The organism is Streptosporangium sp. DT93 (assembly GCF_049844535.1).
Taxonomy (GTDB): Bacteria; Actinomycetota; Actinomycetes; order Streptosporangiales; family Streptosporangiaceae; genus Streptosporangium.
Map to the genome: position 1 here is coordinate 219,835 of NZ_JBNCLF010000010.1, position 57,671 is coordinate 277,505.

Consider the following 57,671-nt stretch of genomic DNA (forward strand, 5'->3'; position numbering starts at 1 on the left):
CACCGGCCGCGCCCCCCGCCACCCCCCGCGCGGGCCAGCGCGCCGCCCCCGCCCCCCCCCCCCCCCCCCCCCGCCCTTCCCGTCCTCCCCGGATCTCCCGCGTTCCCCAGGCCCCTGGGTCCCCGTGACTCCCCGGTTCTCCGGCGGTCAGTTGAACATCGCCTCCATGGTCTCGTGCGACTGCTCCTTCTTGGCGTCGGTCTCGCTGCCCCAGCAGGTGTTGAGGATGATCCGCGTACGGTCCTCCGAGAGCGGGACCGTGCGGTGCAGCGTCGTGTCGGAGCGCAGGAAGTAGATGTCGCCGGTCTGGTGGGCGTACGTGCTGATCTGCTGCTTGATGAGGTGGTCGTGGACCCGGGGGTCCTCCTTCACCCAGTTGGTGTGGGGGACGCACTGGAGCATGCCGCCGTACTCGCTGCCCGGTGCCTCCAGGATCCAGATGAGCGTGAAGCTGAAGTCGCCCCAGTGCCAGCCGTGGGTGTCGCCCTGCTTCTCCTGGCGGATGACGACGTACTTCTCCTCGTCCCAGGGGCAGTTGACGACCGGCTCGCCCGCCAGCCGGCCCAGGAAGCCCTTGAGGGCGGTGGACTCGTAGAGCTCGGGGATCAGGGAGCTGTCCTGGGAGATGGACTGCTGGCTGACCGTGCTCATCTTCCGCGGGGAGTTGCTGGTCTCCTTGAGGTTGATGTCGATCCGGCGCGCGTGCAGGTCGAGCAGCCGGTCCACCTCGTCCGAGACGAGCTCCTTCACCCCGTCCGAGACCACGTTCCGCAGCTTGACATAGCCGTTCCTGCGGAAATCATGGGAGAGCGTGCGAATTTCCCAGGGGTCCTGAAAGGTCTTTTCGAGATGCTCCGCGATCCGGTCGTCGAGCGAGAGCGTCCCGAGGCCGGTCTCGTAGTTGGGAGTCGGCATGCGATTTCTCCTCCGTGGTTATCGAGTCCGCGGTTTTCGAGGTTTCCAGGAGCGTAACACGCGGCCGGTGCCCGGAAATTGTGCGCGTTGTTCGCCGCGGCCCTCTGTGAAAGCATGAGCCAATTCGATCCGAGCGGCTTCAGTGATTACTCAGACTACGCAAGGACGAGCGTCATGAACACCAAAGTCACATTCGTCGAGCTGTCCGCATTCGAGGCCATCCTCCCTCTCGCCTCCGGTTACATGCAGGCCTACGCGCAACAGGACCCGGAGGTGGGGCCGAGATGTGATTTCGAGATCTACTCCGCCCCGGTCTCCGCCGAACAGCAGGGGGTGATCGAAGAACTTCTCACCAGGCGCAGCGACGTGTACGCGATCAGCTGTTACATCTGGAACATCGGCTTCGCGCGCTCGGTGCTGGCCGCGCTGCACGAGAGCCTCCCGGAGTCCCAGTTCATCCTCGGCGGCCCGCAGGTCATGCAGCACGCCCACGAGTACGTCGCCCCCGAGCAGGAGAACGTCGTCGTGTGCAACGGCGAGGGCGAGAAGACGATGGTGCAGTACCTGCGCCAGGTGCTCGGCGACGCCCCCCGGTTCGAGGAGGTCGACGGCATCAGCTTCTGGCGGGAGGGCGAGCTCGTCACCACCGAGGCCGCCACGCGCGTCCGCGACCTCATGGAGGTCCCCTCGCCCTTCACCTCCGGCGTCTTCGAGGAGGGCAAGTACACCACCGCCATCCTGGAGACCAACCGGGGATGCCCGTTCAGCTGCGGTTTCTGCTTCTGGGGCGCGGCGACCAACGACAAGGTGCACAAGTTCGAGGACCAGCGCGTCCGCGACGACATCACCTGGATCAGCGAGAACAACTTCGTGTCGATCTTCATCGCGGACGCCAACTGGGGCATGGCCCCGCGCGACGTGGAACTGACCCGCCACCTGGTGGAGTGCAGCGAGCGGACCGGCTACCCGGTGATGGTCTCGATGGCCGCGGCCAAGAACAAGCCCGACCGCATGGCCGAGATCACCGAGATCCTCGTGCAGGGCGGCCTGCTGACCAGCCAGCCCATCTCCCTGCAGTCGATGAGCTCGAAGACCCTCGACCTCGTCGACCGCTCCAACATCAAGCCGGCCACCTACACCGAGCTGCAGAAGACGCTCAGGCAGAAGCGCATCAGCTCCTACATCGAGCTGATCTGGCCGCTTCCCGGTGAGACCCTCGGCTCCTACAAGGAGGGAATCGCGGAATTGTGCCGGCTGCGCGCCGACACGCTGATCGTCTATCCGCAGCTTCTTCTCCACAACACCTCGATATACGCCAAGCAGGAGCTTCTCGGGGTGAAGGTGGAACGCGTTCCCAGTGATGTCACCGAGGCCGATGTCGTGGTCGGCACGAATTGGGTCGACCGCGAGCAGTACGAGCGCGGCACGTGGTTCTACTACGCGGTCCACTCGCTGTACAACCTGCGCGGCCTGTATTACCTCGCCAATTACCTGGAGAGGACGGGCGCGAGGAAGCTGGAAGATTTCTTCACCGACGCCGCGACCTATTTCGAGAGCCGCACCGACACCGAGATCGCGACCTTCTTCCGCGACTCGGTGAAGAAACTGTGGAACTACGACTTCCACAACTTCGGGATGGTCGCGCACCTCGTCCTGCACTCGCACCGCGAGGAGTTCGACGGGATGCTCGTCGACTTCGCCCGCGGCCAGTCGTGGTGGCGGGACGCCGGGGCGCGCGCCGCCTTCGAGCTCGACCTGCTGGCCAGGCCCTACATCTACCTGGCCAAGCCCACACCGCCACGGTACGACTTCACCGAGCTGGGCGTCGAGTCGCGCGCCGGGGCGCGCGGGAGGACGACCTCGGTCGTGGACATGCCCGCCGACCTGGCCGCCCTGCTCATCGACCTCGACGTGACCGGCCTGGAGGCCGGCCAGGAGAGCCTCACCCGCCTGGAGCTCGACCACCCGCGCGGGCGCAAGCTGCCGTTCATGCCCGAGCGCAGCCTGGAGCACAACGCCTCCTACTGCCAGGGCATGGTGCTGCGGCTGCGGGAGTACCTCCCCACCTGGCGCCCCGTGTCCGAGGTCGCCGCGCTGCCCGGCTCCCGCTGAGCCGTCGCCGAGCCACCGCCGAGCCCGCGCATGACGAGGGCCCGTGAGGATCATCCTCACGGGCCCTCGTCATGCGCGGCCGTTCCGGCCGTCACGGCCCGGGTGTCGCGGGGGTGCGTTCCCCGGTCCCGTCCCGGTGGCGGGTGTCCCGCCGGGCCGCGCCGGGCATCCCGCCGGGCGGGATGCCCGCCACCCCCCGACCTGCGGGGGCGGCCCGCTCAGACCGCCGCACCGGCCTTGGCGCGGGCCGCGTCCACCGCCTCGGCGAAGTCGGCCAGCACCGGGTTCTCGAACAGCACCCGGATCAGCACGTTCACCTCGAACGTCTCCCGCACGCGGGTGATCACCTGCGCGGCCACCAGCGAGTGGCCGCCGATCTCCAGGAAGTCGTCCTCGCGGGCGACCCGCTTGAGCTTGAGCACCTCGGCCCAGATCCCGGCGATCGTCTGCTCGGTCTCGGTCTGCGGCGCGTCGAAGTCGTCGTCGTCGCCGCCCGCGCCGCCGTCCAGGCCGGGCTCGGGCAGCGCCTGGTGGTCGACCTTGCCCGAGGAGGTCAGCGGCATCGCGTCCAGCGTCACGTACGAGGAGGGCAGCATGTACGTCGGCAGCGAGCCCTGCAGGAACCGGTGCAGCTCACCGGTCAGCCCGCTCCGGTCGGCGAGGATCCTGGAGGCGTCGTCGAGCACGACGTAGGCGACGAGCCGGTCGTCGCGCACGACGACCGCGGCCTCGCGGACCCCCGGGTAGCGGGTGATCGCCGCCTCGATCTCGGCGGGCTCCACCCGGAAACCGCGGATCTTCACCTGCTGGTCGACCCTGCCCACGTACTGCAGCCTGCCGTCGGGCAGGTAGCGGGCCAGGTCGCCGGTGCGGTAGAGCCGCGCGCCGGGAGGGCCGTAGGGGTCGGGCACGAACGCCTGGGCGGTCAGGCCCGGCTTGCCCCGGTAGCCCTGCGCCAGCCCGGTGCCGCCGACGTACAGCTCGCCGGGCACGCCCGCCGGGAGCGGGTTGAGCCAGCGGTCCACCACGTAGGTCCGGAAGTTGGCCAGCGGGCGGCCGATCGGCGGGGCGTGGGCCTCGGAGGGGTCGCACGCGCCCATCGTGGCGCACACGGTCGTCTCGGTGGGCCCGTAGGCGTTGACGAACCTCCGGCCGGGACCCCAGGTCCGCACCAGCCCGTTCGGGCACTGCTCGCCCGCGACGACCATGAGCCTGACCGTGCCCAGCTCGTCACCCCTCAGCGTGCTGAGGAACGTCGGCGGGAACGTGGCCGCGGTCACCCGCTGCTCGCTGATGACCTGCGCCGTCTCCTGCGGCGTCATGGCCGAGGGGTCCAGCACGCACAGCGCCGACCCGTTCAGCAGCGCCATCGTGATCTCCCAGATCGACGCGTCGAAGCCGAGCGAGGCGAACAGCGCCACCCGGTCGTCGGGCGTCAGCGAGAACTCCCTGGACAGGGTCGCGGCGAGGTTGCTCACCCCCCGGTGCGGGACCTCCACCCCCTTGGGCCGGCCGGTCGAGCCGGAGGTGTAGATGAGGTAGGCCGGCGCGTCGGGCGCGGGGGTCACGCCGGGGCTCGTGCCCGGCTCCTCCGCCTCGATCGCCGGCCACCCGGCGTCCAGCTCGATCGCGCGCACCCGGTCGTCGCGCACCCGCCCGGAGTGCTCGGCCACGGTGAGGACGAGCCCGGCGCCGCTGTCGTCGAGGATGTGGCCGAGCCGGTCGGGCGGCAGCGCCGGATCCAGCGGCAGGTAGACGCCGCCGGACTTGACGATGCCGAGGAAGGCCACCAGCGCCTCGGCCGAGCGGCCGGTCATCGAGCCGACGACGTGGCCGGGCCGCACCCCGTCGCGGATCAGCCGGTGGGCCACCCGGTTGGCGCGCTCGTCCAGCTCGCCGTAGGTCAGCCGCCGCTCGCCGGCGAGGACCGCCAGCGCGTCCGGGGCGGCCGCGGCCCGCGCCTCGAAGAGGGCGCCGACGCAGGCGTCCTCGTCGAAGGGCCTCTCGGTGCGGTTCCAGTCCTCGACCACGAGCCGCCGCTGCTCCGCGTCCAGCAGGGACAGCCGCGAGACGGGCGAGGCGGGGTCGCGTACGGCGTGGGACAGCAGCGTGACGTACTGCTCGGCCCTGGTCCGCGCGCCGGACGCGTCGAACAGGTCGAGCCCGTAGCGCACCTCGCCCTCCGGCGAGTCCGGCGTCAGGACCAGCGCCAGGTCGGAGGCGAGGGGGAAGCGGCCGGGCACGAGTTCCGAGGTCCGCACGCCCGGCAGCCGCAGCGCGCTCCAGGGGGGAGCGGCCAGGTCGAACGCGGCCTGGTGGAGCGGGTGCACGCCGCCGGGGGCGTCCGGTGCCAGCTTTTCGGCGAGCAGGTGCGCCGGGTAGGAGCCGTGCGCGGCCGCCTCTCCGAGCGCGTCGCGCACCCGCGTGACGACGTCGGCGAACGACGCGTCGCCGTCGCAGCCGACGCGGATCGGGAGCACCGGGGCGCGGTCCCCGACCGGCACGGGAACGCCGATCACGACCTCGTCCTGTCCCGACCAGCGGCACAGCGCGATCGCCCACGCCGCCAGCGCGACGGCCCTCGTACCGGTGCCTGTGTCGCCCGCCAGGGTCTCGGCCCGCGCGGCCGTCTCCGGCGGCACGGTGAAGGTCACGCGGGCGCCCGTGAAGCCGGGTACGGCCGGGCGGCTCCGGTCGGCGGGCAGGTCGAGGACGGGGGGCGTGCCGTCGAGCCGCTCGCGCCAGTAGGCGAGGTCACCGTCGGCGTCACCGTCGGCGTCACCGTCGGCGTCACCGGCGTGGCCGTCGGCGGAGCCGTTCGCGGTGGGTCCTGGGGAACCGTTCGCCGCGGGTGCGGGGGAGCCGTTGGCGGAGCCGTTCGCCGCGGGGCCCGGGGAGCCGTCGGCGTGGCCGTTCGCGGAGCCGCCGGTCGCGGGTCCGGGGGAGCCGCCGGCGTCACCGGTGCCGGCCGTCTCCTCGTACGCCCGGGAGATCTCCCCGGCGAGTCCGGTCAGCACGCGCTCGTCGGCCACGAGCCGGTGCGCGGTCACGACGAGCGCGTGGTCGTCGTCGGCCAGCCGTGCCAGGGCGATCCGGACCGGCGGGCCATCGTCGAGATCGAGGGCCCTGTTGGCCTGCTCGGTGACCAGCCGCGTGAGCGTCTCCTCGCGGCGGCCGGGGTCGTGCCTGCCGAGATCTGCGGGCGCGGGGATCGTGACGGGCCGGGGCGGGGCGGTCCCGGGCTCGCCGGGGCCGCCCGGCGGTGCCGCGCGCAGGTCCTCGCGTGCCTCCAGCACGCGTTCCAGCGCGGCGGTCAGGGCCTTCTCGTCCAGCGGCCCGCGCAGCCGCGCGGCGAGCGTGACCTGTTCGGTGGGGTGGCCGGGCCTCGGGACCCCGTGGGTCCCTTGCCGGCTCTCCTGTATCGGCGACGGTGCGGTCTTACTGTTCGGCATGCGGTGCTCCAATCAGTGCCCGGCGTGGTCGAGCTCGAGGTGGACGGGAACGCGGTCGACACCCCACATGAGGTTCGAGCGCAGCCGCTTGACCGGCCCGGTGAGTTCCATGCGGGCCACGCGGCCGGTCAGCTCCTCCAGCAGCACGCGCAGCTCGAACCTGGCCAGCGCCGCGCCGATGCACAGGTGCTTGCCCAGGCCGAACGTGAGGTGCCTGTTGGGGGTGCGCCCGACGTCGAAACGGCGCCCGCCGGGGAAGGCGTCCTCGTCGCGGTTGACGACCGGGTGCCACACGCTGACCCGCTCGCCGGCCCGGATGGCCTGGTCGCCGATCCTGGTGTCCCGGACGGCGGTGCGCATGACGTTGAGGCTGGGGGCGGTCCAGCGCAGGACCTCCTCCACGGCGGTCGGGATGAGCGAGGGGTCCCGGCGCAGCCGCGTCCACTCGTCGGGGTTCTCCACCAGGGCGATGACGGCCCCCGCCGAGGCGTGCCGGGTCGTCTCGTTGCCCCCGGTGATGAGGCCGTTGATGTTGAGCAGGATCTCCTCGTCGGTGAGGGGGGTCCCGTCGATCTCGCCGCGGATCAGCACGCTGATCACGTCGTCGCCGAGGTCGCGGCGCCGCTCGGCGAGCAGCTCGGCGTAGTAGGCGAAGATGTTGGCGTTGGCCTCGGCCTTCTCGGCGTCGGAGATGATGTCGTCGGAGGTGGCCGAGCCGAACGCGGTGCGCGTCCACTGGATCATCAGGTCCCAGTCGGCGCGGGGCACGCCCAGCAGCTCGCAGATGACCGACAGCGGAAGCCTGCCCGCCACCGTGTCGACGAAGTCGAAGGAGTCCTTCGACGCGTTCTCCTCCAGCATCCCGCCGACGGTCTCGCGCATCGCGCCCTCCAGGCGGCGCACCACCCGGGGCGTGAGCGCGGGGTTCATCACGTCGCGCAACTGGCTGTGGCGGCCGTCGGTGACGATGAGCATCTTGCCCGCGGCGGCGCGGGCGGCGGACTCGGTCTGCCCCACCTGCATGCCCCGCTCGGAGGTGAAATTCGTCTTGTCGAGATAGACGGCGACCCCGTCGGCGTATTTGGTGAACGCCCAGAAACTCGGCGCGCCGGATCTCTTGTTCCAGAAGACCGGCTGATGTTCCTGCAGGTGGTGCAGAACGCCGAGACCGGAGTCGGGGGCCGTGTAGATGTCGGGGTCGGCCAGGTCGAGTTCGTTCAGATCAATGGTTGTGTCCACTGTCATGTGGCATTCCTCCGTGCGTACACGTCGAAGATGTCCGTGTCCTTCAGCAGGGGGTCCTGGCCGATGTCGACCTGGAATCCACGGCCGGTGAGGTCGTCGCGCACGGTCGCGAGCCTGCCGCCGATGTCGTGGACCTGCATGACGATCTGGTCTATCGCCTTCCAGTCGCCGGGTGCGATTCCGTCCAGGACATCACATTCGGCTTTCTCGACGTTGATTTTCAACAGTCCTATGCGGTCGACGCCCTCCGTGGCCATGACCTCGGAGATCGTGCGGACCTGGCACTCCTGTTCCTCGGTGACGTGCCGGCCCTGCGCCATGTCGATCACGTCCTCGGGGGCGAAACCGCTGTTGGCCAGGAACGTCCTGGTCACCTCGGCGTCGTGGTCGGCGTCGGTGTACATTCCCGACATCGCGGTCGTCTCCGGGTAGACGGTGATGACCGCCGTCCCCGGGGCGCGGGAGAGCGCGCAGTCGAACGCCGTGGCGTTCAGGCCGTGCGCGGCCAGATTCGCGCACAACGCGTCGTAAAGCGGCCTGGCGGGCTCGAAGGCGAGAATCCGGGTGCCCGGACATTCCCAATGAAACGCCAGGGCCGCGATTCCGATGTTGGCGCCCACGTCGAAGACCGTCATTCCGGGCTCAAGGCGCACGTCGTGCCTGAAGTAGCTTCTGTCGCCCACGATACTGCGATACTGCAGGCTTGTCTCGGCGGGGTTGACCTGAAATACCACATGACCGTCGGGAAGGGTCATCTGGCGGACCCCGTTTTTGTTTTCCAGTGTGCCTCTCGAGTGATTTCGCATATCATCACCCTTAACAAAATCTTTATCTCAGTCAACCAGAGGTGAAAACCGACAAGGACGGAACGATCTTATGGACACTCAGAGAACGGACGTCAGGGCGCCGGAGGAAAAGCCGCCCTCTCTCTGGCGGAACCCCGACTTCAACCGGCTCTGGGCCGGTCAGTCGATCTCGGTCCTCGGCTCCGAGCTGACCACCCTCGCACTCCCGCTGACCGCGATCCTCATGCTGCAGGCCAGCTCCTTCGAGGTCGGCCTCCTCAACACCATGCGCACGATCGCCGCGCTCCTGCTGACGCTGATCGCCGGCGTGCTCATCGACCGCTACCGCCGCAGGCCCCTGATGGTCGGCGCCGACATCGGCCGGGCCGTGGTCGTGGCCCTGATCCCGATCGCGGCCTTCGCCGGGTTCATGGACATGTGGGTTCTCTACGTCGTCGCCGTCGTGGTCGGCGGGCTCTCGGTGGTCTTCGAGATCGCCTACGCCGCCTACATGCCGACCCTGCTGAGCGAGGAGCAGCTCGTCGCCGGCAACAGCCGCATGGCGGCGACCGAGTCGGTGGGCGCCATCGCCGGCTCCAGCGCCGGCGGCGTGCTCATCGACCTGTTCCGGCCGGCGTACGTGATGATGGGAGACGCGATCTCCTTCCTCGTCTCCGCCTTCGCGCTCTCGCGCATCCGCCACGTCGAGCCGCCCGTCGAGCGCCAGGACAACGGCGGGCGCGGCGCCGTCGCCGCGATGCTGCACGACGTCAAGCACGGCCTGAGGGTCACCTACCGCAACGACTACGCGCGGCCGCTGATCATCAACTCCGCCGGCGCGAACTTCGGGTCGATGATGATCCTGACCCTGTTCATCCTGTACGCCTCCAGGGAGCTCGGCATGTCGGGCACCTGGATCGGCTTCATCTACGCCGTCGGCAGCATCGGCGGCGTCGTCGGCGCCGTCTTCGCGAGCAAGCTGTTCGAGAAGGTCGGCTACGGGCGCGGCATCATGACCGCCCTGATCGCCTTCCGGGTGCTGTGCTTCACGCCGTTCGTGGCCGGCCCGCAGTGGCTGCAGATCATCCTGTTCTCGGTGATCTGGTTCGTCACGGTGTTCGGCGTGGTGGCCGGCAACATCGGCCAGCTCACGCTCTTCCAGTACGTCATCCCCAACCACCTGCGCGGGCGGGTCATCGGCGCGAGCCGCGCCGTCTACCTCGGCATCCTGCCGCTGGCCGCGATGCTGGCCGGCGTGCTGGGCGAGCTGATCGGCGTCAAGCCCGCGATCTACGTCGGGTCCGCGTTCCTGCTGCCCTGGATCATCCTGCTGTTCCTGTCGCCGGTGCCGAACCTGCGCAGGCTGGAGGACGCCGAGATGCTCCAGGACGACGTCGCGGAGCCCGCGGGGACGACGCCCGCCGAAAAGCCCGCCGGGACGAGGCCCGGCGGGCACGGAGACGACGTGAAGGACTGAGGTCACCCGGGGATCCGCGCGGACATGCTCCGCGCGATCTCCTCCAGCAGGGGGGCGGGCGCCTGGAGATAGCTCCAGTGCCCGCCGTCCAGCACGGTGTAGCGGGCCTCGCCGTAGGACTCCCAGCCGCCCATCTGCTCCGGCGGGATCTGCGTGTCGCCCGACCAGCCGATCGCGGTGATCGGGCAGGGCAGCTCCACCGGGTCGGTCTTGTCGAAGCGGCCGTAGGCGGCCACGTCGGCGCGCATGACGCCCGCGGCCATCTCCACCAGTTCCGGCAGCGGCTCGGCGCCGCGCGCCCGCATGAGGTCCGACACCAGCGCGCCCACCTGCTCCTCGTCGAGCCGCAGGATGCTCGGCCACGACGCCCGGTGCGGCGGGACCATCGAGGAGGCGAACAGGTGGCCGGGCAGCGGGCCGCCGCGCTCCATGAGCAGCAGCGTCGCCTCGTAGCCGATGAAGACCGTGCCGCAGTGGCTGATGAAGCCGAACGGCCGGTCCAGGTAGGGCTCCAGGCCCTCCAGCATCTGGGCCGCGACCGAGGCGTAACTGTCGAACAACGGCTCGCGCAGCCGGTTCTCCCGGCCGGGGAGCTGCACGGGGCACAACTCGATCCCGTCCACCTCGGCCGGCCACCCGTGGTACATCGAGGCCCCCGCCCCCGGGTAGGGAAGGCACCACAGCCGGGCCCGCGCCTCGGGGTCGGGGGTGCGCAGCAGCCACGTGGGGCGGCTCTTCCTGCGCTTCCTGTCGGTCATGTCGTGCTTCCTTCCGCCCTGATGTTCCGGATGAGGGTCTCTGGTGTCGGCGCCCTCAGGAAGTCGCGCAGCCGGATGCGCACGCCGTAGCGGCTCCCGATGCGCTCGACGAGACGGGTGGCCGCCAGGGAGTCGCCGCCGGAACGGATGAAGTGGTCACCCAGCGCGCCGGGCGCGCCGAGCTCCTGCTCCCACAGCTCCAGCACCTGCGAGGTCACCGGATCCGCGCTTTCGCCGGCCGCGATGCCGGGGCCTTCCTCGGTCGTCGTCGAGGCCGTGCCTGTCCTCGTGTCCGCCTCCGTGCCCGCTTGCATGTCCGCTTGCGTGTCCGGCGCCGTGCTGCGCCGGTGCCCGCCGTCCCAGGCGGGAGCGGGCAGCGCGAGGCGGTCCACCTTGTTGCTGGAGTTCAGCGGCAGCCGCTCCATCGGCACCCAGACGGTCGGCACCATCGGGCCGGGCAGCCTGGCGGCGGCGAACGCGCGCATCTCCTCCCGGGCACCCGCGGCGAACGCGCGCGGCTCCTCGCACGGGCCCGCGGCGAACGCGCGCGGCTCCCGCCGGGCACCCGGGGCGTCGTGCACGACGTAGGCGCACAGCCTCAGGTCGCCGCCCGGTCCCGGCACGCCCGTCACCACGCACTCGCGTACCGCCGGATGCTCCAGCAGCACCGCCTCGACCTCGGCCGGTTCCACCCGGTGACCGCGGATCTTGACCTGCTGGTCGACGCGGCCGTGGTGCTCCAGCCGGCCGTCCGGCCGCTCGCGCACCAGGTCCCCGGTCCGGTAGACGCGGCCGCCCCCGCCCGAGGGGTCGGGCAGGAAACGCTCGGCGGTGCGGGCGGGCTCGCCCAGGTAGCCCCGGGCCAGCTCGGGCCCGGAGACGAACAGCTCGCCGACCTCGCCGCCGGGAACCGGTTCCAGCTCCGCGGTCAGGACGGCGGCGCCGACGCCGGGCCAGGGGCGGCCGACGGGAGGACGGGAGCGCCTGTCGGCGTCGCCCGCGGTGACCGAGGTGCAGCGGTCCTCCAGCGGGACCAGGCAGCTCGTCACGCCGTTGGCCTCGGCGGAGCCGTACTCCACCGCGACCTCGAACGGCAGGTCGGGCGAGGGCCACACGCGCACCGCGTCGCTGCCGACCGTCATGAGCCGCAGCGCCGTCCCGCCGGGCCACGGCAGGCCGTACAGCAGCTCCGCCAGCGGCATGTTCACGTACGCGCGGGTGATGCCCGAGGCCACCATCCAGTCGCGCAGTTCGGGCGGCGAGCCCGCGGTCGCCGCGTCGGCGGCGTGCACGCTCGCGCCGGAGCACAGGTAGGGCCACAGCTCCACCACCGACACCGACGAGGCCGGGGGAGCCAGCCAGCTGGAACGGTCGGCGGGGGTGATGCGGTACGCCTCGGTGTGGGTGGCGACCCGGTGGACGATCGCCCGGTGGGTCACCCCGACGAGCTTGGGCCGTCCGGTCGAGCCGGAGGTGTGCACCGCGTACGCGAGCCGGTCCTCGTGGACCGGGAGGCCGGGGCCCCGCGCGGAGGGCCCGGCGTCGGAGGGGCCGTCGATCACCACGGGGCAGCCGTCACAGGCGGCGGCGAGGCGATCTTCCGGCCAGGCGGGGTCGAGGAGCACCGCCGCGCCGCCGGCCTTGCACACGGCCAGCAGCGCGACGAGCAGGTCGGCAGAGCGGTCCAGGCGCAGGGGGACCAGGGTCTCGGGGCCGACGCCGCGCCGCAGGAGCGACAGGGCGAGGCCGTTGGCGCGGGCGTCGAGCTCCCGGTAGGTCAGCCGGACGTCCCCGGAGACCAGGGCCGTCCCGTCCGGGGCTCGCGCCGCCCATCTCTCGAACAGCGTGTGGACGGCGGTCACCGGTCCTCCGTTCACCCGGCCTTGGTGCCGGGGAGCCCTCGGGCGGGGATCTGGCCGGTGGCGACCTGGTTGAGGATGAGCCTGGCCCACTCCTCCACGCTGCGGTTCATCCGGCGGGCCGCGTCACGCCAGCACTGCTCCTGGTCGACCGGGACGTCGATGTGGATGACGGCCTTCTCCTCGGCGGTCTGCGCCGCCCGGCCCGACGCCGCGAGGGCGGCGGTGCGGTGCGCCTTGATCTGGCCGCGCAAACGGTTCCTCGACCAGTTGAAACGCTCGGCGCGATCCAGCCAGAGTGCCTGCTCGTGCTCGGGGAGGGCGGCCACCTCGGCGTGGTGCTGGAGGCTGAGTTTATCCCGCCGGCGGGATACCGGGAATCGCCGGGCGACCCACGCGTAATTACGCAGGGTCTGAATGTCCAGGGAACTCTCCTCGACGGCCCGCTTGTAGCGATCGGTGTACTCGTTCTCGCCGTAGACCAGCCAGTCACCGAGCCACCAGGAGGAGGAGTCGGCGATGAGGGAGATCTGGTGGCCGATGCGTCTCCACGTGTCGAAGGGGAGGCTCGACGGGAGCTGCAGGCCCGTCCGCCTCGGCTTCGCGGACGCGTCCAGGGCCAGCTTGGAGCCGGAAGGGGAGGGGGAGCGGGGGGGCGGGGCGGGCTGTTCGTCGGTACTGGAAGGCGGAGCGTTGCGGTTCGCCTCTCGACGGGGGGAGAGCACCTGCATGCGACTGTTCCTCCGGATTTCTGTGCACTTGGAGTAAGTCAGGCCGGTACCTTACCCGCGGTTTTCGACAGCGCACTCTTGATCATGAGTAATTTTCGGATCGCCGTTCCACGGTACAACGGAATGGCGAAAGAAAGCCTTTGAGCTGCTGAGTCGCCGATCAGCATTGGCAAATTTTTCATCCTGTGATATGCGCCGACCTTGCAATTCTGGTCCTGTGGAATGGAATCGGTCATGCCTAAACTGCGTTTTCGGTCGATGGGAGCGCGCCCACTGCGGCGCACCCTGACCGCCTACGGGCTCGCGGTCGTGCTGCCCGCCGCGCTGGCGATCCTGCTGCTCGGCCTCGACCCGGGCACGCCCACCGGGCCGGTCCCCGTCCCCTCGGTGGAGCCGGGACGGGCGGAACGGGTCCCGGCCACGCCCCTGCTGCTGCTGTCGATCATCGTGGTCGTCGCGGTGGCGCACCTGGGCGGGGCGGTGTTCCGCAGGCTCGGTCAGCCCCGGGTGATCGGGGAGATGGCCGCGGGCATCGCGCTCGGGCCGTCACTGCTCGGCGCCGTGTGGCCCGCGGCCCACGCCACGCTCTTCCCCAGCGCCGTCATGCCGTACCTGAACCTCCTGGCCCAGTTCGGGCTGGCCTTCTTCATGTTCCTGGTCGGGATGGAGCTGCGCGGGGACCTGCTGCACGGCCGGGGCCGGATCGCGGTGCTGTGCGGGCAGGCGAGCGTGGCCATCCCGTTCGCGCTCGGGGTCGCGCTGGCACTGCTCGTCTACGTGCCGCTCGCGACCGTGACCGTCGGCTTCCCGGTCTTCGCGCTGTTCATCGGGGCCGCGCTGAGCGTCACGGCGTTCCCCGTGCTCGCCAGGATCCTGCTGGAGCGCGGCCTCTTCCACACCCCGACCGGGGCGCTGACCGTCACCTGCGCCGCCATCGCCGACGTCACCGCGTGGCTGCTGCTGGCGGTGGCGGTCACCATGGCCAAGGGCTCCTCGCCCGCCGAGGCGCTGCGCACGTTCGGCCTCACCGTCGTCTTCGCCGCCGTCATGGCCGGGGTGGTACGGCCGCTGCTGGCCCGGCTGCTGCGCCGGGGGCTCTCCCAGGAGGCGACGCTGCCCATCGTCATCGTGGGCCTGCTCGTCTCCGGGCTGCTGACCGAGCTGATCGGCATCCACCTGATCTTCGGCGCGTTCCTGTTCGGCGCGCTGTTCCCCCGTGACGGGGACGTGAGGCTGCGGCGGGTCCGCGAGCGCACCCAGGACTTCACCACGTCCTTCCTGCTGCCGCCCTTCTTCGCCTTCGTCGGCCTCAACACCCAGATCGGGCTGCTGAGCCGGGACGCGGCGATGTGGAGCTGGTGCCTGCTGATCCTGGCGGTCGCCGTGGTGGGCAAGGTCGGCGGCGTGCTGGTCGTCGCCGGGCCGATGGGCGTGCCGGGGCGGGAGGCCCTGCGGCTCGGGGTGCTGATGAACTGCCGGGGGGTGACCGAGCTGGTGATCCTGAGCATCGGGCTGAGCCTCGGCATCATCACCCAGACGCTGTTCACGATGCTGGTGATCGTCGCGCTGATCTCCACGGCGGCGACCGCGCCGCTGCTGGGGCTGCTGGACCGGTGGGACGCGCGGCGCGACCGCGAGGCGGGCGAGGGACGGCCCACCGAGCCCGCGGAGCCCGCCGAGTCCGTGGGAGCCGGGGAGGTGGGGGTGGCGCGGCCCGCCTGAGCGAGAGGGCCCGGGGGAGCCGGGGAGGTGACGCGGCCCAGACTCGGGCGAGAGGGTCCCGGGGGTTCCGCGGGAGCCGGGGCGTGGCCCGCCCGGACGACGGGTCACGCCCCGCCACCCGGAGCGGTTCACGGGCACGGGGCGTCGGGGACATCGGAGGGCGGGGAGGGGACCGGGAACCGCCTCAGGAGGCGCGGGGAAGTGCCGGCTCCGCGCCCAGCCGGCGCAGCTTGGCGCGGACCGCCTCGGGACTCTCCCCGGCGACGGTGAGCCGGGAGGTGGCGAAGACCTCGGCGCCGGCGTCGGTGATCGGGGCGCCGCCGTAGGGCACCTCGCCGCTGAAGCGGACGGCGCGCAGGTGGCCGCGCAGCTCGGGCCGGGCGTGCAGGGAGAAGATCGGCAACCGGGTGGCCATCGCGGCCAGCCGCATGGTGCCCGAGATCCTGGGATTGATCTCCAGCAGCTGCACCTCGCCGTGCCGGGTCAGCAGGAACTCCACCTCCAGGTAGCCGTGCGCCTCGGCCAGGTCGGCCAGCCGCTTGCCGACGGCCCGCAGCTTGCGCTCCCATGTGCCGCCGAGCCTCGGGTCGGGGCACAGCCGCAGCCGCCGCCAGGGCGGCACCAGCTCCGGGGAGGTCGGCCCCTTCCACACCGGCGGGAACGTCGCCGTGCCGTGCTCGTCGCGGTAGACCAGCACCGAGTACTCGACGCCGTCGACGTACAGCTCGCCCAGCTCGTTGGGCGCCAGGTCGCACTCGCCCGCGCGGGCCAGCCGGGTGCCGACGCTCTGCGTGCCGTGCCGGTCCTTGACCACCACGCGGGCCTCGGAGGGGAGTTCCGGCAGGGTCTCACCGGCCCGCACCCAGGGCGGGGAGAGCAGGCGGTAGCGGTCGAAGAACTCCTTCATCAGGATCTTGTCGCTGCCCAGCGAGGCGCACAGCCGCGACTGGCACTCGGCGTGGTGGCCGAGCTCGCGGAGCCGGAACGCCAGCAACTGGTCCCGGCCGAGCGTCGTGTGGCTGGAATGGAAGATCACGGTCGCCCGCGGGGCCCCGCCGATCGCGTCGAGCAGTGGGGCCACGTCCACGCGGGCGTCCTCGCCGGTGAAGACGGTCCGGTCCTCGGGTCCGAGGTCGACGAAGTGACCGAACCAGCTCTCCAGGCTGACGGGGGCGACGGCGTGGACGACGGGAAATGTTTGTCGGCTCATGTGGATTACTCCGGAATCGACGCTGGAAACAGCAACGACGTTACGCGGTGCGTGCCATCGAGAATGCGTCGTCGAACGCGTCCACATAGGCGCCGACCAGTGGCGAGTTCTCCTCCCAGAGAAAGTTGACGGGTAATTTCATCCACCGCGCGAACAATTCCGCCGACCGCGGGAACGGGCGGTCGTTCACCGCGGCCGCCGCCCGGACCGCGGCGGCGACCTGCGGCGACCAGTCCGGCGCGGTGCCCTGGAAGAGCGGGAAGACGTGCAGCGGCCTGGTGGCCGGAGCGCGTACCTTCAGGCCGCGCTCCTGGCCCGCTGCCACCAGCTCGTCCCGGCTGAACGGGCACTCCGGCGTCACCTCGACGACGCCGTCGTACCAGGCGCCCATCGTGACGCCCTCGGCGACGGGGGAGGGGCGCACGCCCGGCAGCGCGCCGAGCCCCGCCGACAGGGCCGACATGTTGGCCACCCTGCGCCCCACCAGCTCGTCCAGGCGGTCGAGGTGGCTCTGGGCCAGCACGGCGCCGGGCGTGGAGATGCGGAAGTTGCCGCCGAGGCCGGTCAGCAGGAACGGCTCGTAGCGGGCCGCGTCGATGGTCAGGTCGGTGCGGTGGCGGAAGTTCGTCAGCAGGCAGGCGCGGGCGAAGACGTCCTCGGAGTCGGTCAGGAGCATGCCGCCCATGCCTCCGGAGACGAGCTTCCTGCCGCCCACGCTGAAGACCGCGATGTCGCCCATGGAGCCGACGGGCCGGGAGCGGAAGGTGGAGCCGTGGGCGTGCGAGCAGTCCTCGACCAGGGCCAGCCCGTGCCGGGACGCCACCGCGCGCAGCGCGTCCATGTCGCAGCTGTGGCCCCACAGGTGGGTGACGGCGATCGCGGCCGTACGCGGCGTGACCAGCGCCTCCACGTCCGCGGGGTCCACGTTGCCGCTGCCGTCGCCCGCGTCGCACAGCACCGGCACCGCGCCCAGCAGGAACAGCGGCGAGGCGGTGCTGAAGAACGTCAGGTTCGGGACGATCACCTCGTCGCCCGGCCCGACGCCCAGCGCGAAGTAGGCGGCCAGCAGGCCCGCGGTGCCCGAGGTGAGCGCCAGGGCGTGGGCGCGGCCGTGCCGCTCGGCGAACGACCGCTCCAGCTCGGCCAGCTCGGAGCCGTAGTCGTAGTCGAACGTGCGCCCCAGCGTGATCAGTTCGGTGACCCGGGCCGCCACGCCCTCGTCGTAGACCGGCCACTCCAGGGGATGCGCGGGCCCGGCCCGGCCCGGCCGCCCCCGGGACGGGCTCGCCGGGCGCGCGTTCGCGGGCGGCCTCACGCGCCTGCCCCCCTGCGGGCCACGAGCCTGGTCACCGAGTGGGTGTGCGGCTCCTCGTGGCCCTTGTGCGTGTGCGTGGAGTCGGTGTCGGTGGCCCCCAGAACGGTCCATCCCGCGTACCGGTCGAGGTACCAGTCGTGGCCCAGCAGGACCGGCATGCGCATCTCGCCGGCGGGAGGCCGGTAGGCGTGGCCGCGGTTGAACATCAGCAGCGCGTTGACCCCTCCCGGCCTGGTCGCGGCCTGGAGCCTGGCGACGACGTCGGCGACCTGTTCCTCGTCGCGGAGCCAGTGCAGGACGCTGCACGCCAGCACCCCGTCGAACGAGGCGGGCTCCAGCGGTGTGGTGCGCGCGTCGCCCTGGCGCCACTCGATCCCGCCGGCCTCGCCCCAGGCCTCCGCGCCGTTCTCCAGCGCGGCGGCCGACATGTCCATGGCCAGCACCCGCGCGCCCCGCTGGGCCAGCCGTACCGCGTTGCGTCCCTCGCCGCACCCCACGTCGAGCACGGCGGGCGCGTCCGCGCCGGGCGGTCCCGGGGGCGGCCCGACGTCGTCGGGTGCCCCGGGCAGGCCGAGCGCGTCCCCCAGCGCGTCGGAGATCCGGTCGGGCCTGCGTCCCCACAGGCAGGCGGTCCTGGTGTACCTGGCGTCGCAGCCGCCGTCGTCGTCGTAGCGGCCCGTTTCCGTCAGAGGTCTCATCTGGCGGACGCTAGGCGCGACCTTGATCATCGTCAACGGGGGTGGAGGGCCCCCGGGGGCGTCACGTGCCGCGGGGCCTGTGCGGGTACGAGCCTGAACTTGTCGCGCGTCCCGTCCACCCGGGTGGGGTACTCGCCGGTGAGGCACCCCTCGCACAGGCCCTCGCCCGCGGCGCTCCCGACGGTGTGCCGCATGCCCGCCACCGACAGGTGCGCCAGGCTCGTCGCGCCGATGATCCGGCACACCTCCCCGGTCTCGCGCCCGGCCGCGACCAGCTCGCCGGTGTCGACGATGTCCACCCCGTAGTGGCAGGGCGCGACCAGCGGCGGGGAGGCGATCCGCACGTGCACCTCGCTCGCCCCGGACTCGCGCAGCAGGGCGACGATGCGCCGCATGGTGGACCCGCGCACGATCGAGTCGTCGACCACGACGACCCTGGCGCCGTCCACCGGCGAGCCGATGGAGAACTTGCTCCGCAGCTTGCGCTCGCGCCGGCTCCGGTCGGGCTCGATGAACGTCCTGCCCACCTGCTCGTCGCGGACCAGCGTCCCGGCCAGGGGCAGCCCGGCCGCGCGGGCGTACCCCCGGGCGGCCGGCACGCCCGAGGCGGGGACGGCCACGACCAGGTCGGCGTCCACGGGCGACTCCATCGCCAGCCGCTCGCCGAACGCCACCCGCGTCGCACCGGCCCGCGTCCCGCCGATCCGGGAGTCCTGCCTGGTCAGGTAGAGGTGCTCGAACACGCAGGAGGCGCGCGGGGCCGGCTCGGCCACGCGGTAGGCCCCCTCCAGGCGGCCGTCCCGCAGGACCAGCAGCTCGCCCGGCTCGACCTCGCGCTGCTCGGGGCAGCCGAGCGCGTCGAGCGCGCAGGTCTCCGAGGCCGCTGCGGCCCTGCCCGGCGCGAACCCCGCCACCAGCGGGCGCAGGCCGTGCGGGTCGCGGAAGGCGAGCAGGCGGTCCCCGGCGGCGCACACCACCGCGTACCCGCCTCGCAGCACCCGCACGGCCCGCGTGACCGCGGCCACGATCGAGCCGATGCCCGCGCCCGCGCCTGTGCCGGGGCCCGTGTCCGTTTCCGTGTCCGGACCGGTGTCCGCGTTCGTGGTCGCGCCGGCGAGCAGGGCGAGGATGACCTCGGAGTCGCCGGTCGACCGGAACCCGTAGCCCCCGCGGACGAGCAGGGCGCGCAGCGCGGCGGCGTTGGTGAGGTCGCCGTTGTGCGCCAGCGCCATGCGCCGCGCCTCGTGGACGAGGGGCTGGGAGTTCTCCAGCAGCGTGGCGCCGGTGGTGGAGTACCGCGTGTGGGCGACGGCCACGCTCCCGCCGGGCCAGGCGGCGGGGGCGCCGCACTCCGAGCGGGAGGCGAACCCGAGCGCCCGCCGGACCCGCACGCCCTCCGGCCCGCCCACCGCGACCCCCCACGACTCCTGGCCGCGGTGCTGCAGGGTGACGAGCCCGTCGAACGCCGGCTGCCCGGCGGTTTCGTCGAGAACAGATACGCCGGTTATTCCGCACATAGCTCCCCTTCAAAACCCTAACATTTCGCGGAAAGTACGTTAAATGGCCTCTGCTCGACCATGGCATTGTTCGTAGGTGCGCTGTTGCGAATGACGAATGACGCGAAGGAGATTCCGATGGCCGAGTCAGCCGGACAAGCCGGGTCCGCCGGGTCCGCCGGGTCCGCCGGATACACGGTGGTGTGCAATCACGAGGAGCAGTACTCCATCTGGTGGACCGATCGTGACATTCCCGAGGGCTGGCGGAGTGTCGGCCACAGCGGCACCCGCGAGGAGTGCCTGGCCCACATCGAAGAGGTCTGGACGGACATGCGTCCCCTGAGCCTGCGCCGCCAGATGGACGGCGAGCGGTCCTGACCCGCCAGAGCACCGACGAACGGTCCCGGAGGAACGGGCCCCCTAAGGAGGAGCCGATGGACACGATCCAGGAGCACGACGCGCGCCTGGTCGTCGAGGAGTGGAACCGCACCGAGCTGGCCGACGAGCCGGCGACCGTCGTCGAACGGTTCGCCGCCCAGGTCGCCAGGTCGCCCGCCGCCACGGCGCTGACGGACGAGGAGGGCACGGCCCTCACCTACGACGAGGTCCGCCGCGCGGCCAACCGCCTGGCCGGGCACCTGCTCGGCCTGGGCCTGCGCCGCGAGGACCGCTGCGCCATCTACCAGCGCCGCTCGGCGAGCATGGTCGTGTCCATGTTCGGCACGCTCGCCGCCGGGGGCGCGTACGTCCCGGTCGACGAGGGAAACCCGCCCGAGCGGCTGGAGGCGATCCTGCGCGACGCCGGCACCGCGGTGGTGCTGGCCGACTCCACCACCGAGGCCGACGTGCCGCCCGGCCCGTGGTTCGTGGTCAACGTCGACCGCCATCCGGGAAGCGACGAGAGCGACCCCGGGGTGCCGCTGCACCCGGCCAACCTGGCCTACGTCATGTACACCTCCGGCAGCACCGGGATGCCCAAGGGCGTCCTCATCGAGCACCGCGCGGTCACCGCGTTCGTCCGCGGCGCCCAGCACCTGTACGGGCTCTCGCCGCGCGACCGCTTCGTGCAGTTCTCCTCGATCGCCTTCGACGTCTCCACCTTCGACGCCTTCGGGGCGCTGCTGTCGGGGGCGGCCCTGCACGTCGCCTCCACCGAGACCCGCACCTCGTCCGAGCGCTTCCGCGACCTGCTGCGCGAGCGGCGGATCTCCGTCTACATGGGCACCCCGGGCATGCTGCGGCTGCTGGAGCCGGGCGACTTCCCCGACCTGCGGGTCCTGGCCGTCGGCGGCGAGAGCTACTCGGGGGAGTTCACCACCCGCTGGGCGGCCGGACGCAGGTTCGTCAACAGCTACGGCCCCACCGAGACCACCGTCGGCGTCATCACCCAGGAGTGCGAGGGCGACTGGGACACCTCGCCGCCCATCGGCCGCGCGATGCCCAACCACCGGGCGTACGCGCTGGACGAGAGGATGCGCCCGGTCCCGATCGGCACGGTCGGCGAGCTCTACGTCGGCGGCCCCGGACTCGGGCGCGGCTATCTGGGCCGGCCCGGGACGAGCGCGCTCTCCTTCGTGCCCGACCCCTTCGCCGCCACGCCCGGCGAGCGGCTCTACCGCACCGGTGACCTGGTGCGCTGGACCCCCGAGGGCGAGCTGGTCTTCGCCGGGCGGGCCGACCGGCAGGTCAAGGTCCGCGGCGTCCGCGTCGAGCTGGAGGAGATCGAGGCGGCCCTGTGCCGTCATCCGGCGATCGCGCACGCGGTGGTCGAGGCGGAGGCGCTCGGCGACGGCGACGCCCGCCTGATCGCCTACGTCGTGTCCACCACCACCGAACCGCCCGCGGTGGCCGAGCTGCGCGAGACCGCGGGCCGGTGGCTGACGGCCCCGCTGGTGCCCAACGAGTTCGTCCACGTGCCCGAGATCCCGCTCACCCCGGCAGGGAAGGCCGACCGCGACGCCCTGGCCGAGGCCAGGACGGAACGCGCGGGAACCGGGACCCCGGACGCGACCGGCACGACCGGCACGAGCGGCACGGCCGGCACGAGCGGCGCGGCCGACGACGCCGAGTGGACGCCGACCAGGCGCAGGGTCGCCGAGGAGATCGTGCGCCCGCTGCTGGAGGTGGACTCCATCGGCCCGCACGACCACTTCTTCGAGATGGGCGGCACCAGCATCCAGGTCATCCAGCTCCTCGGCCGGGTGCGCACGACCTTCGGCATCGAGGTGCCGGTCGCCGAGTTCTTCGACCGGCCCACCGTCGCCGGGGTCGCGGACGCCGTCGACTCCGAGGTCCGCTCCGACATCAAGGACATCGTCCGCGAGGGCTGGGACGACATCGCAGGACGCTACGCCTCCTTCCAGTCGGAGTTCTCCGACGCCCCCCGCATGACGTGGACGAACACCCTGCTGGGGATGCTCCCCGAGCGGGGCGCCTCCGTGCTGGAGCTGGGCGTCGGCGGCGGGCACGAGTCGTCGCGCCTGGTGGCCGAGGCGCACGACCTCACCGCCGTCGACATCTCCGCCGAGCAGCTCAGGCTCGCCGGGGAGACCCTGCCCGGCGCGACGCTCGTGCAGGCCGACATGGCCGAGGCGGAGTTCCCCGAGGCCTCCTTCGACGCCGTCGTGTCCATCTACACCCTCACCCACCTGCCGCGCGAGGAGCTGCCCGCGCTGCTGGGCGGCATCGCCCGCTGGCTGAGGCCGGGCGGCCTGCTGCTGGCCACGCTGATGACCGAGGACATCCCCGGCGCCGTGGAGGAGTGGTTCGGCTCGACCATGTTCTTCTCCGGCTTCCCCACCGAGGAGAACCTGCGCCTGCTGCGCGAGGCGGGCCTGGCCCCCGAGCGCGACGAGGTCGTGGCGCAGCGCACGCCACTGGGGGAGTCGCGCTTCCTGTGGGTGATCGCCAGGAGGACGGAGGCGCCGTCGTGACCGGCCTGCCCGTGCGCACGGCCCCGCTGTCCTACCTCCAGGAGCAGCTCTGGTTCGTCGAGCAGGACGACCCGGGCAACGGCTCGTACAACGAGCTGAAGGTCCTGGTGCTGGACGGGACGCTCGAGGCCGCCCGGCTCGCGCGGGCACTGGAGCGGGTGGTGGCGCGGCACGACGTGCTGCGCACCACCTTCGTCTACCAGGGCAGCGACCCGGTCCAGGCCGTCCGGCAGGACGGCCCGGTGCTGCGGGAGGCGTCCGTCGGCGGCGAGCAGGCGCTCATGGAGTACGCCCGCGAGGTCGCCGAGGCCCCCTACGACCTGGCCGCGGGACCGCTGCTGCGCGTCTCGCTCGTCACGCTGGGCTCCGGGCGGCAGGCGCTCGTGCTCGGCGTGCACCACATCATCAGCGACGGGTTCTCGATGAACCTGCTGCTGGAGGAGCTGGACGCCGCCTACCGGGGCGAGCCGCCGGGCGAGCCTCCCGCCCAGTACGGCGACTTCGCCCGCTGGCAGCGCGACCAGTTCGCCGGCGGGCGCCTGGCCGCCGACGTCGACCACTGGCGCGAGGTGCTCGACGGCGCGCCCACCGTGCTGGAACTGCCCGCCGACCGGCCCAGGCCGAGGCGGCGGGGCAGCGCCGGCAGGCGCGAGAGCTTCCCGCTCGCGCCCGAGCTGACCGGCCCGCTCGGCGAGGTCGCCGAGCGGGTCGGCGGCACCCTGTTCACCGTGCTGCTGTCGGCCTTCACCGCGACCCTCTACCGCTACACCGGCCGCGGCGACATGGTGCTGGGCACCGGCGCGCCCGGCCGTCCCGGGCGCGAGTTCGACCGCACCCTCGGCTTCTTCGCCAACATCGTCCCCGTACGGCTCCGCCCGGCGGGCGACCTGCCCTTCACCGAGCTGGCCGACGCGGTCAGCGAGGCGGCCTTCGACGCCTTCGACCACCAGTACGTCCCGTTCGAGAAGCTGGTGGAGTTCCTGCAGCCCGAGCGCGACGCCGGGCACACCCCGCTCGTGCAGGTCGTCTTCACCATGTGGGACGCCGGCGCGGCCGAGCGCTCCGTCGGCGGCGTGCCCGCCACCGAGGCCGAGGCGACCCGCGGCCGGTCCCGCTTCGACGTCGCGGTGGAGGCCGTGCGGCGCGGCGACCGGGTCGACTTCTTCGTCGAGTACGACGACGCCCTGTTCGACGAGGCCACGATCGCCCGCGTGATGCGCCACTACGACCGGGTGCTGCGGGCGGTCGCCGAGGCCCCCTCCACAACCCTGTCGGAGATCCCGATGATCTCTCCGGAGGAGCTGGCCACCCTCACCCAGGGCGACGTGACCGTGGTCGACCACGACGGCAACGTGCTCCCCGCCGGGGCCGTCGGCCAGCTCGTCCGCCACGGGACCCCGGGCCCGACCGGCCGCCTGGCGACCCGCAGGCCCGACGGGCGGGTGGTCGAGCGCGGACGCGAGGACCGGCTCGTCGGCCTCGGCTCCTTCCAGGTACAGCTGGAGGACGTCGAGGAGGCCCTGCGCGCCCACCCGGCCGTGCGCGACGCCGCCGTCGTGGCGGTCGAGGGCGCCGCCGGGCGCGAGCTCGTCGCCTACGCCGTCGCCGGTGAGTCGCAGGCCGGGGAGCTGCGCGCGACCCTGGTCGAGCGGCTGCCGCAGTACATGGTGCCCGCCGTCGTCGTACCGGTGGACCGCATCCCGCGCGGCGAGGACGGGCGGGTCAGGACCGGCCTGCTGCCCGACGCGGGCGAGCGCGACGAGCGCGACGAGCTGCCCGCCCTGGAGGCGGCGCTCTGCGTCATCTGGGCGCGCGTCATGAACCTCGACGCCGTGGAGCCCGACGACGACTTCTTCGCCCTGGGCGGCCACTCGATGCTGGCGGCCCGGCTGGTGCGCGAGATCGCCTCCGTGCTCGCCGTGCGCGTCCCGCTGATGGCCCTGTTCGAGCACTGCACGCCCGCCGACCTGGCCGACTACATGGCCGCCAAGCACCCCGCGCTTGAGCGCACCCTCGCCGACGCCGGGCAGGCCGGCCGCGCCTCCGCCCCCGCCCCGGGAAAGACCGGGCGGTCCGGGGAGATCGGGGCGGCCGGGCACGGGGACGGCGGCACCGAGGGTGGGGACGCGGGGGAGTCCGCCACCAGCGCCCTGTCCACCGCGCAGCTCCAGATCTGGATCAACGAGCAGCTCGCGGGCGGCGACGCCCGCGACTTCATCGCCGCGGTCACCTACCGGGTGCGCGGCCCGCTCGACGTGGACGCGCTGCGCGGCGCGTTCGACACGCTGGTCGCCCGGCACGACAACCTCCGCGCCCGCGTGGCGCTCGTGGGCGACGTGCCGGTGCTGCGCTTCGACCCGGGCGTGCGCGTCGAGCTTCCCGTCGAGGACCTCGCCGACCTGCCCGAGGACGAACGCGAACCGGAGGCCGCCCGCCGCGCCGCGCGCGACGCCGACGCCGGCTTCGACCTGTCCGTCGCGCCGCTCGTGCGGGCCGTCCTCTACCGGCTCGGCGACGACGACCACGTCCTGGCCCTCGTCCAGCACCACCTGGTCACCGACGGGGTGTCGATCGGCCTGCTCGTGGGCGAGCTGGGCCGGCTGTACTCCGACCGGGACGCCGCGCCCGCCGCGCCGCACCTGCGCTTCGCCGACTACGTGGCCTGGGAGCAGGCATGGCTCGGCGGCCCGGAGGCCGCGGCGTCGGAACGGTTCTGGCGCGAGCGGCTGCGCGGCGCGCCCGAGCTGGTCCTGCCCAGGACGCGGGAGGGCCGCCGCGAGAGCCGCGACACCGAGATGATCGCCCACCGTCTGCCGCCCGCCGAGTCGCGGCGGCTGCTCGCGCTGGCACGCCAGAGCAGGGCCACCCCCTACATGCTGGTGACGGCGGCGTTCGCGGCGATGCTGGCGCAGTGGAGCGGCCAGGACGACGTGGTCATCGGCACCACCGTCGACAACCGGCCGCTGCCGGGCCTGGAGGGCGTGGTCGGCTGCTTCGTCAACATGGTGGCGCTGCGCCTCGACTGCGGCGGCGACCCCACCTTCGCCGAGCTGACCGGGCGGGTGCGCAGGACCGTGCTGGAGGCGTACGCGCACCAGAGCACCCCGTTCAACGAGGTGGTGCGGGCGATGGGGATCCACCCCGACCCGCGCAGGATGCCGCTGTTCCAGGTGACCTCCGACTGGGCGGGCGACGGGCCCGCTATCCCGGACCTGACCGGGTGCGAGGTGGGCTTCGACTACGTCCACACCAGGGCCAACCGCTACGAGCTGGAGATGTACGCCGGGATGGCCGGGGAGCGGGTCGTGCTCGACCTGGAGTACGCGATCGAGCTGTGGGACCGTGCGGAGGCCGAGGAGCGGCTCGCCCGGGTGGCCGCGCTGCTCACCCGTGCCGTGGCCGACCCGGACACCAGGCTCTCGGAACTGCTCACCTGACACGACGCGACGAGACGGCCTCCCCGGGCGGGGAGGCCGTCTCGTCGTGCCGTGTCCTTCGAAGTCCGGGGGATCGGCTGTGAAGTCTCCTGGGGGATCGGCGCGTCCGGGCCGGGGGAGGCCGGCCCGGACGCGGGCCGGTCACCCGCCGGTTCCGCCGGGCGTGGCCGTTCCGTTCCTCAGGAGCACGTTGCCCGCGATCCTGGGCTCGCACGACTCCTCCGCGCCCGGGGTCCCGGCCACGACGGTGAAGCCGGTCGGCGCCAGCCGCAGCTCCATGACCGCGGCGCGCTCGGCGACGGGCAGCGCGGCGTAGCGCGCCAGCAGGTCCTCGTCGTCGAACAGGTCGGCGTCCGACAGGAACACCGGGGAGGAGGGGTGGCGGCGGCCCAGGTCCAGGATCTTGCCGCCGCCGTCCCAGTTGACGCCGTTCAGCGCGAACCAGCCGATGCCGTCGAGGTCCTCGAACAGGCGGGCCGCGTCGCCGAAGCGGTGGGTGCGCATGACCGGGTGCAGGTAGGCGTCGGCGTCCAGCACGTCCTGGTCGCGCGGGTCGCCCGTCGCCGACGAGTGGGTGCCGTAGCGGCCCGCCGACCGGCCGAACCCCAGCCGGTGCACCACCGACAGGCCCTCCTCGCCGGTGTCGCCGCCCGACAGCAGCCGCACCAGCTCGCGGTCGATCAGCCGCTGGTGCTCGCCGAAGCTGTGGAACAGCCACAGGTACATCAGCCCGCCGGGCGCCAGCCGTTCGGCCAGCCAGGCCAGGCCGGCGCGGGGGTCGTCGAGGCAGTGCAGCACCCCGGTCATCACGATCAGGTCGTAGGGCCCCTCGAACCCGTCCCCGCCGATGGCGCCCCGCTCCAGCTCCACGTTGGTCAGCCTGTTGCGGTCGCGCAGCTCACGGGCCACGTCGAGCGACGACTGCGACAGGTCCATCCCGGTGAAGCTCGCCCCGGGGTACTGCGAGGCCAGGCCGAGCAGCTGGTGGCCGGTGCCGCACCCGGCGTCCAGCACCCGCCTGCCCTCCAGGGTCTTGTCCCTGACGGCCATGCCGATGCCGAGCGCCAGGTCGAGGATCAGGTCGTCGCCGACGGTCAGGGAGGGGCAGGGGTAGCGCTCGTACAGCTCCCTGACCTGCTCGACGGCGCTCACGGGGTGTCTATCTCTTCGTACGGGATCTCCTCGACCCGGCGCGCGAAGACCCAGTGGTGGCCCTCGATGTCCTCGGTGGTGTAGTTGCGGTCGCCGTAGAAGCGGGTGTCGGGCTTGTCGCGGATCACCGCTCCGGCGGCCCTGGCGCGCTCGTAGTGCTCGTCCACGTCGTCGACGAACACGTACAGGCTCTGGCGCAGCTCGCCCTCGCCCTGCGGCCGGTGCTGGTGGCCGTCGCCGGTCCCGGCCAGCTGCACGACGCCCTCGCCGAACGACAGCTCGGCGTGGACGACGGCCCCGTCGTCGTCGTTCAGCACCTTGCGCTTTTCGAATCCGTACGCCTCGATGAGCCATTCGATGGCCTTGCCGAGGTCGGCGTAGAAGAGGACCGGGGTGATTCTCGGCATTCCGTCGGGTGGGGTGAGCATTTCTTCATCTCCCTCGATCGGTGACCTTGGAAACGTACGGGACGCTACTCGCATCCCGCCGGCGAGATGTCGGGGCGTTCTTGGATCCGGTGTTCTGCTCGGACGTTCCGCGCTCAAACGTCCGGCGGTTCTTCCGCGCCTTCCGCGGAGACCTCGCTCACGGGTTGAACAGGCGATTCCCTCATATGTCCCCCTCATTTCCTCGGCAGGCGCAGGCCGCCGTCCAGCCGGACGACCGCTGCGTTGAGGTAGCCCAGCTCGCACACGGCGCGGACCGCGCGGGCGAACTCCGCGGGCTCCCCGAGCCGGGGCGGGAAGACGATCTGCCGCTCCATCGAGCGCCGGAACTCCGGGGGGATCGCCGCGAACAGCGGGGTGTCGAACAGGCCGGGCGACAGCGCGCAGACCCGCACGCCGATCGAGGCGAGGTCGCGGGCGGCCGGCAGGGTCAGCGCCGCGACCGCGCCCTTGGAGGCGGCGTAGGCGACCTGACCTGCCTGGCCGTCCTCCGCGGCGGCCGAGGAGGTGTTGACGACCACGCCGCGCTCGCCGCCGTCCAGCGGGTCGGTCACGGCCATCGCGGCGGCGGCCAGGCGCATCACGTTGAACGTGCCGACCACGTTGACGGCCAGCGCCCGCTCGAAGGTCTCCAGGTCGTGCGGGCGCCCGTCCAGGCCGACCGTGCCCGCGGCGGGCGCGATCCCCGCGCAGCTCACCGCCACGCGCAACGGCCCCGCGACCTCCGCGGCGACCCGCACGGCGTGCTCGACCGACTCCGCGCGGGTCACGTCGGTCTCGACGAACGTGCCGCCCGTCTCGGCGGCCACCTTCTCGCCCGTACGGGCGTCGAGGTCGGCCACGACCACGTGCGCCCCGGCCCCGGCCAGCTCGCGCGCGGTCGCCGCGCCCAGTCCTCCGCCGGCCCCGGAGACCAGCGCTGTCACCCCTCGCAGCTCCATACCTGTTTCGCCGCCTTCGCGCAATAGAGAACAAATGCCTTCACTTATTCAGACATATCCTGACGCAAAATTATGCATTCACGCTGCACCCCACAGACGTGAGGAAACGACGATGACGATTTCCAAGAGCGCGGACAATGTGCACGACCTGATCGCCCGACGGCGGCGCGAGCGGGACCGCATCCCGCGACACGACGTTCCCGCCTCGGGGACACCGGTCTCCTCCACCCAGGAACGCATCTGGTTCGGCGAGAAGTTCAACCCGGGATTCGGGTTCTACCACGTGCCCGCCACCCTGCGCCTGCGCGGACCCCTTGACGCCGCAGCCCTCGACCGGGCGTTGTGCGAGGTGATCAGGCGCCACGAGATCCTGCGCTCCACCGTCGAGGAGATCGACGGCATGCCCGTGCAGCGCGCCGGAGACGCGCCCGCCACCGTGCTGCGCTCCGTCGACCTGACCGGCGAGCCCGACCCCGAGGCCGAGGCCGCGCGGACGGCCGCCGACGACATCCTGGCGCCGTTCGACCTGCGGCACGGGCCGCTGTACCGGGCCCTGCTGCTCCGCCTGGGACCCGACGACCACGTCCTCGTGCTGACCTTCCACCACATCGTCTTCGACGACCCGTCCTTCGGCATCGTCGGACGCGAGGTCCAGGCCTTCTACACCGGGTCGGCGAGCCCGCCCGAACCGGGCCTGCAGTACACCGACTTCTCCCTGTGGCAGCGCGAGCGGCTGCGCACCGAGGAGGTGCGCTCCCGCCTGGTCGACTACTGGCGGCGCACCCTCGACGGCGTGCCCCGCCTGCTCGACCTGCCCTCCGACCGGCCCCGCCCGCCCCACCGGAGCCGCGCGGGCCGCTTCCACCGCTCCCGCCTGCCCGGCGACGTCGTCACGGCCGTGCGCGCCGTGGCGCGCGAGGAGGGCACCACCCCGTTCACGGTGCTGCTGGCCGTCTACGGCGTGCTGCTGTCGCGCCACGCCGACCAGGCCGACATCGTCACCGCCGTCCCCGCCGCGGGCCGCATCCGGCCCGAGCTGGAGGAACTCGTCGGCTGCTTCATCAACATCATCTGCCTGCGTCTCGACCTGCGCGGGGAGCCCACCTTCCGCGAGCTGCTGCGCCGCGTGCGCCACGCCTCCGTCGAGGGACGCGACCACGAGGAGATGCCCTTCGAGGAACTGGTGCGCGAGCTGCACCCGCAGCGGCCGCAGAGCCACACGCCGCTGTTCCAGGCCGGGCTCGGGGTGCGCGACAACGACGGCGTCTTCCTGGACCTGCCGGGCGTGCGCGCCTCGGAGTTCGTCCCCGACGTCGAGGTGTCGCACTTCGACCTCATGGTCGACTTCAGCGTCGACGGCGACGGCATGGCGGGCCTGTGGGGCTACAACGACGACCTGTTCGACCCCGCCTCGATCGAGGTGATCGCCGAGCAGTTCACGCTCCTGGTCACCGAGGCCTGCGCCCACCCCGACCGGCCCGTCATCGACCTGCCCCTGCCCGCCGCCCCGCGCCTCCCCGCACCGGAGCCCGCCGCCGAGGGGCCCGGCACCGAGGGACCCGCCGCCGCCCTGGCCGAGCGGGTACGCCTCGCGCCGGACGCGCCCGCCGTCACCTCCCCGCAGGGCACGCTCACCTACGCCGAGCTCGACGCGCGCGCCGAGGCCCTGGCGCCCGCCGTGCGGATGGGCGCCGAGGCGCCGTCGGCCGACAGCCCCGACCCGGTGGTGTGGTGGTACGCCCACCTCAAGGTGAACCCCTCCGAAGCCGTTCCCGGAACCGTCCCGCGAGCCGCGGCCGTTCCCGGAGCCGTCCCCGAAGCCCGCTCCGGCGGTGCTCGCGGCGAGGCCCCCGACGGTGTCCCCGGCGGTGTCCCCGACGGTGCCGCGCCGGTCGCGGACCTGGCCTCGCGGATCGGCCTGGGCGCCGCCGACACCGTGCTGACCCTCGCCCCGCCCTCCTCGGCCGCCTTCCACCAGGCCGTACTGCTGGCCCTGACGCACGGCGCGCACCTGGTGACCGCGCCGCCCGAGGCCGCCCGCGACGCCGGACGCCTGGCGTCCCTCGCCGGGAACGCCACCGTCGTGCACGCCCCGCCGCCCGCCTGGCGGACGCTGCTGGAGCACGACGGCCTGCCCGGGGACCGCCCGTTCACCGCGCTGTGCGACGCCGCCACCCCCGCCGGTCTCGCCGGGGAACTGGCCGCGAGGGTCCCCACCTGGACCCTGTACGGCGAGCGCTGGGCCGCGGCCCGCCGCGTCGACCCGCTGGCCGAGCCCCGCAGGGGCGTGCCCCTCGGGGAACCGCTGGCCGGCGTCGCCGTCGAGGTCACCGACCGCGCGGGACGGCCCGCCGCGATCGGCGTACCCGGAGAGATCCACGTCGGCGGCGGCGCCACGGGAGACCGCGGCCGCACCCTGGCCGACGGCTCGGTGGAACTGCTCGGCCGCTTCGGCCGGATCTTCACCGTCGGCGGGTTCCGCGTGGACACCGACGAGGTGGCCCGCTCGCTGGCCGACCGGCCCGGCGTCACCGAGGCCGCCGTGGACGTGCGCCACGAGCGGCTCGCCGCCTACGTCGCCGGGCAGGACATCGACCCGGCGACGCTCACCGCCCACCTGCCCGAGTACCAGGTGCCGGGCTCCGTGACCGTCCTGGACGCCCTGCCCAGGACCGCGGCCGGCGACGTCGCCCACGAGGAGCTGCCCGACCCCGAGGCCCCCGGAGACGACGGCGATCACGTGCCCGTCGCGGGCGGCACCGAGGAGGCCGTCGCGGGCATCTGGCGCGAGCTGCTCGGCGTGGAGGAGATCGGCGCCTCCGACGGCTTCCTCGACCTCGGCGGCCACTCGCTCACCCTGGCGCGGCTGAGCCTGCGCTACGAGGTGGCGTTCGGCGTCGAGGTGGAGCTCCCCGACCTGCTGCGTCACGCGACCGTCCGCCGCCAGGCGGCACTCATCGACGAGCGCCGCGCGGAGGCCGGCCTCACCGGAAAGGAGACGGCGTCATGACATCGGCGCTGACCAGGTCCTCGGCGGCCACGATCGAGGGACCGCCGAGGACGCGGCTGGAGTCACTGACCGGGCTGAGGTGGTTCGCCGCGTTCGGCGTGTTCTTCAGCCACGTCGCGATCCTGCTGCCCCTGCCCTACCTCAACGAGCTGTTCATCCTCGGCACGGCCGGGGTGACGTTCTTCTTCGTCCTGTCCGGCTACGTGCTGACCTGGACGTTCTTCGACAACGACACCGCCCCGAAGTTCTACTGGCGCCGCTTCGCCAGGATCTGGCCGTCGCTGCTCATCACCACCGTCGCGGCGGTCGCGCTGCTCGTCGGCGGCCAGCTGTGGCCCACCGAGGGCGGCACCGCGCTGGTGTGGTGGACGGTCGCGACGCTGCTCATGGTGCAGGCGTGGTTCCCGTCGTCGTTCCAGAGCGACGCCGTGCCGCACACCGTCTCCTGGTCCCTGTCGTGCGAGGCGTTCTTCTACGCGGTCTTCCCCTTCGTGGTGCGCCCGATCGTGCGGCGCACGCTGCGCCAGATGGTGATGATCGCCGCCGCGCTCATCGCGGTCAGCATCGGCACGCGCGTGTGGCTCTGGCTGGCCAACCCGCAGCTCACGGGGGAGAACTGGTTCACCTCCGACCTGTACTACTTCGCCACCCACTCGCCGATCTCGCGGGTCAGCGAGTTCGTGCTGGGCATCGTGATCGCCGCCGCGGTGCGCCGTGGCTGGCGCTGCCCGGTGGGCCTGCGTACGGCGACCGCCGTCACGGTCGGCTACTTCGCGGCGCTGTGGGCCTGGTCGTGGTCGGGCGTCTGGCCGACCGCGCTGGCCGAGACCGCCAACCGGGGCAGCATCGTGGTGTTCGCGCTGCTCATCGCCGCGGCGGCGACCAACGACCTGGCCGGCCGGCGCAGCCTGCTGAGCTCCCGCCCGATGGTGGCGCTCGGCCAGTGGTCCTACGCCTTCTACCTGATCCACTTCCTGGTGCTCTTCCCCATCGCCAAGCACGCCTTCGGGCGTCAGTCGCTCTACGACTTCCCGCAGCCGACCTGGGCGCACCTGCCGCACGTGCTGGCCGGCCTGGTCGTCAGCGTGCTGCTGTCGTGGGGGCTGTACCGGCTGTACGAGTACCCGCTCGAGAAGCGGCTGCGGGCCATGCTCCGCCGCGAGCCCAAGGTCGTCACCCCGTCACCGGGCGCGGAACCCTCCATGTGAGACGGGGTCCCCAGGGGCGGGGGGGGGGGGGGCGCGGGGCGGCCCGCCCGCCCCCCGCCCCCCCCGCCCCCCCCCCCCCCCCCCCCCCCCCCCCCGCCCCCCCCGGCCGGCTCTGGTGGGGGTCCAGCCGACCGGGACCGATGACCCACAGGGACCCGGCCGACCTGGGACCGAGGGATCGTGGGGACCCGGCCGGCGCGGTGGTCTAGGCGCGTTCGCGCAGGGCCGAGGCCAGGTCGGCGGCCGTGGGACGCTCCCACAGCAGGCGGGCCGCGACCGGCCTGCGCAGTTCTTCGCGCAGGCGGCCGAGCAGTGTCACCGCGAGCCGGGAGTCGCCGCCTGACGCGAAGAAGGAGTCGTGCGGGCCGATACGGGGCTCGTCCAGCACCCGCCGGAACGCCTCCAGCACCTCCAGCTCCAGCCGGTCGCGCGGCGCCTCAGGCCGGTTCCCCGCGCGGGCGGCCGAGGAGGCCAGCCGACGACGGTCGATCTTTCCCGCGCTCGTCAGCGGCAGCTCGTCCAGCACGTGCACGGTGCCCGGCACCATGTAGCCGGGCAGCCGTCCGGCCGTCCACGCCCTGGCGTCCTTCGCCGTCACGGGGGCCGGGTCGTGCCCGGACCCGGACCCGGACACGCCCCCGGTTCCGGATCCGGAACCGGAACCGGAGGCGTGTCCGGGCGTGGAGGGTCCCGACGCGGGGGAGAGGGCGGCCACGTAGGCGACCAGTTGCTCGTCCTCCAGCGTCACGGCCGCGTCGTCGACGCCGGGACAGGCCCGCAGCGTCTGCTCGATCTCGCCCAGCTCGATCCGGTAACCGCGATGCTTGACCTGGTGGTCCACCCGGCCGATGAAGTCGAGACGGCCGTCGGGACGCTGCCGCACCAGGTCACCGGTCCGGTAGAGCCGCGCACCGGCCACCGTCGCGGCCGGGCGTTCGCCCGCGGCCGGAAGGGAACGTCCGTCCGGCGACGAAGCGTCCGTCGCCGGCGATGACGACACGCCCGCCGTCGGCGGTGACGACACGTCCGGCGTCGCCGCGGACGGCGCGTCCGGCGCGGTGGGCGCGGGAGAGGCGAGGGGGACGAACCGCTCGGCGGTCAGCGCGGGCCGCCGGTGGTAGCCGCGGGCCACGCCCGCGCCGCCCACGTACAGCTCGCCGGGCACACCCGGCGGCGCGGCCCGTCCGGCGGCGTCCAGCACCAGCGCGTACGCCCCCGCCATGGGCAGCCCGATCGGCGGAACGCCCTCCCCGGGCACGCAGTCGGCCAGGGTGGCGATGACGGTCGCCTCGGTCGGCCCGTAGGCGTTGACCATGCGCCGGCCGGTGCCCCAGCGCTCGACCAGCTCGGGGGTGCACGCCTCACCGCCGGTCACCAGCACCCGCAGGCCGGGCAGCGGGTCGTCACCGGGCAGCGTGGCGATCACCGAGGGGGGCAGCAGCACGGCGTTCACCTCGCGCTCCGACAGGCACCTGCTCAGCGCCCGGCCGACGAGGATGTTCCCCGCCTCCGGCACGCACAGGGTGCCCCCGGAGACCAGCGTGGTGAAGACCTCCCAGACCCAGGCGTCGAAGGTCGGCGGCGCGAACTGCAGCAGCCGCACGCCGGGGCCGACGCCCAGCTCCGGGGCGAGGGACACGACCAGGTTGCACGCGCCGGAATGCTCCAGCAGCACCCCCTTGGGCAGTCCGGTCGACCCCGAGGTGTAGATCATGTACGCGAGGTCGCGCGGTCCGGCGGGCCGCGCCGGGGCGGTCACGGCCGGGTCGCGCCGGTCGAGGTCGAGGCGGCGCCCCCCGCCCTCCGGCAGGCCCTGAAGGATCTCCCCGGTGCTCACCAGCACGGCCGCCGCCGCGTCGGACAGCAGGTACTCCAGCCGGGGGGCCGGCTGGGACGGGTCCAGCGCCAGGAAGGCGCCGCCCGCGTACAGCACCCCGGCCACGACCGTCACCAGCCGGGCCGAGCGCGGCAGGCAGATCGCGGCCACGGTCCCGGGCCCCACCCCCTCGGCGGCCAGCCACCCGGCCAGCTCCCGGGCGCGTTCGTCCAGCTCGCGGTAGGTGAGCCGCCCGTCGTCGCCGTCCACGGCGAGCGCGTCGGGAGTACGTCCCGCCTGGGCGGCGATCAGCGCCGCCAGCGTGGAGCCGGGGGCGTCGAGGTCCACCGCCGGGGGAGGGCCGGGGATCGGGCCCGAGCGGTCGTCGAGCGGCAGGTCGAGCACCGGCCGCCCGGGGGAGCGGGCCATCTCGCCGAGCAGCCGGTTCAGACGGGCGGCCATCAGCGCGACCGTGCCGTGGTCGAAGACGTCGGTGGCGTACGTGAGCGTCGCCCGGAGCCCGTGCCCCTCCCGCGTGCCGTCGCTCCCGGGGGACGACCCGCCGCCTTCCCCCGGCCCGCCGTCACCGCGGGGCCCGGCGCCGTCGTCCGGCGGTCCCGAATGGAGGCGCAGGTCCAGGTCGCAGGCCGCGGGCGCCGGAAGGCCCTCCCGGTCGCCGAGCGGTTCGAGGCGCAGGCCCGCCGCCTCGTGCGCGACGGGAGGGGACACGAGGCCGTACGCCACGTCGAACAGCGCGCCCCGGCTGGGGTCGCGGGGCGGGGCGAGGACGGAGACGATGTCCTGCAACGGCAGCCGGTGCCGCCAGGCGTCGTCGGCGGCCCGCTCCAGGCGGGCGGAGAACGTGGCGAGGTCCGGGTCTGCGGACAGGTCCACGGGCAGGGGGAGGAGGTCGTCCAGCGGTCCCGCCGTGGCGGCGAACGCGCTGGGCTCTCCGCCGTGTTCCCTGCCGGGTTCCCCGCAGTGTCCCCCGCCGGGTTCCGCGCCGAGCGGCCCGGAGAGGCGGCCGGGGGCGCGCATGCCGATCGTGAAGCGTTCCTGGCCCGAGCAGCGTGCCAGCACGACGGCGAACGCCGCGAGCACCGCCAGGGCGGGGGAGCCGGGCCCGGCGGGCACGTTCACCTCGAAGTGGTGCGTCCCACCGGCGCCGGAGCGGCGCCCCGGGCGGGGACGGTCGGTGGCCGGCTCCAGCGGGGGCACGTCCCGTAGCGCCCCGCGCCAGAACTCCCGTTCCCGGGCACCCGGTGCCGTCCCGTCCGGCGCCTTTCCCCCTGGTGCCGCCTCATCCGGTGCCGCTCCGTCCGGGGTCCGTCGGCCGGGTGCCGCTCCGTCCCCGGTCCTGCGGCCGGGTACCTCCCCGTCCGGCGTCCCCCCGCCGCGTGCCCCCGTGCCCGCCGTCCACCCCGCCGGTGTCCTCACGTCGGGCAGGCGGGGGGCGTCACCCTCCACCCGGGACCGGTACAGCTCGGCCAGGTCGGCGGCCAGCACGGCGGCCGAGCCCTCGTCGGCGACGCACGGATGCGTGCGCAGCACCAGCACGTGCTCCTCGGGGCCGAGCGCCAGCAGCGACACGCGGGCCAGCGGCCCCGTCACCAGGTCGAACGGCCTGGCCTCCAGCTCGGCCAGCGCCGCGTCGAGCCGCTCCGCCTGGACCGGCACCGGCCGGGGCGCGGGCAGCCCCCCGGCCGACACCACCGGGCGGGGCCCGTCCCCGCGCGTGGGCAGGGACCAGCGCAGCACCTCGTGCCGCGCCGCCAGGTCACCGAGCGCCGAGCCCAGCGCCTTCTCGTCCAGGGGCCCGGCCAGCCGCAGCCGCAGGGACGTCCCGTCCGGTACGGCGTCGCCGCGGATCCGGTGCTCCAGCCACGCCCGCTCCTGGACGGGGGAGAAGAGCCTCACGGGGTGTCTCCCTTCAGGTTCAGGCGGAGCCAGTCCAGCTCCTGCTCGATCATGCTCCGGAAGTTCGCGGGCGAGACGATCGAGTACGGCATGTGCGCCTCGCCCCAGTAGCTGACCAGCCGCACCTTCTTGGCCTGCCGGGCCAGCGCCGTGTACATCTCCTCGGAGCCGGTGTGGGTCAGGTAGTCACGCTCGCCGTGCAGCATGAGCACCGGCGTCTCGATCTTCCCGGCGTGCAGGAGCGGGCTGTTGCGCACGTACCGCTGCGGGTCCTCCCACGGAGGCTTGCCCAGGCCGAACTCGAACGCCGGGTCCTCGACGTAGGCGGGGGCGAACCACTCCTGCGCGCGCGGTGTGTAGCGGAAGCGGGCGTCGAACACCCCGTAGCTGCTGATCACGTTGGAGAAGCCGGAGATGGCGATCGCCGCGTCGAACCGGTCGGTCTGCGTGACGAGGGAGTGCACGTTGTAGGAGCCGAAGGAGTGCCCCATCACCGCCAGCCGCTTCGGGTCGGCCACCCCCGCGTCGATCGCGGCGTCCACCGCGTTCATGATCGGCTTGGTGGGCCAGGTCATCGGCTCGGCCGCCGCCTTGCCCGTGGGGCGGGGGATGGAGGGGACGAGCACGGCGTAGCCGCGGGCCGTCATGAACTGCAGGGTCAGGTAGCTCGGGTTGTTCACCGTGAACTCCGGCACGTCGTCCAGCGTGGAGACGATCCGGGTGCCGTACACGTTGACGACGAGCGGGTGGCGCTGCCCGTCGCGGTGACCCGGGGGCAGCAGCAGCGCGCCGGTCAGCTTCTCCCCGCCGGCCCCCTTGTAGGTGACGAGCCTGCGCTCGGGGACGGCCACCTGCGCCAGGTGGGCGTTCAGCGACAGGCGCTGGGTGTGGCGCCCGGCGCGGGTGGTCCACAGCGCGGTGCCGCGGTCGCCGCCCGCACCGAAGACCGCGGTGCGGCTCGCCGGGGAGTACCCGGCGACACCGGCCTCGGGGTGGGGGACCGGGAGCGGGGTCAGCACGGGCGAGGAGCCGGGCGTCAGCTCGTACAGGCCGCCCTTGGCGTCGCGCGCCAGCACCACGGGGAAGTCGCGGTCGAGGCGGGGGTTGGCCGGTTCGGCGCCGCCCCGGTCGGTGGGGCGCACGCCGTTGCGCCTGACCCCGTCGTCCAGCGGCCAGGCCAGTTCCGCCAGCGGGGCGGCACTCGTGGCGTTCAGGTCGCGCGCCTGCCCGGTACGCGGGTCGATCAGCCAGGCACGCCCGTCGGCCACGCCCAGCACGCCGCCGGCCACCGGCACCAGCTCCAGCGGCGGCACCTTGAACCGCGAGGTCAGGTCACGCGGCTTCGCGGCCGGGTCCGCCGGGTCGAACGCCCACCAGTCCTGGCGGGCCGCCGGGTCCGCGGCGTCCTTGACCGCCGCGCCGCGCACCAGCGGCGTTCCCGCGCCCCACAGCAGGCCGGTGGCCACCAGCCGGTCGGCGGCCAGCGGGACGGCCTTCCCGCCGGAGGAGGGCACCAGGTAGGCGGTGAACGGGTCGGGCGTCTCGGGGGTGGCCTTGCCGACGGCCAGCAGGCCGGAGCCGTCGGCCGCCCAGCGGGGCTGCACGGTGACCGAGGGACTCGCCACCTCGGTCACCACGCGCGGACGCCCGCCGGAGGCGGAGGCGATCGCGAGCTGCGTGCGCCGCTCCAGGATCCGCTTGAGCCGTCCGGGGCGCGCCGGGGTGGGGCCGAGGTCGTCCACGCGGGCGATGTGCCGCCCGGTCGGGTCGGCCACCAGGTTGCCCGCGGTGTAGGTGCGGGCCGGGCCCGCGGAGGTGATCGCGCCGGTCACGGCGTCGACGATCGCGACCTGCTCGTCCAGCGCGTCCGGGCCGTCGTCCGCGGGGGCGTCGAACACCGTGGCGGTGTCCTCCTTGCCGCGCTCGACCTTGGCCCACTCCTTCGGGGCGACGCGCTGGGCCTCCAGCCACTGCCCGTACTCCAGGGTCCAGCGTCCGGGGTCCACCATCGGGGCGGCGATCCGCCGCGCGTCCAGCCACTGGATCAGGTAGCCGGAGGCGTTCGTCATCGTCTGCACCCCGCGCGGGGTCAGCTTGCGGATCTCGCCCGTCGCACGGTTCCAGACGTGCAGGAACACGTCGTCGCCGCCGCGGGTGGAGGCGAAGGCCAGCATGCGCCCGTCGGGCGACCACACCGGGTTGTAGTGGCCGGTGCCGTCCTTGACGCCGTGCGTCACGTCACGGGCCGGTCCCTCGCCGTCCGCGACCCAGATGTCGGCGCGCTCGTTTCCGTCGACAAATGACGCGCCATATCTGCTCGACTCGCCCGGTCCGCGTTTCACGACGACCGCGACGGCTTTACCGTCCGGAGAGGGGACGACCTGGCCGAGTTTCTTCGTGGCCATGAAGTCCTGCATCGTGAACGGTCTCGCGGCCTGCACCGCGACAGGCCGCTCCACCGGCGGAGAGGAGCCTCCCACCAGGGCGGAGGCCGTGAGCAGTGACAGGGTGAGCTTGACACGTAGAACCATGGGAGGACGATAACCACGTCACCGGAAACGCGAAAAAGCACCCGGGCGAAGGTCCGGGAGGCGGCCTATAATCCCGACCTCGCAATGGTCGGGCCCGCCCCGCCGCACAATCACGGCCATCCCGCCGGCGAGATGACTTCTACCGGAGAATTCACCGAGGAATGGGAAGTTCCCAATGACTGACGTTGATCTGGCCGACGCCGATCTGCACGTCGGCGACAGGCCCCACGAGGTCTTCCGCCACCTGCGCGACAACGACCCGCTCCACTGGAACCCCGACGGCAGGGAACCCGGCTTCTGGTCGGTCACCCGGTACGAGGACTGCGTGAAGGTCCAGAAGGACACCCGGACCTTCAGCTCCAACCAGACCAACACCCTCGGCCCGCACCGCAACACCAGCGACCAGGGGTCCGGGAAGATGATCAACACGACCGACCCGCCCCGCCACACCGAGCTGCGCAAGCTGGTCAACAAGTGCTTCACGCCGCGGGCCATCGCCGCGCTGGAGCCCTACCTGCGCTCGGTCGTCAAGGAGGTGTTCGCCGACGCCCTGGAGCGCCGGGAGTGCGACTTCGCGACCGTCGTGGCGGCCCTGCCCGTCGCGGGCATCTCCGCGCTGCTCGACGTGCCGCGCCAGGACTGGGACCAGATGCTCAGGCTCACCTCCACGGCCTTCGGCTCGCACGACAGCGAGTACCAGATGACCTCCGACGTGCGCGCCAACGCCGCCCAGGCGCACGGCCAGCTCCTGCTGTACTGCCAGGGCCTGATGGAGAAACGCCGCAGCTCTCCGGGCGACGACATCGTCACCCTGCTCGCCCGTTCCCAGGACGACGGGGTGCTGACCGAGGAGGAGTGCCTGCTCTTCTTCGACGTGCTGATGCTCGGCGGCAACGAGACCACCCGGCACGCCGCCGTCGGGGGACTGCTGGCGTTCATGGAGCACCCCGGCCAGTGGCGGCGGCTGCGCGAGAACCGCGAGCTGATGCCGAACGCGGTGGGCGAGCTGCTGCGCTGGACCTCGCCCAGCCGCCACGTGCTGCGCCGCGCCGTCCGCGAGACCGAACTGCACGGCAGGACCGTCCTGCCGGGGCAGGACGTCGTCATCTGGCACACCTCCGCCAACCGCGACGAGCGCGTGTTCGACGATCCGGAGGTGTTCGACGTCGGGCGTCCCCGCAGCTCCCGCAACGGGCACGTCGCGTTCGGCTCAGGACCGCACTTCTGCCTGGGGTCGGCCCTCGCGGAGCTGGAACTCACCGTCTTCCTCGACGAGCTGGTGTCGACGGTGTCGGGGGCCGAGCTGCTCGAGCCGCCCGACTATCTGCGCTCTCCCGTCATCAACGGTGTCAAGCACGTCCAGGTTCGCCTCCACCCCATGGGGTAGAAGCACCGGCCATGAACTCACTCACCTGGGATCAGGTCCACGCGCGGCGGCTGGCCCGCCACCATCTCGTGACACCCGTCTCCGGCGACCTGCGCAAACCCGTGCGCGACGTGTGCGGGGTCCAGTCGCAGGTCGCCGCCGCGGCCGAGCTGGCCATCGGGTCACGGGTGAAGGACGCCACGCAGGAGAAGGTCCGCGCGGAGCTGTACGACAAAAAACGGCTGGTCAAGACCTACAGCCTGCGCGGCACCCTGCACGTGCACGCCGCCGACGAGCTGGCGCTGTGGATGGCGGCCATGCGCTGGAAGCCCTACTGGCGGGCCAAGGGGAGCTGGCACGCCCACCACGGGCTCACCGCCAAGCAGGGCGAGGCGTTCGTCGACGCGGTCCGCGAGGCGCTGGACGGGGAGTGCCTGACCCGCGAGGAGCTGGCCGGGGAGGTCTCCGGACGCGTCGGCGCCTGGGCCAAGGACAAGCTCACCTCCAACTGGGGCGAGCTGCTGCGCCCCGTCGCCTACCTCGGCGTGCTCTGCTTCGGTCCCGTACGGGGAGCGAAGGTCACCTACGTCAGGCCCGACCGGTGGGCCGGGCTGAAGGCCGAGGTCAAGGACCAGCCCGACCCGGAGGAGTCGGCGATGGAGATCGTGCGCCGCTACCTGCGCGCGTACGGGCCCGCCACCCACCAGGACCTGGCCCGCTGGTTCGCGCTCAGGCCGCCCGAGGCGCGCGAGGCGCTGGAGTCGCTCGGCGACGAGGTCACCCGGGTCGAGGTCGAGGGGCGCAAGGCCTACGTCCTGGCCTCCGACGAGGGCCGCTGGCCGTCCGACCCGAGCTGCCTGCGGCTGCTGCCGCAGTACGAGGCCTACGTCCTGGGCAGCGGCCCCAAGGAGGTCGTCGTGCCCAAGGACACCGCCGCGCGCGTCTTCGAGCACGGCCGCGGGAAGTACGAGGGCGCGGTCGCCCACCAGATCATGCTCGTCGACGGCGTCGTGGGCGGGATGTGGGAGCGGAAGGAGAAGGGCGGCAAGCTGGAGATCAAGGTCGAGTCGTTCGCCGACCTCGACTCCGGCCGGAAGAAGGAGCTGGAGCGGGAGGCCGAGCGCGTCGGCCGCTTCTACGGCACCGAGGCCGTCCTGTCCATGGGCAGACTCACGGCCAAGAAGCGCTGAGCCCGCCGGGAGGCGCCGAGCCCTCCCCGTCGTCCCGGGGCGGGCTCGGGCCGGGCTCGCGCTCATCGGTCCATGTTCACCGGTCCGCGTTCACCGGTCCGCGCTCACCGGCAGGTGCCGAGGTCTCCCCGGATGGCGCGGAGCACCGCGCGGCGCTGGGTGTGGATGAAGAAGTGCCCGCCCGGCAGCAGGCGCAGCCGGAACGCGGCACCGGTCTGCGCGCTCCACGCTCCCAGGCCGCCGGCGGTCGTCGTCGGGTCCCCGTTCCCGCCGAACACCGAGATCGGGCAGGCCAGCGGCGGCTCGTCCCGGTGGACGTAGGACTCCGCGGCGTTCAGGTCGGCCCGCAGCACCGGCATGACGAGGCTCATCAGCTCCGGGTTGCCGATCACCTCCGGCGGGATGCCGTCGAGCCGGTGCAGCACCCGCATCAGCTCCTCGTCGCCCAGCCGGCCGAGCCGCGGCATGCCGTCCCTGCAGTGGGGGGCGTTCCAGCCCGACACGAACAGCCGTCCCGGACCTGGCAGACCGCGCGAGCGCAGGCGCCGTGCCACCGTGAACGACACCAGCGCGCCCATGCTGTGCCCGAACAGCGCGAACGGCAGCGGCTCCAGCCGCGACAGCCCGTCGACCACCGGATCGATGATCATCGACAGGCGGTGCGGAGGCTTCTCCGCGATGCGGGTCTCCCTGCCGGGCGAGCGCATCGCCCACAGCTCCACGTCACCCGGCAGCAGGTCGGCCCAGCCGCGGAACGTCGTGGCGCCACCTCCCGCGTTGGGCACGCAGACCAGCCGGGCGCGTGGCCGCGCCGGCCTGTGCAGCGGCACCAGCCAGTTCGCCGGAGGTGTCACCGTGCCGCGGGAGGCCGAAGGGGCCCCGGCAGGCGACGTGGTGGTCGCCGGGGACGTGGGGGAGGGGGAATTCGTGGAGACAGTCATCGTGGAACCGCCAGGGCTCGTGCGGAGTCCCGGGTCCGCTCGCAGGCGGAGACCAGGTCCGCGAGGGACTCGGGGGGGAACATGTGGGCCGCGTCGCCCGGCCGGTACAGCCGCTCGGGCTTCGGGCACGACTCGATGAGCAGTCCGTCCGCGCCGTACGCCGCCGCCGCCAGCGAGGCCGGGGCCACCAGCGAGGCCGAACGGGTGCTGTGACTGGGGTCGAAGACCACCGGCAGGCCGGTACGGGCGCGCAGGGCGGCGATCGCCCCGAAGCCCGGCAGCGGCGGCGTCCCCGAGGCGCCCGCGCAGAGCACCACGGCGTTGTTGCCGCGGGCGAGGACGAACTCCGCCGCCCGCAGCCAGTCGTCCAGGCTCGCCTGCGGTCCGCGCATCAGCAGCACGGGCCGGGGCTGGGCGCCCAGCTCGGCCAGGAGCGGGCGGTTGTCCATCTGCCGACCGTCCACCTGCAGGCAGTCGGCCACCTCGGCGGTCGCGGTCACCTCGCGCGGGTCGCACACCTCGGTGATCACGGGGATGGCCGCCGCCCGCCGGACCTCCGCGAGCGTCTCCAGGCCCCGCCGCCCCTTGCCGGGGAAGTGGTAGGGGCTGCTGCGGGTCTTGTAGAGCCCGGCCCTCAGGGCGTGCGCCCCCTGCGCCTTGACCGCCCTGGCCGTCTCGAGCGCGTCCTGTTCGGACTCCAGCGCGCACGGCCCGGCCGCCCACCACAGCCGCGCCCCTCCGACGACCGCGCCGCGAACCGGGTCACCGGCCTCTCCGGAGGCGGTACGGGGAGCCGCGGTGCCGGACGGTGCGGGACCGGACGGTGCGGGGGCGGACGGTGTGGAGGGGGGCGGGAGGCCAGGCGGCGGGGAACCGGAGGGCGGAATGCCGGGGGCCGCGGGGCCGATCGTGACCTCGCGCGGGGCCACGCCGCTCTCCCGCCGTACCAGCCAGTGGCCGTCGGGGGTGGGGCGGCGGGCCAGCACGGCGGGCGAGCCGGGCACGCGGACGAGGGACTCGTCGCCGCTCACCACGACGAACAACCGGCCGGCCAGGCGCAGCGGCCAGGCGATGACGTCCTCGTGCTCCCCGGCCCGCGCGGCCACCTCCTCGGCGGCCTCGTCGGAGGTGCCGGGCCGCAGTTCGATCAGCATGCCGGGACCCCCGCCCCGATCTCCTCCCGCCAGCTCGCGATGCTCGCGGACAGCGCGGCGACGTCCGGCCCGTGCCGCAGCACGCCGGTCGTGACCGGCAGCACGGCGCGCCCGGGGGCGCCGGCGGCCACGGCGACGAGGTCGCCGGTGGCGCGCCCGGCCCGGCCGAGACCCGGCAGCTCCACGACCGCCGACGGCATGCGGGCCACCAGCTCGGCGGCCTCCTCACGGGAGGCCCCGACCACGGCCGCGGCCGCCACGCCGTGCTCGTCGTTCCACTCCTGTACCTCGTCGGCGGTACGCTGCGCGACGGTGCGCGAGCCCGTCAGCGCCCCCTGCACCCCGCCGGCCGCGTGGTTGGAGGTGCGCACGAGCACCATGACGAGCGTCCCGCTGTCGCGGGCCCGGCGCAGCAGCGGGCCGAGGGAGGCGAAGCCCATGAACGGGGTCGCCGTCACCGCGTCGCCGCCCAGCACACTGCCGGGCCCCAGGTAGAGCCCGGCGTAGGAGTCCATCGTGTCGTCGGCGTCGCACACCTTCGCGTCCAGCACCGCCAGCGAGCCACGCTCGTGCGCGCCGTCGACGACGTCACGCAGCAGGGCCGTGCCCGCGGCGCCGAACCGGGCGAAGAACGGCACCTGGATCCGGTAGACGGACACCCGGTCGCCCGCGGCCTCCAGCACCGTCGCGCACATCCGCCGGGCCCCGTCCACGTCGTCGGGCATCCTCCACGCCTCCAGCCACTTGGGGGAGGGGGCGATCCCCAGGCAGAGGGCCGATCGGGCCCGGAGCAGGTCGGTCCACATCGATAAGGCAGCCATGAGCCCATTGCACACGCCCACGCGCGGAGCCGCACCGCGCCCGCCCGCGCGCGGCGCCGCATTGGCTACAATCCCCGGCCCGCACGACCAGACCGCACGACCAGACCGCACGACCTGCCGGCGCGACCGGGCCGGTGCGGGAGCGGCGGCACGTGCGGGACGTCCGGGTCAGCGGTCGCAGCGCGCGCCCCTCCTGGGCGGGGTCAGGTCGACGAGGTAGCGGGTGACGGTGTCGTCGACGCAGGAGGAGAGGCCGTTGCCGTAGACGGTGTGCCCGTCGGCGTCGTAGGTCAGCAGCACGGCCGAGGGCATGTTCGCCGCGACCTCCCTGGCCCAGCGGTACGGCGTGCGCGCGTCCCGGGTGTGGCTGATCAGGAGGATCGGACCGGCGCCCCCGGCCCGCGCGGGCGCCGGTGCGACGGCGGGCGAGGGGAGGAAGGCACAGGTCAGGTCCACCCCGCCGGTGAGCCGGTCGATGCCGCCGACCCGCGCGGCGAGCCGTTCGTAGTCGCCCAGGTTCCTGGAGTGGGGACGGTCGAGGCAGTTGACCACGCTCGTCACCTCGCCGACGGGCAGGGACACCGAGGGAGAGGCGAGCCTGACCCGCAGGTCCGCGAGCGGGGTGCCGTCGCCGTCGGCCGCGGCCCCGAGCGCGGTGGCCAGCTCCCGCCAGTTGGAGGGGTCGATGAGGGCGCCGCCGATCACCCCCCGGAGGGTGTCGGCGTCCAGGTCGTAGCGGCCCGCGCGCAGCGGCGTGGTCCTCGCGCGCGTGATCACCGTGTCGATGACGGCCAGGACGCCCTTCGCGCTGCCCGCGGGACAGGTCGCCCGGGGGTCCCGGGCGCAGTGCCCGGCGAAGGAGCGCAGCGCCGCGGCGTGGGCGCCTGCCGCCTGCACGGCGTCGGTCTCCCAGCTCAGGTGCGCGGTGTCGATGCCGTCGAGCACCATCGCGCGGACCCGGCGCGGGAAACGGTCCGCGTAGCGCTGGCCGATGTTCGTGCCGTAGGAGTAGCCGAGGAAACTGATGGTCCTCTGGCGCAGTGCCGCGCGCAGCAGCTCCAGGTCGGTGACGACATTGGCGGTGCCGACGTGGGGCAGCACGTCCCGGCCGGTGCCGCGCAGGCACGCCCGGACGCCGAGCCGGTAGTACGGGACGAGCGCGCCCACCAGCGGGAGGTCGCGGCGCGCCTTGCCGACGGGCTTGTCGCCGTTTCGCAGCGTGCAGTCGATGGCGGGCTTGCTGCCGCCGACCCCGCGCGGGTCGAAGCCGATGACGTCGAAGCGCTCGCGGATCTGCGCGGGCCAGGTCCCGTGGAAGGTCCGCACCATCCAGGTGCCGGACTGGCCTGGCCCTCCCGCGGCGGTCAGGAGGGTCCCGATCCGCTGGCCGGGCCTGCTCGCCCGCGCCTTGATCAGGGGGAGCGTGAACGTCCTGCCGTTGTCCGGGTGGGCGTGGTCGACGGGCACGGTGAAGGTCGCGCACTCGAACAGACCGCAGCGCCTCCACGTCGGGGCCTTCTTGATGAAACGTTCCAAACGGACATCGAGGGCGGGATCGGGTGTCGTGCCGGGAGCCCCGGCGGACGCGCCCGTGCCCGACAGGCCCGCCCCGCCGGGCACGCCCGCGGGGTCCCGGGTGACGGACACGCCCCCACCGGAGACGCCTCCGCCGGAGCCCGTGTCGTACACGCCCGCACCCGCGTTCACCCCCGGGCCCCGGGCCGCCGACGCCGGGCCGGCCCCGAGGCCCGCCACGGCCGTTCCCACCGCCAGCACCGCCACGGCGCCGGCCCACCGGCGCCGTGCGGCGCCGGTCATCGTCGTTCTCGTTCGCGTCTGGCCCTTCATGGCCTCTCCCTGGGTCGGTCCTGACCGGTCCGCCCCACCTGCGGGTGGAGTCGAGGATCACGGGTCGCTGGAAAAGAGCCTCGAAGGGGAAGACGATGGCTTTTTCCTGCCTGCCTCCTTTGTAGGCATTTCAAGTTGCAGGCCGCTTTCGCGGTGCTTGACGGTCGTACTCGGCCGTTCGGAGGCGCGAGACCGGTGGTCTCGCCTGGTTCAGCGTGCCCTCCCGGATCCGGAAGGCCGGCCGGACCCGGTGGAGGACCCCGGCGACCGGCCCGGGGACACCCGTTCGGCCAGGAAGTCCTCCCAGGTCCGCTCGCCCAGGACGGCCCCCCGGAGGGTGAGGTTCTCACCGGCCCGGTAGGCGCGACCGGCTTTCCCCGGCATCCGGACCGGCATCGTCAACCGGCGCCTGCCGCGCGCCCGCAGGTATCCCCGGCTCAGCTCGTCCAGCCCGTACACCCTGGGGCCGGCCAGGTCGGGCACGAGGCCGGCCGGGTCGCCGAGTGTCAGCGCCGCCAGGTGGGACGCCACGTCGCGCGCGTCGACCGGCTGGAACCGCAGTCCGCCCGGGATCGGTATCACCGGCAGCGCCGCCATCTTCCGCACCACGTTCAGGACCAGGTCGTGGAACTGGGCGGCCCGCAGCGTCGTCCACGGCAGGCCGGAGTCCGCCACGGCCCGCTCCGCGTCCAGCTTGGACCTCATCCAGGCCAGCGGGAGCCGGTCCGCCCCGATGACCGAGATGTACACCAGGTGCTCCACCCCGGCTCGCGACGCGGCCCTGACCAGGTTCCGGGTCGCCTCGTCGTCGCCCTTGGGGCCGCCCGCGAGGTGCAGGACGATGCCGGCCCCGTCCACCGCGGGCCCGACCCCGTCGCCGGTGAGCAGGTCGCCGGTGACGTACTCGACGCCGTCGCCGGACTCGTGATCGCGCCTGCTGAGCACCCGCACCTCGCGGCCGGTGTCTCGCAGGAGCGGAACCACCAGGCGCCCGAGCGTGCCCGTGCCACCGGTGATCAGAATGGGTGAGGTCATGGTTCTCTCCGAACTCGTCGCTCCGGGAGTGGTCCTCCCGGTCACATCGGCGGGATCGCGCGTGTCTACTTCTACGACGCCCCCCGGGAAAGGAATGTGACACGGTGGACGAGAGCGAACGGCTCGGCGAGCGTTTCGAGGAGCACCGGACCCGGCTGCGGGCCGTGGCCTACCGGATGCTCGGCTCGGTGAGCGAGGCCGAGGACGCCGTGCAGGAGGCCTGGCTGCGCCTGGACCGCGCCGGCGCCGGTGATGTGGAGAACCTCGGCGCGTGGCTGACGACCGTGGTGGCGCGGGTGTGCCTGAACACGCTGCGCTCGCGCGAGCGGCGGCGCGAGGACCCTCTCGGGTTACGCATGCCCGACCCGATCGTCGGCCGGGAGGGCGGGATCGGCCCCGAGGGGGAGGCGGTGCTGGCCGACTCGGTCGGGCTGGCGCTGCTGGTGGTGCTCGAGACGCTGACGCCGGCCGAGCGGCTCGCGTTCGTGCTGCACGACATGTTCGCCGTGCCGTTCGAGGAGATCGCCTCCATGATCGACCGCTCACCGGCGGCGGCGAGGCAGCTCGCGAGCCGCGCCCGCCGCAGGGTACGGGGCCAGGCCCCGGCTCCCGACCCCGATCTCGCCCGCCAGCGTGACGTGGTCGACGCGTTCTTCGCCGCCGCCCGCGACGGCGACCTCGGCGCGCTCGTCGCCGTGCTCGACCCCGGCGTCGTGCTGCGCTCCGACGGCGGCGCCGCGCGGGCCCGCCACACGGTCGTGATCACCGGCGCCCGGGACGTGGCCGAGCAGGCGCTCACCTTCGGACGGCTCTCGCCGCTCGCGCGACCGGCGCTGGTCAACGGGGCCGCCGGGGTCGTCGTCGCCGCGCACGGCAGGCCGCTGTCGGTCATGGCCTTCACCGTCACGGACGGGAGGATCGTCGCCGTCGACGTGCTGTCCGACCCCGACCGCCTGGACGGGCTCGACCTGACGGTGCCCCGTCCCCCGCCCTCGCCGAACTGACCGGGCGGAGTGGCGCCGACGCGGGCGAACCTCTCCGGTCCCGGCCCCGTACGGGTCCTACCGCGACGGCCGGGGGAGCACGCCGTCCAGGAAGGCGCGGACCGCGCGCACGTACGCGCCGGCGGTGTCGCGGCGGACGTTGTGGCCCGCGGTGGGTACGCGGGCCGTCGTCACGGCGCCGCCTGCCGCCTTACGGAAGGCGGCCGCGTCGGCGTCGGTGACCATTCCGCCACGATCGGCGTCCCCGTACAGGAGCAGCGTGTCGCAGCGCACGTCCGGCGCCAGGTCGTGGAAGGGGTCGAGGGCCGAGCCGGGCCGCTCGCAGTAACGGGGGTCGATCTGCTCCTTGCTGAGCGCCCACGGCGTCAGCTCGGCCTCGCTCCAGGCCGGGTCGTGCTCGCGGGCGTACGCGACGCGCCCGGCGAGGTCCAGGGCGCGCAGGCCGGAGAGCCAGGCCGGTACGCCGCGCGGCCCGGCGCCCATCCCGTGCGGCGGCGGGTCCTCCAGGACGAGCGCGGCCACCAGCTCGGGGCGGGTGGCCGCCAGCGTGATGGCGGTGAGCGCGCCCATGGAGTGCCCGACGACGACGACCGGCCCGGTGACGCCGAGGTCGTCGAGGACGAGCGCCTGGTCGGCGGCGTGCCGCTCGGGCCCGACGGGCCCCTCGGGAAGGCCGGAGCCGCCGTGGCCGCGGGCGTCGGTGGCCACGATGCCGCCGTAGCCGGCCAGCGCGGGGACGATCGCGTCCCAGCAGGCGGCGGAGTCGGTGAACCCGTGCAGGAGCAGCAGCGCGACAGGGGCGCCACTGTTGCCGGGGTCGTCGTGGTGGCGCCACGCGATGTGCGCGGTGCGCCGGTCACTCACCGCCGGTCGTGTCATTTGGTCGCTCCCGAGACGAGGCCGCTGTAGATGAACCGCTGCAGGGCCAGGAAGACGATCAGGCTCGGCAGGATGACGAGCGCGGCGCCCGCGGAGATGACCTCCCAGTGCGCCCCGTACGGCCCCTTGAACCGGAACAGCGACGTCGAGATCGTACCGAGTCCCTCGGAGGGCATGTACAGGAAGGGGATGTAGAAGTCGTTGTAGATCGCGACGCCCTTGACGATGACCACGGTGGCGATCGCCGGGCGCAGCAGCGGCATGATGACGCGCCAGTAGACGGTGAGCGGCGTCGCGCCGTCCAGCCTGGCCGCCTCGTCCAGGGACGTCGGGATCGACCGGATGAACTGCAGGAAGATGGAGATGGAGATGATGTCGGTCCCCATGTAGAGCAGGATGGGAGCCCAGTGCGTGTCCATCACCCCCAGGTTGTTCACGACCTGGTAGGTGGCGACCTGTGTCGTCACGCCGGGGACGAGGGCCGCGACCAGGAAGAGGGCCATCACGACCCTCTTGAACCTGAAGTGGAACCGGTCGACCGCGTAGGCGGTCATCGAGCCGATGAAGACCGTCCCCAGGAGCGAGAAGAACAGGATGAAGCCGGTGTTCCACAGCGCCTGCGGCATCTGCCCGTCGGTGAAGGCGACGCGGTAGTTGTCCAGGTTGAACCAGTCGCCGGGCGCGGCGAGCGGGTTCTCGCTGGCCGCCATCTCGCCGGCGGTCCGCAGTGAGGTCAGCAGGATCGCCGCCAGCGGCACGACCACCACCGCGCACGCCAGCACCAGTGACAGGTACATCAGCAGGCGCGCCGCCGCCCCGCGTACGGGAGCGTCGCGGCGCCCGCCGTGCGGGGGAGCGCCACGCCGTGCGGGGGCGTGACGGCGACGGCCGCGCGGAGCCGCGGTCCCGGCCGGGCCGGTGATCGTCCTCACGACTGTTCCACCCTCTCGTCGGGAACCAGCAGGCGCTGGAGCCAGGTCACCAGCAGGACGATCGCCAGCAGGACGACCGCGGCCGCCGACGCCAGTCCGACCTTGTTGAAGGTGAAGGCGAGCTTGATCGTCTGGATGACGAACGTCTCGCTGTTGTTGGAGCCGCCGGTCATGATGAAGGGGATCTCGAAGACCGACAGGGCACCGGAGATCGCCAGGATGGCGCTGAGGCTGATGATCGGCTTGATGCTGGGCGCGATGATGAACCTGAACTGCTGCCACCGGCTCGCGCCGTCGAGCGAGGACGCCTCGTACAGCTGCGGGGGGATCGACTGGATGGCGCCGATGAACAGCACCAGGTTCAGGCCCATGAAGCGCCACACCGAGACGCCGGCAAGCGAGGTGTTGACCAGGTCGGGGTCGCCGAGCCACAGCCGCGGTTCGACCCCGAACACGCCCAGCACGGCGTCCAGCGTGCCGCCGGGCTGGAAGAAGTACAGGAAGACGAAGCCGATGGCCACGCCGTTGACGAGGTAGGGGAAGAAGAGGATCCCCTTGAAGAGGTTCCGCAGCCGTACGTCGAAGCTCAGGACGGTGGCGAAGTACAGGGCCACGACCATCTGGACCGCGGACCCCGCCAGGTAGAACAGGCTGACGGTGAGGACCTGGAAGAACCGGGGCCTGGTGAACAGGTCGACGTAGTTGTCGGCCCCCACGAAGCTCCTGACCGGGCTGAAGCCGTCCCAGTCGGTGAGGCTGTAGACGAACATGTCCACGACGGGGATGTACGTGAACAGCACCAGCAGTGCCAGGGGCACCAGCAGGTACGGCCAGGGGGTGTACCATCGCTGCGAACCGGCCGCGCGCGCCCCCCGGGCGGACGGCCGGCGCCGCCGGTGAGGGGGCACGGCCTGCGGGGCCTTCGGGGCCTGGCGCGGGGCACCGGGCCCCGCCACACGGAATGCGGACATCTTTTCCTTCTCGTGGTCGCCGAGCTCGACCCCACCCGCCCCTACAGCGCGGGCAGCCCCTGGTCGGGTTCGTGGGACCACCACCCCAACGACCCGGCGCACGGGCCGTCCCACTTCTGGGAGGTGTGGAACCGCCGCGACTACACCGACTACCTGAACGACGTGCCGCGCTTCGCCGCCGAGTTCGGCTGGCAGGCGCCCCCGGCCCACGCCACCCTGCGCGACGCCGTCACCGACGAGCCGCTCGGCCCGCGCTCGCCCGGAATGCTCCACCACCAGAAGGCCGAGGACGGCACCGGCAAGATCGACCGGGGCCTGGCCCGCCACTTCGGCCCTCCGGCGACCTTCGACGACTGGCACTACCTCGCCCAGGTCAACCAGGCCCGCGCCATCGCCGTCGGCGTCGCCCACTGGCGGTCGCACTGGCCGATCTGCGCCGGGACGGTCGTGTGGCAGCTCAACGACTGCTGGCCGGTCACCTCGTGGTCCGCGATCGACGGCGCCGGCCGCCCCAAGCCGCTCTACCACGAGCTGCGCAGGCTCTACGCCGACCGGCTGGTCAGCTTCCAGACCCGGGACGGGGAACGGGTGCTGGTCGTCGACAACCAGTCCGCCGAGCAGTGGGACGGGTTCGCGGGGGTGCGAAGGATGTCGGCCGGCGGCACCGTCCTGGCGGAGGAGACCCTGCCGTTCACCGTGCCACCGCGCTCGGTGGTCCCGCTGCCGCTCCCCGCCGAGGTCGTCACGTTCCAGGACGGGCACCGGGAGCTGCTCGTCGCCGACGTCGAGGAGCTGCGGGACGTCGTCCTGGGCTGCGAGGACCGTGACTTCGCCTACCCGGCGGCCGATCTGGCGATCGACGTCGAGCCGCGCGCGAACGGGTTCGACCTCGTGGTCACCGCGCGGACGTTCGTCAGGGACCTGCTCCTGCAGGCCGATCGGATCGCCCCCGGGGCGAGCGCCGACCGGGGCCTGGTCACGCTGCTGCCGGGGGAGAGGTGCGTCATCGCGGTGACCGGCGCCCCCGCGCCCGACCCCGCGTCGGTGCGGCCGGCGCTGTTCACGGTCAACGCCGCGCAGACACCCGCGCCCGGGGCCGTACGGTCCGGGGAGCGGGCCGCCGAGCCCCTCGCTCCCCGGAGCTGACCGGCGGGACCCGACGATCGTTCTCCACGGTGATCGTCCTCGACGGTGACCTTTCTCCACGGTGACCTTTCTCGACGGTGGCCGTCGTCCACGGTGCCGGGCGGCGCGCGGCGCGACCCCCTTCCGGCACCGACGGGCGGCCACCATCCCACGACGGCCCCGCCGGGCCGTCTCCCAGTCCTCGGGGGACACGTCAGACAAGAGGAGAAAAGAAAAGCGCGTCTCACCTCACCACGACGTCCCGACGGCCCGCCCGGCCGTCCGCACGCCGCCCACCGTCCCACCGGCAGGGCACGCCGCCTTCTCCGGGCGACGACGGCCACCATCCTGATGACGCTGGGCCTGGGAATCGCGGCATCCCCGCAGGCCCAGGCGTTCCCCGCGTCGTCCAGGCAGGCCGTCATCGACTACCTGACCTCCGTCACCGGCAGGAACATCGTCTCCGGGCAGCACAACAAGGAGCCGGCGAGCAGCCCCGGCCAGTACACCCAGCAGGTCAAGGACATCACGGGCCAGTACCCCGGCCTGTGGGGCGGGGACCTGATGTTCCGCCCCGAGGACGTCGCCAACCGCCAGCGCGTGATCGACCAGGCCAAGGCCGAATGGGCCAACGGCTCCCTGGTGGCCCTCAGCTGGCACGTCTGCACGCCGACCGGCGGCAGCACCTGCCAGTTCGACGGCGGCGTGAAGACGCAGATCTCCGCCGACCAGTTCAACCAGATCGTCACCAACGGCAGCGCGCTGAACACCGCGTGGAAGCGGCGCCTGGACGAGGTCGTGCCCTACCTCCAGCAGCTCAAGGACGCCGGCGTCCCGGCCCTGTTCCGCCCGCTGCACGAGATGAACGAGTCCTGGAACTGGTGGGGCAACCGCCCCGGCCCCAACGGCGGTGCCCGCCTCTTCCAGATCACCCGCGACTACCTGGTCGGCAAGGGTCTCACCAACCTGGTCTGGGTGTGGAACGTCCAGGACAACCCCGCCGGCAACTGGGCCGCCTACTACCCCGGCTCCCAGTACGTCGACGTCGTCTCCCTGGACGTCTGGTACAAGAACCACCCCAGCCAGGGCGACTACCAGCAGATCCAGAACATCGCCGGCTCCAAGCCGATCGCGCTGGCGGAGATGGGGAAGGTCCCCGACGCCACCCTGCTCAACGGCCAGACGCGCTGGAGCTACTTCATGCTCTGGTCGGAGCAGTTGCGCGGCAGCAACAGCAACACCGAGATCCAGAACGCCTACTTCCACCCGCGCGTCCTGAACCAGGGTGAGTTCACCGTCTCCGGCGGCGGCACGCCCGCGCGTGCGGGTCCGATCAGGGGCGTGGGCGGCAAGTGCGCAGACGCCGCGGCGGCGAGCTCGGCCAACGGCACCGCGATCCAGCTGTGGGACTGCAACGGCGGCACCGCGCAGAACTGGACGGCCGGCACCGACGGCACGGTCCGCGTGCTGGGCAAGTGCATGGACGTCACCGGTGCCGGCACCGCCAACGGCACGAGGATCCAGCTGTGGGACTGCAACGGCTCCACCGCCCAGCAGTGGCAGGCCACCCCCGCCTCCCAGCTCCGCAACCCCTCCTCCGGCCGCTGTCTCGACGCGCCCGGCGGTGCCACCGCCAACGGCAACCGGCTGCAGATCTGGGACTGCAACACGAACGCCTGGCAGAGGTGGACCCTCCCCGCCTGACATCCGGCAACGAGCCCGGACCCACATCCTGACAGGAGCCCCGATCCACGTCCGGACAGGAGCCCGGGTCCACGCCGGAGGCCTGGCCGGAGCCCTCCCTGAGGCGGCACCGGCCAGGCCGCGTCACGTCACGTCACGTCACCGCCTGGCCGGGCCGGTCCGCCGTCGTCAGGCCGGGTGACCGGGCGCCGCCCGGCGGCCGCCCTCAAGAAGAAGGTGGACCGTGGCGAGCGCCCGCCACGGGCGCCACGGCGCGGAGGCGAGCCGCCCGGCGGCGAGGAACGGGTCCGAGCCGACGCCCGCGAGCCGGGCCGCCCGCTCCACGACGTGGATGATCCCCTCCCAGTAGGGAAGATGGGCGCGCAGCCGGAGGTGGTCGGGCCCTCCGGACCAGATCTCCAGCATCCCGGGCGCCCCGTCGATGACGACGGTCCGGCGGTACACGCCCGACTCGACCGACTCGACACCGGGCACGGCCCGCTCGGCGAGGAAGCCGGCGACGGCGTCCCAGTCGTAGGGGGCGGTGAACGGCATCCGGAGCGTGAGCCCTCCGTCGGCGGCGAGCCGGTCGGCCCGCCGCCGGCGTTCCCGCAGCTCGCGCGGCGTGAACCGGAACACCTCCCGCATGGCCCGGTTGAACTGGCGGAGGCTGCCGAACCCGGAGGCGAAGGCCACCTCCGCGATCGACAGGTCGGAGTCGTCGAGCAGGCGCCGGGCCAGGTGCGCGCGACGCGAGCGGGCGAACCGGTCCGGGGTCACCCCGAGGTGGTCGTTGAACATGCGCCTCAGATGGCGCGCGGACACGCCGAGCCGGGCACCGAGCGCCGCCTCGCCGGCGTCGTCCAGCACGCTGCCGATGATCAGCTGGACCGCCCGGCACACGAGCTCGGGGGCGTCCTCCCCGATCGTGCCGGCCACCCGGTAGGGCCGGCAGCGCAGGCACGCCCGGTAGCCCGCGGCCTCCGCGGCGGCCGCCAGCTCGAACGTCCGGACGTTCTCGGCGAGAGGCGTGGCCCCGCACCCGGGCCGGCAGTAGATCCCCGTCGTCCGTACGGCGGAATATGTCGTCACACACCCAGAATCGCGTTCACCGGCGAACGTTTCCAGCCGTATTCGGACACGATGGGCCGCCCGCGAGACGTCGCCGCCGACGGAAGAGGTCACCCGGAACGGGCGGCCCCCCTCGCGTGCCTCACGGCGGCCCGGGGTGGGCGCGCAGCAGGTCGTTGAGCTCACCGTACTCCAGTGCGATCTCGAGGCAGCGGTAGGTGCCCGGGCCGAGCAGCTCCCTCGTCGCGGCCGCCGCCAGGCCGTAGGCCGCCTGGGCGACGGCCGAGCCGACGCTGACGCGCGCGACACCGAGCGCCGCCAGGTGCGCGACGGCCGGCGCGCCCGGGGACGCCATCACGTTGATCGGCAGCGGCCCGCCGACGAGCGTCCGGATCACCTCCGGGTCGGCGACACCGGGCACGAAGAGCACGTCCGCGCCGGCGGCGGCGTAGCGCTCGGCGCGGGCCATGGTGGCGGCGAGCCGTTCACCGGCCGTGCCGATCCCGGCGAGGTAGGTGTCGGTCCTGGCGTTGACGCAGAGCTCGATGCCCGCGGCCCGCGCGGCCTCCCGGGCCGCGAGGAGCCGCTCGGCCTGCGCCTCCGGCTCCAGCAGGGGCTCCCCGCGCACCCCGGGGCTGTCCTCGATGTTGACGCCCACCGCCCCCGCGGCCAGGACCTCGGCGACGGTCGCCCCCACCTCCTCGGGGGTCGCGCCGTAGCCCGATTCGATGTCGGCGGTCACCGGGACCGATACCGCGGCGACGATGCGCCGCAGGGCGTCCAGGGCGGTGGCGCGGTCCAGTCCGCCCCCGTCCGCCACTCCCGCCGCCCACGACGCCCCCGCGCTCGTGGTGGCGATCGCCTTCGCGCCGGCCGCCTCGATCGCCGCCGCCGAGGCCGGGTCCCACGCGTTCGGCAGGATCAGCGGCGGGTGGGCGTGCAGGGCGTGCAGGGTGAGCGCCCGCGCTTTTTGGTCGAGTGTGTTCATAGATCTTCGAAATGACTCTCTGTGGTGGTGACATGTGGGCTTCGCTCGTCCAGCCGTCCAGCCGTCCAGCCGTCGGGCCGTCCAGCCGTCGGGCCGTCCAGCCGTCGGGCCGTCGGGCCGTCGGGTCAGAGGTCGACGAGCAGTTCGTGGTCGATCTCGACGAGCTCGGCGATCAGGTCGGCGAACCGGCCCGCGATGAGCTCCCGGTAGGCGGCGGAACCGGTGTGGGCGTCGTAGGCCGCCTGGTCGGCGAAGTGCTCGACGAAGAGCAGGTAGTCGGTCTTCGCGGGGTCGCGGTAGACGCGGAACGACAGCGTGCCGTCCTCCTGTCCGGGCCCCCGGGGCGCGAAGGCCTCGACGAGCGCCCCCGCCCTCTCCTGGTTGCCGGGCTTGAGCGTGATGGGGAACACCTTCGCGAGCATGTGCCGATCCTCCTGAACGGGGCGCCGGAGCGCGTCGGAGAGATCAGGATGTCCCCGGCGGCCCCCGCCGGTCTGGCCATATTCGGCCATGAATGACACCGCTCCCTCTCTCAGCCTGCTCACAGGAGGATCGGGAGAACCTGCTGTCGACGAACCCCGTCGATCCACGTTGCCGTTCGTCCCCGTCGTGGTGGATCTGGCCTCACCGGTGCCGGTGCTGGCGGCCGGCGGGATCGCCGACGGCCGCGGTATAGCCGCGGCCCTGGCCCTGGGCGCCGCCGGAGCCCTGCTCGGCACCCGCTTCCAGGCCACCGCCGAGGCCCTGGTCGATCCCGCGACCGTCACGGCGATCGTCGAGGGACGAGGGCACGACACCGAGCGCAGCGACGTGCTGGACATCGTCCGGGACTCTCCACGGCCGTCGAGGTACACCGCCCGCACCCTCGGCCACCCCTTTCTCGACCGCTGGCGCGGTCGTGACGCCGAGCTCGCCGCGGACCCCCGGGCCCGCCGGGACTACCAGGACGACCTGGCGCGAGGTGTCATACCCCCGCTGCCGGTCTGGGCCGGTGAGGCCGTCGACCTCATCGCCGACCGGCCCTCCGCGACCGATCTCGTCGCCGCCCTGGCCGCCCAGGCGGAGGACGCCCTCGACAGGGCCGGAAGGCGTTGACCGGCGGCGGCTTCTCGCGGGACCTCCCACGGCTCCGGCCGCTCCCCCGTCACCGTCGCCGCGGCGAGGGCTCGAAGAACGGCCGAGCCCGTCCTGCCGGGCGCTCCCGGTGCCGCGTCCCGTGAGCCGAAACTGTCGGTGCCGGGCGAGATGATGGGATCATGACCGACGCGCCCCCGAGCACTCTTCTCGCTGATCAGACCGCCTACGCCGAAGCCGTCCAGCTCGCCCTGGACGCCGCCGCGGCCTACTACGGCGACGGCACCTCCGCGATGGACGACGACGCCTACGACCGGCTGGTCCGGGGCATCCAGGCGTACGAGGCCGAGCATCCCGGCGAGGTGCTGGCGACCTCGCCGACGGGCAAGGTGGCCGGTGGCGCGGTGGTCGGCGACGTGCCGC

General features: G+C 73.2%; 43 protein-coding genes (1 of these 43 running past the window's edge). 15 read left to right on the plus strand and 28 right to left on the minus strand.

Translation table 11 applies throughout. The annotated features are described in order from the left end of the window. Positions 1–147: 147 nt before the first annotated feature. Positions 148–915 (minus strand): HalD/BesD family halogenase, encoded by a 768-nt coding sequence (locus ACLQ2R_RS22510; RefSeq protein WP_425962343.1) that lies wholly within the window; start codon positions 913–915, stop codon positions 148–150. A gap of 174 nt (positions 916–1,089) precedes the next feature. On the opposite strand from ACLQ2R_RS22510, the gene ACLQ2R_RS22515 reads away from it, so the two are divergent. Further along, complete coding sequence (locus tag ACLQ2R_RS22515) at positions 1,090–3,027, plus strand: B12-binding domain-containing radical SAM protein (protein ID WP_425962344.1); 1,938 nt, start codon at positions 1,090–1,092, stop codon at positions 3,025–3,027. Between the two features lie 218 nt (positions 3,028–3,245). Here the strand turns inward: ACLQ2R_RS22515 and ACLQ2R_RS22520 are convergent, their stop codons facing one another. Genes ACLQ2R_RS22520 through ACLQ2R_RS22530 form a run of 3 tightly spaced genes read right to left on the minus strand, consistent with a single transcriptional unit; the run spans position 3,246 to position 8,479 of the window. Beyond that, the gene (locus ACLQ2R_RS22520) at positions 3,246–6,479 is read right to left on the minus strand and encodes a non-ribosomal peptide synthetase (RefSeq protein WP_425962346.1); all 3,234 of its coding nucleotides are present in this window, start codon (positions 6,477–6,479) and stop codon (positions 3,246–3,248) included. A 12-nt stretch (positions 6,480–6,491) separates the two neighbouring features. After that, a complete protein-coding gene (locus tag ACLQ2R_RS22525; protein WP_425962347.1) occupies positions 6,492–7,724 on the minus strand; it encodes a cytochrome P450 in 1,233 nt (410 codons plus the stop codon). Beyond that, complete coding sequence (locus ACLQ2R_RS22530) at positions 7,721–8,479, minus strand: FkbM family methyltransferase (RefSeq protein WP_386234948.1); 759 nt, start codon at positions 8,477–8,479, stop codon at positions 7,721–7,723. Before ACLQ2R_RS22530 ends, ACLQ2R_RS22525 begins: the two co-directional genes overlap by 4 nt. Before the next feature lie 121 nt (positions 8,480–8,600). On the opposite strand from ACLQ2R_RS22530, the gene ACLQ2R_RS22535 reads away from it, so the two are divergent. Continuing rightward, a complete protein-coding gene (locus ACLQ2R_RS22535) occupies positions 8,601–9,986 on the plus strand; it encodes an MFS transporter (RefSeq protein ID WP_425962349.1) in 1,386 nt (461 codons plus the stop codon). A 2-nt stretch (positions 9,987–9,988) separates the two neighbouring features. On the opposite strand, the gene ACLQ2R_RS22540 is transcribed toward ACLQ2R_RS22535, so the two are convergent. From ACLQ2R_RS22540 to ACLQ2R_RS22555, 4 genes are read right to left on the minus strand one after another with little or no spacing between them, the layout of a single operon-like run. After that, entirely contained in the window at positions 9,989–10,744 is a 756-nt protein-coding gene (locus ACLQ2R_RS22540) for a thioesterase II family protein (RefSeq protein WP_386234952.1), read from the minus strand. Beyond that, positions 10,741–12,606 (minus strand): non-ribosomal peptide synthetase, encoded by a 1,866-nt coding sequence (locus tag ACLQ2R_RS22545; protein ID WP_425962350.1) that lies wholly within the window; start codon positions 12,604–12,606, stop codon positions 10,741–10,743. The genes ACLQ2R_RS22540 and ACLQ2R_RS22545 overlap by 4 nt, the downstream gene beginning before the upstream one ends. An 11-nt stretch (positions 12,607–12,617) precedes the next feature. Further along, the gene (locus ACLQ2R_RS22550; protein ID WP_425962351.1) at positions 12,618–13,334 is read right to left on the minus strand and encodes an LmbU family transcriptional regulator; all 717 of its coding nucleotides are present in this window, start codon (positions 13,332–13,334) and stop codon (positions 12,618–12,620) included. 38 nt (positions 13,335–13,372) lie between these two features. Continuing rightward, entirely contained in the window at positions 13,373–13,570 is a 198-nt protein-coding gene (locus ACLQ2R_RS22555; protein ID WP_425962352.1) for a hypothetical protein, read from the minus strand. Positions 13,571–13,592: 22 nt separating this feature from the next. Here ACLQ2R_RS22555 and ACLQ2R_RS22560 point away from each other — a divergent pair, with 22 nt between their 5' ends. Beyond that, a complete protein-coding gene (locus tag ACLQ2R_RS22560; protein WP_425962353.1) occupies positions 13,593–15,056 on the plus strand; it encodes a cation:proton antiporter in 1,464 nt (487 codons plus the stop codon). 184 nt (positions 15,057–15,240) lie between these two features. Here the strand turns inward: ACLQ2R_RS22560 and ACLQ2R_RS22565 are convergent, their stop codons facing one another. The 4 genes from ACLQ2R_RS22565 to purF are packed head-to-tail and all read right to left on the minus strand — an operon-like array spanning position 15,241 to position 19,796. Beyond that, positions 15,241–16,266, minus strand: coding sequence for a hypothetical protein (locus tag ACLQ2R_RS22565; RefSeq protein WP_425962354.1), 1,026 nt, complete (start codon positions 16,264–16,266; stop codon positions 15,241–15,243). Between the two features lie 40 nt (positions 16,267–16,306). After that, positions 16,307–17,581 (minus strand): DegT/DnrJ/EryC1/StrS family aminotransferase, encoded by a 1,275-nt coding sequence (locus tag ACLQ2R_RS22570; protein WP_425962356.1) that lies wholly within the window; start codon positions 17,579–17,581, stop codon positions 16,307–16,309. After that, positions 17,578–18,279 (minus strand): class I SAM-dependent methyltransferase, encoded by a 702-nt coding sequence (locus ACLQ2R_RS22575; protein ID WP_425962358.1) that lies wholly within the window; start codon positions 18,277–18,279, stop codon positions 17,578–17,580. The genes ACLQ2R_RS22570 and ACLQ2R_RS22575 overlap by 4 nt, the downstream gene beginning before the upstream one ends. Before the next feature lie 32 nt (positions 18,280–18,311). Next, positions 18,312–19,796 (minus strand): amidophosphoribosyltransferase, encoded by a 1,485-nt coding sequence (gene purF / locus ACLQ2R_RS22580; RefSeq protein WP_425962360.1) that lies wholly within the window; start codon positions 19,794–19,796, stop codon positions 18,312–18,314. A 117-nt stretch (positions 19,797–19,913) separates the two neighbouring features. Here purF and ACLQ2R_RS22585 point away from each other — a divergent pair, with 117 nt between their 5' ends. The 3 genes from ACLQ2R_RS22585 to ACLQ2R_RS22595 are packed head-to-tail and all read left to right on the plus strand — an operon-like array spanning position 19,914 to position 26,145. Then, a complete protein-coding gene (locus ACLQ2R_RS22585) occupies positions 19,914–20,153 on the plus strand; it encodes an MbtH family protein (RefSeq protein WP_425962362.1) in 240 nt (79 codons plus the stop codon). A 56-nt stretch (positions 20,154–20,209) separates the two neighbouring features. Continuing rightward, positions 20,210–22,708 carry a non-ribosomal peptide synthetase gene (locus ACLQ2R_RS22590; protein WP_425962364.1) on the plus strand — a complete coding sequence of 833 codons (2,499 nt, stop codon included), beginning with the start codon at positions 20,210–20,212 and terminating at the stop codon, positions 22,706–22,708. Next, a complete protein-coding gene (locus ACLQ2R_RS22595) occupies positions 22,672–26,145 on the plus strand; it encodes a condensation domain-containing protein (RefSeq protein WP_425962366.1) in 3,474 nt (1,157 codons plus the stop codon). The genes ACLQ2R_RS22590 and ACLQ2R_RS22595 overlap by 37 nt, the downstream gene beginning before the upstream one ends. A gap of 141 nt (positions 26,146–26,286) precedes the next feature. Here ACLQ2R_RS22595 and ACLQ2R_RS22600 read toward each other — a convergent pair whose 3' ends face one another. From ACLQ2R_RS22600 to ACLQ2R_RS22610, 3 genes are all read right to left on the minus strand, one after another. After that, the gene (locus ACLQ2R_RS22600) at positions 26,287–27,297 is read right to left on the minus strand and encodes a class I SAM-dependent methyltransferase (protein WP_425962367.1); all 1,011 of its coding nucleotides are present in this window, start codon (positions 27,295–27,297) and stop codon (positions 26,287–26,289) included. Continuing rightward, complete coding sequence (locus ACLQ2R_RS22605; protein ID WP_425962368.1) at positions 27,294–27,725, minus strand: VOC family protein; 432 nt, start codon at positions 27,723–27,725, stop codon at positions 27,294–27,296. The genes ACLQ2R_RS22600 and ACLQ2R_RS22605 overlap by 4 nt, the downstream gene beginning before the upstream one ends. Positions 27,726–27,919: 194 nt before the next feature. Further along, positions 27,920–28,684, minus strand: coding sequence for an SDR family NAD(P)-dependent oxidoreductase (locus ACLQ2R_RS22610; RefSeq protein WP_425962369.1), 765 nt, complete (start codon positions 28,682–28,684; stop codon positions 27,920–27,922). Between the two features lie 112 nt (positions 28,685–28,796). On the opposite strand from ACLQ2R_RS22610, the gene ACLQ2R_RS22615 reads away from it, so the two are divergent. Beyond that, positions 28,797–31,694 carry a condensation domain-containing protein gene (locus ACLQ2R_RS22615; RefSeq protein WP_425962370.1) on the plus strand — a complete coding sequence of 966 codons (2,898 nt, stop codon included), beginning with the start codon at positions 28,797–28,799 and terminating at the stop codon, positions 31,692–31,694. Then, positions 31,691–32,902 (plus strand): acyltransferase family protein, encoded by a 1,212-nt coding sequence (locus ACLQ2R_RS22620; protein WP_425962372.1) that lies wholly within the window; start codon positions 31,691–31,693, stop codon positions 32,900–32,902. The genes ACLQ2R_RS22615 and ACLQ2R_RS22620 overlap by 4 nt, the downstream gene beginning before the upstream one ends. A gap of 205 nt (positions 32,903–33,107) precedes the next feature. Here the strand turns inward: ACLQ2R_RS22620 and ACLQ2R_RS22625 are convergent, their stop codons facing one another. Both ACLQ2R_RS22625 and ACLQ2R_RS22630 read right to left on the minus strand, forming a co-directional pair. Continuing rightward, positions 33,108–36,635, minus strand: a complete 3,528-nt coding sequence (locus ACLQ2R_RS22625) for a non-ribosomal peptide synthetase (protein WP_425962373.1) — start codon at positions 36,633–36,635, stop codon at positions 33,108–33,110. Beyond that, positions 36,632–39,166: a S9 family peptidase gene (locus tag ACLQ2R_RS22630; protein WP_425962374.1), complete on the minus strand. Its 2,535-nt coding sequence runs from the start codon at positions 39,164–39,166 to the stop codon at positions 36,632–36,634. Before ACLQ2R_RS22630 ends, ACLQ2R_RS22625 begins: the two co-directional genes overlap by 4 nt. Positions 39,167–39,341: 175 nt before the next feature. Between ACLQ2R_RS22630 and ACLQ2R_RS22635 the strand changes: the two genes are divergently transcribed. Beyond that, complete coding sequence (locus tag ACLQ2R_RS22635) at positions 39,342–40,553, plus strand: cytochrome P450 (protein ID WP_425962375.1); 1,212 nt, start codon at positions 39,342–39,344, stop codon at positions 40,551–40,553. An 11-nt stretch (positions 40,554–40,564) separates the two neighbouring features. Beyond that, positions 40,565–41,722, plus strand: a complete 1,158-nt coding sequence (locus ACLQ2R_RS22640) for a winged helix DNA-binding domain-containing protein (RefSeq protein WP_425962377.1) — start codon at positions 40,565–40,567, stop codon at positions 41,720–41,722. Positions 41,723–41,826: 104 nt separating this feature from the next. Here the strand turns inward: ACLQ2R_RS22640 and ACLQ2R_RS22645 are convergent, their stop codons facing one another. The 5 genes from ACLQ2R_RS22645 to ACLQ2R_RS22665 form a co-directional block, all read right to left on the minus strand. Beyond that, positions 41,827–42,576 carry a thioesterase II family protein gene (locus ACLQ2R_RS22645; RefSeq protein WP_425962378.1) on the minus strand — a complete coding sequence of 250 codons (750 nt, stop codon included), beginning with the start codon at positions 42,574–42,576 and terminating at the stop codon, positions 41,827–41,829. 83 nt (positions 42,577–42,659) lie between these two features. Further along, on the minus strand, positions 42,660–43,817 hold the full coding sequence (locus ACLQ2R_RS22650; protein ID WP_425962379.1) for a hypothetical protein: 1,158 nt from the start codon (positions 43,815–43,817) through the stop codon (positions 42,660–42,662). Beyond that, positions 43,811–44,638, minus strand: a complete 828-nt coding sequence (pyrF, locus tag ACLQ2R_RS22655) for an orotidine-5'-phosphate decarboxylase (RefSeq protein ID WP_425962380.1) — start codon at positions 44,636–44,638, stop codon at positions 43,811–43,813. The genes ACLQ2R_RS22650 and pyrF overlap by 7 nt, the downstream gene beginning before the upstream one ends. Before the next feature lie 168 nt (positions 44,639–44,806). Next, positions 44,807–46,456, minus strand: coding sequence for an alpha/beta hydrolase (locus ACLQ2R_RS22660; RefSeq protein WP_425962382.1), 1,650 nt, complete (start codon positions 46,454–46,456; stop codon positions 44,807–44,809). A 240-nt stretch (positions 46,457–46,696) separates the two neighbouring features. Further along, positions 46,697–47,521: an SDR family oxidoreductase gene (locus tag ACLQ2R_RS22665; protein WP_425962384.1), complete on the minus strand. Its 825-nt coding sequence runs from the start codon at positions 47,519–47,521 to the stop codon at positions 46,697–46,699. Between the two features lie 104 nt (positions 47,522–47,625). Here ACLQ2R_RS22665 and sigJ point away from each other — a divergent pair, with 104 nt between their 5' ends. Then, a complete protein-coding gene (gene sigJ / locus ACLQ2R_RS22670) occupies positions 47,626–48,525 on the plus strand; it encodes an RNA polymerase sigma factor SigJ (protein WP_425962386.1) in 900 nt (299 codons plus the stop codon). 57 nt (positions 48,526–48,582) lie between these two features. Here the strand turns inward: sigJ and ACLQ2R_RS22675 are convergent, their stop codons facing one another. Genes ACLQ2R_RS22675 through ACLQ2R_RS22685 form a run of 3 tightly spaced genes read right to left on the minus strand, consistent with a single transcriptional unit; the run spans position 48,583 to position 51,307 of the window. Next, the gene (locus ACLQ2R_RS22675) at positions 48,583–49,404 is read right to left on the minus strand and encodes an alpha/beta fold hydrolase (protein ID WP_425962387.1); all 822 of its coding nucleotides are present in this window, start codon (positions 49,402–49,404) and stop codon (positions 48,583–48,585) included. Beyond that, complete coding sequence (locus ACLQ2R_RS22680; protein WP_425962389.1) at positions 49,401–50,336, minus strand: carbohydrate ABC transporter permease; 936 nt, start codon at positions 50,334–50,336, stop codon at positions 49,401–49,403. Before ACLQ2R_RS22680 ends, ACLQ2R_RS22675 begins: the two co-directional genes overlap by 4 nt. Then, positions 50,333–51,307 (minus strand): carbohydrate ABC transporter permease, encoded by a 975-nt coding sequence (locus ACLQ2R_RS22685; protein WP_425962391.1) that lies wholly within the window; start codon positions 51,305–51,307, stop codon positions 50,333–50,335. Before ACLQ2R_RS22685 ends, ACLQ2R_RS22680 begins: the two co-directional genes overlap by 4 nt. 12 nt (positions 51,308–51,319) lie before the next feature. Between ACLQ2R_RS22685 and ACLQ2R_RS22690 the strand changes: the two genes are divergently transcribed. Then, positions 51,320–52,453 carry a hypothetical protein gene (locus ACLQ2R_RS22690; protein WP_425962392.1) on the plus strand — a complete coding sequence of 378 codons (1,134 nt, stop codon included), beginning with the start codon at positions 51,320–51,322 and terminating at the stop codon, positions 52,451–52,453. 330 nt (positions 52,454–52,783) lie between these two features. Continuing rightward, complete coding sequence (locus ACLQ2R_RS22695) at positions 52,784–54,136, plus strand: glycosyl hydrolase (RefSeq protein ID WP_425962394.1); 1,353 nt, start codon at positions 52,784–52,786, stop codon at positions 54,134–54,136. A 168-nt stretch (positions 54,137–54,304) separates the two neighbouring features. Here the strand turns inward: ACLQ2R_RS22695 and ACLQ2R_RS22700 are convergent, their stop codons facing one another. The 3 genes from ACLQ2R_RS22700 to ACLQ2R_RS22710 all read right to left on the minus strand — a co-directional run bounded on the left by ACLQ2R_RS22700 (position 54,305) and on the right by ACLQ2R_RS22710 (position 56,596). Next, the gene (locus tag ACLQ2R_RS22700) at positions 54,305–55,207 is read right to left on the minus strand and encodes a helix-turn-helix domain-containing protein (protein ID WP_425962396.1); all 903 of its coding nucleotides are present in this window, start codon (positions 55,205–55,207) and stop codon (positions 54,305–54,307) included. A gap of 121 nt (positions 55,208–55,328) precedes the next feature. Beyond that, complete coding sequence (locus tag ACLQ2R_RS22705) at positions 55,329–56,174, minus strand: isocitrate lyase/PEP mutase family protein (RefSeq protein WP_425962398.1); 846 nt, start codon at positions 56,172–56,174, stop codon at positions 55,329–55,331. A 125-nt stretch (positions 56,175–56,299) separates the two neighbouring features. After that, complete coding sequence (locus tag ACLQ2R_RS22710) at positions 56,300–56,596, minus strand: putative quinol monooxygenase (RefSeq protein ID WP_425962399.1); 297 nt, start codon at positions 56,594–56,596, stop codon at positions 56,300–56,302. An 88-nt stretch (positions 56,597–56,684) separates the two neighbouring features. Between ACLQ2R_RS22710 and ACLQ2R_RS22715 the strand changes: the two genes are divergently transcribed. Together ACLQ2R_RS22715 and ligA are read left to right on the plus strand one after the other, a co-directional pair. Further along, positions 56,685–57,269: a nitronate monooxygenase gene (locus tag ACLQ2R_RS22715; protein ID WP_425962401.1), complete on the plus strand. Its 585-nt coding sequence runs from the start codon at positions 56,685–56,687 to the stop codon at positions 57,267–57,269. Positions 57,270–57,430: 161 nt separating this feature from the next. After that, a protein-coding gene (gene ligA, locus ACLQ2R_RS22720) for an NAD-dependent DNA ligase LigA (protein ID WP_425962402.1) crosses the window boundary here: on the plus strand, positions 57,431–57,671 show its start. It continues 1,961 nt past the right edge of the window; only the first 241 of its 2,202 coding nucleotides appear in the window; the start codon lies at positions 57,431–57,433; its stop codon lies beyond the right edge, outside the window.

Bases quoted from the DNA above. Each gene is read 5' to 3' on its own strand.
- ACLQ2R_RS22510 (WP_425962343.1), bottom strand. From the start codon at position 915: ATGCCGACTCCCAACTACGAGACCGGCCTCGGGACGCTCTCGCTCGAC.
- ACLQ2R_RS22515 (WP_425962344.1), top strand. From the start codon at position 1,090: ATGAACACCAAAGTCACATTCGTCGAGCTGTCCGCATTCGAGGCCATC.
- ACLQ2R_RS22520 (WP_425962346.1), bottom strand. From the start codon at position 6,479: ATGCCGAACAGTAAGACCGCACCGTCGCCGATACAGGAGAGCCGGCAA.
- ACLQ2R_RS22525 (WP_425962347.1), bottom strand. From the start codon at position 7,724: ATGACAGTGGACACAACCATTGATCTGAACGAACTCGACCTGGCCGAC.
- ACLQ2R_RS22530 (WP_386234948.1), bottom strand. From the start codon at position 8,479: ATGACCCTTCCCGACGGTCATGTGGTATTTCAGGTCAACCCCGCCGAG.
- ACLQ2R_RS22535 (WP_425962349.1), top strand. From the start codon at position 8,601: ATGGACACTCAGAGAACGGACGTCAGGGCGCCGGAGGAAAAGCCGCCC.
- ACLQ2R_RS22540 (WP_386234952.1), bottom strand. From the start codon at position 10,744: ATGACCGACAGGAAGCGCAGGAAGAGCCGCCCCACGTGGCTGCTGCGC.
- ACLQ2R_RS22550 (WP_425962351.1), bottom strand. From the start codon at position 13,334: ATGCAGGTGCTCTCCCCCCGTCGAGAGGCGAACCGCAACGCTCCGCCT.
- ACLQ2R_RS22555 (WP_425962352.1), bottom strand. From the start codon at position 13,570: ATGACCGATTCCATTCCACAGGACCAGAATTGCAAGGTCGGCGCATAT.
- ACLQ2R_RS22560 (WP_425962353.1), top strand. From the start codon at position 13,593: ATGGGAGCGCGCCCACTGCGGCGCACCCTGACCGCCTACGGGCTCGCG.
- ACLQ2R_RS22565 (WP_425962354.1), bottom strand. From the start codon at position 16,266: ATGAGCCGACAAACATTTCCCGTCGTCCACGCCGTCGCCCCCGTCAGC.
- ACLQ2R_RS22575 (WP_425962358.1), bottom strand. From the start codon at position 18,279: ATGAGACCTCTGACGGAAACGGGCCGCTACGACGACGACGGCGGCTGC.
- purF (WP_425962360.1), bottom strand. From the start codon at position 19,796: ATGTGCGGAATAACCGGCGTATCTGTTCTCGACGAAACCGCCGGGCAG.
- ACLQ2R_RS22585 (WP_425962362.1), top strand. From the start codon at position 19,914: ATGGCCGAGTCAGCCGGACAAGCCGGGTCCGCCGGGTCCGCCGGGTCC.
- ACLQ2R_RS22590 (WP_425962364.1), top strand. From the start codon at position 20,210: ATGGACACGATCCAGGAGCACGACGCGCGCCTGGTCGTCGAGGAGTGG.
- ACLQ2R_RS22605 (WP_425962368.1), bottom strand. From the start codon at position 27,725: ATGCTCACCCCACCCGACGGAATGCCGAGAATCACCCCGGTCCTCTTC.
- ACLQ2R_RS22610 (WP_425962369.1), bottom strand. From the start codon at position 28,684: ATGGAGCTGCGAGGGGTGACAGCGCTGGTCTCCGGGGCCGGCGGAGGA.
- ACLQ2R_RS22615 (WP_425962370.1), top strand. From the start codon at position 28,797: ATGACGATTTCCAAGAGCGCGGACAATGTGCACGACCTGATCGCCCGA.
- ACLQ2R_RS22620 (WP_425962372.1), top strand. From the start codon at position 31,691: ATGACATCGGCGCTGACCAGGTCCTCGGCGGCCACGATCGAGGGACCG.
- ACLQ2R_RS22630 (WP_425962374.1), bottom strand. From the start codon at position 39,166: ATGGTTCTACGTGTCAAGCTCACCCTGTCACTGCTCACGGCCTCCGCC.
- ACLQ2R_RS22635 (WP_425962375.1), top strand. From the start codon at position 39,342: ATGACTGACGTTGATCTGGCCGACGCCGATCTGCACGTCGGCGACAGG.
- ACLQ2R_RS22640 (WP_425962377.1), top strand. From the start codon at position 40,565: ATGAACTCACTCACCTGGGATCAGGTCCACGCGCGGCGGCTGGCCCGC.
- ACLQ2R_RS22650 (WP_425962379.1), bottom strand. From the start codon at position 43,817: ATGCTGATCGAACTGCGGCCCGGCACCTCCGACGAGGCCGCCGAGGAG.
- pyrF (WP_425962380.1), bottom strand. From the start codon at position 44,638: ATGGCTGCCTTATCGATGTGGACCGACCTGCTCCGGGCCCGATCGGCC.
- ACLQ2R_RS22660 (WP_425962382.1), bottom strand. From the start codon at position 46,456: ATGACCGGCGCCGCACGGCGCCGGTGGGCCGGCGCCGTGGCGGTGCTG.
- ACLQ2R_RS22665 (WP_425962384.1), bottom strand. From the start codon at position 47,521: ATGACCTCACCCATTCTGATCACCGGTGGCACGGGCACGCTCGGGCGC.
- ACLQ2R_RS22675 (WP_425962387.1), bottom strand. From the start codon at position 49,404: ATGACACGACCGGCGGTGAGTGACCGGCGCACCGCGCACATCGCGTGG.
- ACLQ2R_RS22685 (WP_425962391.1), bottom strand. From the start codon at position 51,307: ATGTCCGCATTCCGTGTGGCGGGGCCCGGTGCCCCGCGCCAGGCCCCG.
- ACLQ2R_RS22695 (WP_425962394.1), top strand. From the start codon at position 52,784: ATGACGCTGGGCCTGGGAATCGCGGCATCCCCGCAGGCCCAGGCGTTC.
- ACLQ2R_RS22705 (WP_425962398.1), bottom strand. From the start codon at position 56,174: ATGAACACACTCGACCAAAAAGCGCGGGCGCTCACCCTGCACGCCCTG.
- ACLQ2R_RS22710 (WP_425962399.1), bottom strand. From the start codon at position 56,596: ATGCTCGCGAAGGTGTTCCCCATCACGCTCAAGCCCGGCAACCAGGAG.
- ACLQ2R_RS22715 (WP_425962401.1), top strand. From the start codon at position 56,685: ATGAATGACACCGCTCCCTCTCTCAGCCTGCTCACAGGAGGATCGGGA.